Source organism: Flavobacterium sp. PL002 (assembly GCF_054165825.1).
On record NZ_CM135110.1, the window covers coordinates 1,533,357 to 1,591,027 of the forward strand.

The window sequence follows — 57,671 nt, forward strand, 5'->3', positions numbered from 1 at the left end:
GCCTTTATCAACTTTTAAAAATGGTACAATCCCTTTTTTATTCCAAAGATAATCTGCGGTCCATTCCCCGTCAATTTTACGGTCCATTGTGTTTTCAAACAATATTGCACCAATTATGAATGAACTATTAAACTTTGGACTTTTAATAATACGGGTTCTCATTTCATGAACGAGCAAATACATTTCCTCATCATTGGCAAAACTACTTTCTTCAACGCCATATTGAGCAAGTGCTTTTGGCGTACTACCGCCGCTTTGATCTAATGCGGCAATAAATCCTTTACCAGATTTCATTCTCTCTAACTGTGCTGAATATTTCTCTTTTCTATCCATCTTAATAATGTTTAGGTATAATAAATAGTTACACGCTAATTTAAACCCATTCTTTAGGATATTCTAACACTTTGATTAGTTTTTCTTCCTCACTGCCTTCTTCTGGATGATGGTCGTACACCCATTGCACGTGCGGTGGCAAACTCATCAAAATTGATTCAATTCTTCCATTGGTTTTTAAACCAAATAATGTTCCTTTATCGTGAACCAAATTGAACTCCACATAACGACCACGACGAATTTCTTGCCATGTTTTTTGAGCTGGAGAATACTCTAAATCTTTTCTTTTTTCAACAATTGGAACATAAGCTTGCAAGAAACTATTCCCAACTTCAGACACAAAGTTGAACCAATCTTCCATCTTCATATCATCAGTAGCTTTACAATAATCAAAGAACAAACCTCCTAGACCTCGCGCTTCATGACGGTGCGCATTCCAGAAATAGGCGTCACACTGTTTTTTATATTTTGGATAAAAATCTGGATTGTGTTTATCACAAGCCGTCTTACACGTTTCATGAAAATGTTTTGCATCTTCTTCGAATAAATAGTAAGGCGTTAAATCTTGTCCACCACCAAACCATTGCTGAATTACATCACCTTTATCATCGTACATTTCGAAATAACGCCAATTCGCGTGTACCGTAGGGACCATTGGGTTTCTTGGGTGCAAAACCAAGCTTAGTCCGCAAGCAAAGAAATCTGCTTCGCCTACACCAAACATTTTTTGCATCGCTTCTGGTAATTTTCCATGAACAGCAGAAATATTAACACCGCCTTTTTCAAAAACTTTTCCGTTCTCGATTACACGTGTGCGACCTCCTCCACCCTCTGAACGATCCCAAAGATCTTCTTTGAATTTGGCTTGACCATCAACAGCTTCTAGTCCAGCTACGATTTGATCTTGTAAGTTTTGTATGTATGTGTAGAATTTATTTTTCATGTTTAAAAATTGCAAATTCAATGTAAAAATGTTTATTCTTAGCTTCAAATTCTTTTGACAAAATCTCGACGAAAATTTTATCTTTATAATCAGTTAACTGAATTCCAAAAACTGAGAAACTAAAATCAATTTCTTCAATCACCTGATGTTCAACTACACTTTTTTTCATTAATAATAGAGGCTTTTGTTTTAATTCGATTAGGAATATTTTTAAAAAAATTATCCAAAATTGATCATTTTCAAAAGTATATTGATATTTGAAACCAATATTTAGATAAAGAACCTCTTTTAATTCTACTACTAATTTTTTAATGGATAATATTTCATTAATTCCTACAACAAAATCATTTTTCTTAAGTCGCTTTGAAAACAAAGAACTGATTTCATTAATGATTACTGGTGATAAACCTCTATCTAAACTTTTATGAAGAAACCAATTACAATAATGATTTAAAATTTTATATCTATTTTTTTGATCTTCCATTTCTAATAACAATCTAACTTTTATCATAAAGAAAGAAATGTTTTCAATAGATAACGAATTTTTATCAAAAAAAGACTCTATATCGTTTAATGTCTTTTGCTTTAACTCCATTCTCTTTAATTTTTAATTAAAGCTAACTTATTAAAAATCCCAAATGAAAAGGCTTTACTTTCTGCCTGGATATGAACATAAACAGCAATCGCTTTTGCTATAAAATCGACCGAATTACCTTTAGAATAGTCTACTAAAAAATCAGCAAAGCGCTCTTTGTCTTCCCAATCAAAACCATATCCACTAAGTAGTGTGATTAAATCTTTTTCTGAGATTTCTTGTAGAATAGCAGAACTTAATTGTATTTCTGTCAACTGATTATCAATTAAACTCGTGTCTTCAATATTCCAAAATTTGGGTACAAAAACCAAAGAAAGTAAAGTGCTCAACATAGTGTCAATCTTTACTTTCTTCTCGTCTCTTAATCCTTTATTTAGCATTGGCTATTATTGATTGTATTCCTTCACTGCGTCAATAAAGGCCTTAGCGTGATCTACAGGAATATTTGGTAAAATACCATGGCCTAAGTTCACGATGTATTTGTCTTTTCCGAATTCGTCAATCATTTCGTGAACCATTTTCTTGATTACCGGAATTGGCGATAACAATCTTGATGGATCAAAATTACCTTGTAAAGTAATGTTTCCACCAGAAAGGTATCTAGCATTTCTAGGCGAGCAAGTCCAGTCTACTCCTAATGCAGAAGCACGGCTTTTTCCCATTTCGCCAAGAGCAAACCAACATCCTTTTCCGAAAACAATAACCGGAGCGTCATCAGCAAGTGCTTCAACGATTTGGTTGATGTATTTCCATGAAAATTCTTGATAGTCAACTGGAGACAACATTCCGCCCCAAGAGTCAAAAATTTGAACGGCATTTACTCCCGCTTTTACTTTTTCTTTTAGGTATAAAATAGTGGTATCTGTAATTTTTTGTAGTAAAACATGCGCTGCTTCTGGGTATTGAAAACAGAATCCTTTAGCTTTATCAAAGCTTTTCGATCCTTGTCCTTCTACTGCGTAGCACATAATTGTCCAAGGCGAACCTGCGAAACCAATTAATGGCACCTCATCATTCAACATTTCTTTAGTCAATTTGATAGCATCAAAAACATATCCTAACGTTTCATGAACATCAGGAACAATTACGTTCTCAACATCTTGAATCGTACGAATTGGATGTGGCAAATACGGACCAAAATTTGGTTTCATCTCTACATCAATCCCCATTGCTTGTGGAATCACCAAGATATCTGAGAATAAAATCGCAGCATCTGGAGCGATTCTACGAATAGGTTGTACCGTAATTTCGGCAGCCAATTCTGGAGTTTGACAACGGGTGAAAAAATCATATTTATCACGCAAAGCGATAAATTCTGGTAAATACCTACCGGCTTGACGCATCATCCAAACTGGTGGACGTTGCACTGTTTCTCCTTTTAATGCTCTTAAAAATAAGTCGTTTTTTATCATTTTATTGCTATTGGCTAGTCGCTTTTGGCTTTTAGCTGATGGTTTATCTTGTTTTGTTTCTTTTAATTACCTTCTTCAGGCATTGGAGTGTAATGCTGAATTACTTCGAGAATTACTTCTTCAATAGTAGGCACTTCAGGAATTATGATATTTTTTATTTTTTTCTCTTCTAGGGCAGCAGCTGTTGTGCTACCAATACAAAAGCAAAATTCTTTTTTGATTTTATTATTCGATAAATAACTTTCTACAGCAGATGGACTGAAGAACAGTATTCCGTCAAAATTTTCTTGATCCGAAATTTTAAAAGGCGCTAATGTAGTTTGGTACACTTCGATTTCGTTATACGTGATTCCGGCATCTTTCAAAGCTTGTGGTAACGTCTCTTTACGCAAGTTTCCGCTAAAAAAAGTATAACTTTGTTGGTTGTAGATTAAGGTGATAATCTCCGCTAATTCTGATGCATAGTCAAGATAAACGTCTACAGTAAACCCATTTGCTTCTAATAATTCTTTGGTTTTGATACCCACACAAAAAACTGGTTTGGTTTTTAATGCTTCCCAGCCGTTTTGCTCCATCAAACTAATAACAGCATTTTGACTACTAAAAATTAAATTGGTATTGATTTTATTTAGATCAAAAAGGTTATTTTTAATTTCGATAAAATCTTGTTCTAATAGATCAAAATCTGCGTCTAGAAGTACTTGTCTCTGTTCGTCTGATAATGTTTTAGTGGATAAGATGCTTATTTGGCTCATTATTTCTTCAAATTATTTTTGATTTCCGTCATCAGTTTTGTTCCTCCATTATTCAGCACTTCTTGAGCCGAATAGAATCCTAGTTTCTTCCATTCTTCGATAGGAACAATTTTATCAACTTCAATTTTTTCTTTTCCGTCAAGCGAAAACAAAACTCCTTGAAAATGGATGGTGTCTTCTTCTTCATTATAACGTGCCAAAGCACCAATTGGCGCCGTACAACCGCCTTCGAGAGTTTTAAGGAATTGGCGTTCTATATAGGTTACGATTTCTGTTTCAATGTCATTTAAATGCGAAAGAGCATCAAGTGTAAAGGCATCATTTTGCATCGCCACCACAAGCATAGCGCCTTGTGCTGGTGCAGGAATCATCCAATCTAAGTTGATGTAATTGTCTGGTTTCAAATTGATTCTTTCTAATCCTGCTGCTGCAAATACAGCTCCGTTCCAGTCGCCTTCGTTGAGCTTTTTCATACGTAAATTTACATTTCCGCGAAGGTCAACTACATTGTGGCTAGGATATTTGTTTAACCATTGTGCTTGACGACGCAAACTTCCAGTGGCAATAGTCCCAGAGGCAGTAAGAAAATCAAGGTTTCCTTTATGCACTAAAATATCTAAGGTATTGGCTCTTTCAAGAACCGCTGCCTGCACAATTCCTTGTGGCAAAGCAGTAGGAACATCTTTCATAGAATGCACTGCAATATCTACCGCACCATTAATCATGGCGACATCTAAGGTTTTAGTAAATATACCCGTAATTCCTAATTCGTACAGTGGCTTATCAAGAATGACATCTCCAGTTGATTTTACAGCAACAATTTCGGTTTTATAACCTAAATCATTTAACTTTTTCTCTACAGTATGTGCTTGCCAAAGTGCGAGTTCGCTATCGCGAGTTCCTATTCTTATTGTCTTTTCTGCCATTTTTATTTTTTGATTTCAAAATAAGTTTTGATTTAAAACCATTAAGAAATTAAGATTCATTAAGTTGTACTCTCTTCAAATAACTTCAAAATAAAGATTGTGTCAACCTTACTTCGCTGCCAATCCTATTTTGAAAACTTTTTCGATCCATTCAATGCTTTCATCCACCATTGTATCATCGTCTTTTAAATGGTTAGCAAACTGTGTGGTGATTTTTTGAATAATTCGTGCAGAAATAATTTCTGCTTGTTCTTCGTTAAAATCAGCTATTTTTTTACTTTGGAAATTCAACTCAGATTTTTTGATAGCATTCAATTTTTCTTTTAAGGCATGAATTGTAGGAGCAAATTTGCGTCCTTTTGTCCATACATTAAATTCTTCTTTGATTTCTTCGATAATAGCTTCCGCTGCAGGAATATGATTTTTTCTGTTTTCTAAAGTTTCGTCCGTTAATTGCGAGAGGTAATCCATGTGAATTAAAGTCACATCCTTTAAATCCTCAACATCTGCATGTACATTTTTCGGAATTGATAAATCTAAAATCAACAACGGTTTTTTAAGATTTAGTATCGCCTTGTCTACTGTAGGGTTTTGAGCCCCCGTAGCAACAACCACAACGTCTGCTTTTTGCAATTCTAAATGCAACTCTGAGTAGTCTTTTACAATAAGATTTAACTTTCCAGCTAGTCGTTCAGCCTTGTCTTTAGTTCTATTAATAAGAGTGATGTGCTCGTTCTTAGTATGTTTTACCAAGTTCTCACAAGTATTTCTACCTATTTTACCCGTACCAAATAACAAGATGTTCTTATTACCAATATCCTCAACGTTCTTAATAATATATTGAACCGCTGCAAAAGAAACCGAAGTCGCTCCTGAACTAATTTCTGTATCGTTTTTGATTTTTTTACTAGCCTGAATTACGGCATTCACTAATCTTTCCATGAAAGTATTAGCTAATCCCATTGCTTTTGATTGCGTAAAACTAGATCTTATTTGAGATATAATTTCAAAATCGCCTAGAATCTGACTGTCCAAACCAGTCCCAACTCTAAACATATGACTTATTGCTTCTTGGTTTTTATAAACAAAACCTACTTTTTGAAACTCTTCAACGCTTCCGTTACTGTTTTCACAAATCAATTTTATCAATTGAAAAGGGTGTTCTGCAAATCCGTATATCTCTGTCCTATTACAAGTAGAGGTAACAATTAAACTCTCAATCCCCTCCGTTTGTGCTTGTTCTAGCAAACGTGTCTTTGCTAAAGTATCTAAGCTGAATTTACCTCTCATCTCGGCATCCGCTTTTTTATAGCTTAGTCCAACAGAATAAAAATAGTGATGCTTTGATTGGTTGTTATTTTCCATATAAATACTTTTCAAGAAAGTTCAGCAAAATTATCACTATACTATTTATAAAAGTAACGCTAGAAGTACTTTTTATAACGCTACATGTTTTTTTATTCCTAAAGGGCTAATAATTACTAAAAAACGCTATTTTTGTACTGAAATCAAGTTATTAGCATTCATTTACTTAGAATGATTCTAAATAAAAAGAGCTGATAATTATCATCTTTTCAACATAAATATATCGCTATGAGTTCACAAGAAATTATAAAGATTGAAGACGACTTTACCTTAATTCGGTTTCAGAATGACAGTACTGAAGTTTTCAATGCACAACGTGAAGTGAGTAGCGGGTTGATTCAATTTCATTTTGGATTAAAAGGAAGTGCAAAATTTAATTTCAATCAAGGAAATTATGCCTTAGATTTAAAAGAAGAAAAATCACTGCTTTTATACAATCCACAAAAAGAGTTGCCTCTAAATTTAGAGTTAGCACCTAACTCGTGGGTGATCTCCGTAATTGTTTCGATCCAAAAATTCCACGCTTTGTTTTCTGCGGAAGCGGACTACATTACTTTTTTAAGCGGTGATAATAAAGATAAAAAATATTACAACGAAGGAAATATTAGCCCCTCAATGGCAATTGTTTTAAGTCAGTTGTTTCATTACAATTTACATCCTTCGATAAAAAACCTTTACTATCGCGGGAAAGGCTATGAATTATTAAGTCTATACTTTAACCGTACCGAAGACCCAAATGCAGAGCAATGTCCGTTTCTAACCGATGAAGACAATGTGATTAAAATTCGAAAAGCCAAAGAAATCATTTTAGCTAATATGGCTGAACCACCTGGATTGCAAGAATTAGCAGATCAAGTGGGTTTGACTTTAAAGAAACTTAAAATGGGTTTTAAACAAATATATGGCGACACCGTTTATGGGTTTCTATTTGATTACAAAATGGATTTTGCTCGAAAACTACTCGACAGCGGCTCCTATAATGTCAACGAAGTAGGTTTAAAAATAGGCTATAGCACAGGAAGTCATTTTATAGCCGCTTTCAAAAAGAAATTTGCAACAACTCCCAAAAAATATTTAATGTCAATAAATCCAGCAACTTAAGCAGCATTGATTTTATATATTAAACAATAAATAAAAAATAGTTAATCCCAATTTATAAAAAAGTAAGATTCGTTACTTTTACAAAAGATTTCCAATCCGAAATTTTGGGATTCAGAAAAACAATAAAGAAAAAATTAAAATCTATATGAAAGGTGTATTATTAGTAAATCTTGGTTCTCCTGAAAGTCCAACTCCCAAAGATGTTAAACCGTATTTAGACGAATTTTTAATGGATAAATACGTTATTGACGTTCCTTTTCTATTAAGAGCATTGCTTGTTCGCGGAATTATATTGCAAACAAGACCTAAAAAATCAGCTGCCGCTTACGCAAAAATATGGTGGGATGAAGGTTCACCATTAGTAGTGATTTCAAAAAGAATGCATGAAAAAGTAAAAAAACAAGTTGAGATACCCGTTTCCCTAGCTATGCGTTATGGAAACCCGTCTATACTAGCAGGATTACAAGAACTAAGAGACAAAGGAGTTACTGAAGTACTACTTTTCCCGTTGTATCCACAGCATGCTATGGCATCAACGACAACTATATTAGTTTTAGCTGAGGAATTGCGTAAAAAGCATTTTCCAGAAATGAAATTTACTTCGGTTCCTGCTTTTTACAACAAACCCGATTATCTTAAAAACTTAGCCGATTCTATAAAAGGACATTTAGAAGGTTTTGATTATGATCATTTGTTATTTTCTTATCACGGAATCCCAGAGCGACACATTCGTAAAACAGATGTAACAAAATCGCACTGTAAAATTGATGGTTCTTGTTGTAACACTCCATCACCAGCACATGAGTTTTGCTACCGTCATCAATGTTATGAAACTACAAAGCAAGTGGTGAAATTATTAGGAATTCCAGAAGAAAAATACAGCCAAACATTTCAATCACGTTTAGCGGGTGATAAATGGTTAACACCATACACTGATGTTGAAGTAAATAAAATGCCTGAAAAAGGAATCAAAAAACTAGCTGTAGTCACTCCTGCATTTGTATCTGACTGTTTAGAAACACTTGAAGAGATTGCAATGGAAGCCAACCATGAATTCAAAGCTCACGGCGGTGAAGAATTTAAAGCAATTCCATGTTTGAATGACGGCGATGAGTGGTGTACAACAGCAAGTAACTGGATTAATAGCTGGGCGATATCTCAAAAGTTAGCTTACTAAATGGCGGTTAGTGCAGAGGAACTAGGAACCCAAGACATTAAAAAACTCTTGATAAAACAAGCAGTTCCAGCATCGGTGGGAATTTTATTTATGTCGGTTAATATTTTAATTGACACCATATTTGTTGGTCAATGGATTGGTTCTTTAGCCATTGCGGCAGTAACCGTTGTCCTGCCCATCACCTTTTTCATCTCCTCATTAGGAATGGCAATAGGAGTGGGTGGTGGCTCTGTGCTTTCACGTGCGCTAGGAGCAAATGACAAAGAGAAAGCCTTGTTCACTTTTGCCAATCAAATTATGATGACCTTTTTAATGGCATCTGTGTTTGTACTACTAGGCATGTTTTTTAGTGAAGACATGTTATTGCTTTTTGGCGCTAAAGGTGCCATTGTTAAGCCAGCAACCGAATTCTTTTTTCCCATCATATTATCCGTCCCTTTTTTAGCGCTTTGCATGATGGGAAACAACATTATACGTGCCGAAGGGAAAGCAAAATTTGCCATGTATGCCATGATTATTCCGGCATTTGTCAACATTATATTAGATGTTGTGTTTATAAAAATAATGAATTTAGGGATGTTTGGAGCTGCATTAGCAACTTCTATATCCTATTTTATGTGTTTTGTTTTTGTTTTTTGGTTTTTTAGATACAAAAGCGAACTAAAGTTAAAATCAAGGCATTTTAAATTTCATTTCCCCATAATAAAAGAGATTACGACATTGAGTTTTGTTACTTTTTCGAGACAAGGCGTAATAAGTATTCTTTCTATTATTCTAAATCATACACTGTATACTTATGGAGGAGAACATTCCTTAGCAGTCTACGGAATCATAAGTCGCATGTTAATGTTTGCTTTATTTCCAGTTCTTGGAATCACCCAAGGATTTATCCCTATTGCTGGTTACAACTATGGATCAAACAATTTTGAAAGAGTAAAGGAAAGCATCCAAATATCGATTAAGTATGCGGCTCTTTTAGCTGCTTTTATATTTGTCTTTATTCTATTTTTTGCAAAACCTATTGTCGCTGTTTTTACCACAGACCCACAAGTTATTGCTGAAACTCCCAATGCCCTGAGATGGGTTTTTGCGGCTTCTCCCATTATTGCTATCCAGTTAATAGGCGCTGCTTATTTTCAAGCAGCTGGGAAAGCAAAAAAAGCATTATTCTTGACTTTAAGCAAACAAGGTTTTTTCTTAATTCCGCTAGTACTTATTCTACCAAATTTTTTCGGTATTTTTGGCGTTTGGGTTTCTTTCCCAATTGCCGATGTTTTATCAACAATGATCACTGCTTATTTCTTAAAAAAAGAAATGAACACCAAACTAACAAAACACCCTGATGGATCAATATTATGACTACCTCAAATCATTACATCTAATATTTGTAATCACCTGGTTTGCAGGATTATTCTACATCGTTAGACTTTTTGTTTACCAAATCGAAGCTGCCAGTAAACCATCGCCTGAAAAAGAGATACTTCAAAAACAGTATAAAATCATGACGTATCGATTATGGTATATTATTACTTGGCCGTCGGCAATATTGGCGAGCATCTTTGCCTTTTGGATGATATTTTTTACAGCAAGAGGGAGTGCATGGCTGCAAACACCTTGGATGCAAGTAAAACTTGGCTTCGTATTTGCATTGTATTTATATCATGCTAAATGCCACCAAATTTTTAAGCAATTGCAGGAAAACAAAGTAAATTATACTACTAACTTCATGAGATTGTGGAATGAAGGAGCTACAATAATTTTATTTTCGGTAGTTTTTTTAGTCGTGTTAAAAGATGCCTTCAACTGGATTTATGGAGTAATAGGCATCATCTCGTTCTCGGTCATCATTATGTTGGGCTTTAAATTCTATAAAAGAATACGAGAAAAGAACAATAATCAGTAGTTCCAAACTTATAATCAAAACTGAATGGCGCAACTAAAAACTCATAACAGAATACAGACAACTATATAAAATGCTAAAAGGTTTTAAATTATCAATGCTATCGCTGCGCATCCGAATATTTCTTTCGATGATCGTACTGATAATTCTAGCCTCAGTATTACTGGCTTCTATCTCGATCATTCAATTTAAAACCGAAGCAAAAGAATACCATCAAGAACGTTTAGAACGCAAGGAGAATGCGGTAAAAGAACATATTAATTATGTGCTTTCTACTACTACCTACCCCTTAACCACTGATAATTTAGATTTAATTTTCAAGGATAAAATTCACGAGCTAGCACACATTCACAATATTGAAATCAATATTTATAATCTTGACGGAGTGCTTTTAAAATCATCAAAAGAAAATTTTTCTGTTGATAAAGCGGCCCCACCTATACCTAAATACATTTTAAAACTCGTACGCTCTTCTATAGAAAAACGTTACGTAGATATTAAAACCGTAAACGGAGTAAAAAACCGCTCCTCTTACACCCAAATCAAAGATGATAAGTTCAAACCTTTAGGTGTTTTAAACCTGCCTTACCTGGAAGACGATGGTTTCTATGACAAAGAGCTAAACAACTTTCTTATTCGTTTGGGACAAGTATATTCATTTATGTTAATAGTCGCTTTTGCTATAGCATACTTTTTATCATCTTATATCACGAAGTCTTTAAAAACAATATCCGACCGTTTAAACGAGACCAGTTTTAATCAAAAAAACAAGAAAATCGTCCTCGAAGCCAGCAGTAAAGAAATTAACTTATTGATTGCTGCTTATAATCGAATGGTAGACGAGCTGGAAATAAGTGCCGTAAAGCTAGCCCAAAGTGAAAGAGAAGAAGCTTGGCGCGAAATGGCGAAACAAGTAGCACATGAAATCAAGAATCCGCTTACGCCAATGCGTTTGACGGTTCAAAGTTTCCAACGAAGATTTAGTCCCGAAGACCCCAATATCATTCAAAAGATGAAGGATTACTCGGAGACCTTGATTCAGCAAATTGACACGATGAATGCGGTGGCTTCAGCTTTTTCTAACTTTGCATCGATGCCAGCACAGCAAAACGAAACACTAAATGTGGTAGAAGTTGTTGAACTGACGCTGGATATTTTCAATGAAGAACACATTGTTTTCGAAAAAGAATCTCCCGAAATTATTTCGAAAATAGACCGAACACAACTGATCCGAATTATTACAAATTTGGTTAAAAATGCCATTCAATCTATTCCTGAAGGTCGAAATAAAAAAGTTGCTGTAACGGTAAAAAAACAAGATAATAATGTGCTAATTTCTGTAGAAGACAACGGCGTGGGGGTAAAACCTCAAGATATAAGTCGTATATTCGAACCTAAGTTTACTACAAAAAGCAGCGGAATGGGCCTTGGATTAGGGATCATAAAAAACATTATCGAAAATTATAAAGGAACAATTACCTTTGAAACTGAATTTGGAAAAGGAACAAAATTTACCGTTTCTCTTCCTATAATTAACTCATAAATAAATATCATGACTTACGAAAACATTCTTATCGCTACTGATAATAGCATTACAACAATAACGATTAATCGTCCAACAAAATTGAATGCTTTAAACAAAGCAACTATTGAAGAATTGCACTTGGCGTTTGAAACTGTTGCAAAAGACAAACAAACAAGAGTAGTAATCCTTACTGGTAGTGGCGAAAAAGCATTTGTTGCCGGAGCTGATATCGCTGAGTTCTCTAACTTCTCCGTTGAAGAAGGAGTACAACTAGCCGCACACGGACAAGATTCCTTATTTAATTTTGTCGAGAAATTAAAGATTCCCGTAATTGCAGCCGTAAACGGATTTGCACTTGGAGGCGGATTAGAACTTGCCATGGCTTGTCATATTAGAGTAGCATCAGACAATGCTAAAATGGGACTTCCAGAAGTTTCTCTAGGGGTAATTCCTGGATATGGAGGTACACAACGTTTGCCACAATTAGTGGGTAAAGGACGCGCTATGGAAATGATCATGACTGCTGGAATGGTAAATGCTCAAGAAGCGCACAGAACTGGTTTAGTCAATCATGTGGTCCCTCAAGTAGAGCTTATTGATTTTTGTACTGCTATGGCTCAAAAAATCATGAAAAACTCTCCAGTAGCCATCAGCATGGCGATTAATGCAGTAAATGCCAATTACAAAGAAGGAGAAAATGGTTTTGATACCGAGATAAAATCTTTTGGAAAATGTTTTGGAACTGACGATTTTAAAGAAGGAACTACTGCATTTTTAGAAAAAAGAAAAGCAGTTTTCCCAGGAGAATAAGCTTTTAAAAAACTACAATTTTAGTAAATATAAAAATCCGTAGCCTGATAGATGATTCGTCTTCAAGCTACGGATTTCTTGTTATTTGAAAATTTTCTAATAATAAACATTGCTTTTAACGAACAAAACTTAATTTTGCATCTTTCTATCTAAAGAAAATAAACCTTTAAACTACATTCATGTCATACGAGCCAGTATTTGCCCTTTTTTGGGAAAGCGTAAAACAAAGTATTCAAAACGGAACTTATGCCAAATTAACTTTGGCGAAGACCATAGGTGACACCGAATTGAAAAACATCTACATAAGACCCGTTTTGCTGGAAGAAGGCGGATTTACCCTTTCACTATCAGCGAAATACAAGACAGAGGAAATTGAGAGTTTTCATAGTCTTGATGAGGCCTATGCTATTTTGTTCCCTTACATGAACAACCCCTTTTTAACCGCATTATTGTTTACCACAGAAAATGATATCACATTTAAATTAAACAAAAAAAGAGTGGGTAGTATTATTGAGCAAGCACCTACTTTTAAAAGTGCTTCGGATGTAATTATCGAAATGAAAGAAAAAGGGATTATTTAACATGCCGTTTCTTTATATCATATAAAAGTAAAGCCACTCTTATGGAGTGGCTTTACTCCTTAAAAAGGAATTATAAAGACTATCAAACTTTATAGGCTGGCTACTAATTCCATCCTCCTCCTAATGACTTATACATATTTACTCTCGCCATCAATTGTTGCTTTTTAGCTTCAACCAAATCTAGTTTTGCTTCTAAGGCATCTCTTTGAGTCAACAAAACCTCCATATAATCTGCTCTTGCAGCTTTAAAAAGTGTGTTGGTGATTTTTATGGAGTTAGTTAACGCAGTAACTTGCTTTTCTTTTTGTCCGTAAATTTGTTTTAAGTTTTCAATTTTAGACATTCCGTTCAGCACCTCAACATGGGCATTCAAAACTGTTTTTTCGTAATCAAAAATAGCTTGAAGCTGCATATCATTAGCATTATAGTAAGCAGCTTTTATTGCATTCCTGTTAATTAAAGGCGCTACAACATCTCCAGCAATAGTATACAACAACGATTCTGGTGTTGTAGTAATGTATTTTAATTTAAAGGCCTCTACACCCACACCAGCTCGCAATGTTAAAGAAGGATAAAAATTAGCTTTTGCTACTTTAGTATCTAATTTAGCGGCACTTAATTCATACTCGGCTTTTCTTATATCTGGTCTGTTTATTAATAATTGCGAAGGAACACCAACATACAAAGTATCTATTTGCTTGTCAATAAAATGCATTGATTCCCTAATAATGTGCTGTGGTGTTCTACCAATTAAAAAGTTCAGTTTATTCTCAACTTCTACAACTTCTTGCTTAACGGCATATAATTCACCTGTATTTTTATAAACCTCAGCTTCCAATCTTTGCACTCCAAGTTCTGTTGCTTTTGCAGCTATTTTTTGAAGTCGGATTGTTTTTAAACCATTGTTTTGTAGTTCTAAATTTTGTTTTATGATTAGTAATTTGTTATCTAATTCTTGCAGTTCATAATAGGAATCAGCTATTTCAGCAATCAAATTGGTAACCATAAAATTCTTTCCTTCAACTGAAGAAAGATATTCCATAGCCGCTGCTTTTTTTGAATTTCTCAATTTTTTCCAAACGTCAACTTCCCAAGTTGCAAATGCGCCAATGCTGTAATTAGGTAAAGCTTCGGGAAATTCTTGATCCCCTTTAACCTTGGTATTTGCATCGCTAGCACCTTGACTAGTGTACCTCCCTACTTTTTCAACCTCAGCAGCTGCGGCAATACCTACAGATGGTAAATATTCTCCTTTTCTAGCCTGAATTTCGTTCTTTGCCATATCCACTTGCTGCAACATAATATTCAGCTCTTGATTGTTGACTAAGGCAGTATCTATCAAAGCATTCAAATTAGTATCATTGAAAAACTCTTTCCATTTCATATTAGCTGAGTTAATGCTGTCATTAGAAACTACATCATTAAAATACTCCGGTAATCCCGTTTTTTTATTACGTATTTCTCTTTTAGGCACACAACTTTGCAATACCATGAAGGGTAAGGCCAGTATTAAAACTGACCTTGTTTTTATAAATTTGAAAATTGATCTATTCATTATCTTCTCTTTTCATTAATTTTTTCATTTGTTTATTCAATGCTTTCAACTTAAGACTAATCTTACTTTCGTTTTCACTGTTGTGCATAAATTCCTCTGAAGCTGGTTCGAAATTTTCGTTTTTAATTAATCCACGACCATCGGCCATTTTAGCAAACACATAGTATAATCCTGGAATAATAATCACACCAAAGAGTGTTCCCATAAACATACCTCCCATAGCCGAACCACCAATAGTTCTATTACCAATTGCTCCTGCACCAGAAGCCATTACTAACGGAATCAATCCTGCGATAAAAGCAAAAGACGTCATTAAGATAGGTCTAAATCGTAATCTAGCCCCTTCAATAGCAGCATCTAGAATGCTCATTCCTTGCCTACGTTTTTGCACAGCAACCTCAACAATCAACACGGCATTTTTACCAAGCAGACCCACAAGCATAATAACTCCAATTTGTGCATAAACATCATTAGACAGTCCCATTAATTGTAGTAATGCAAAAGAACCAAAGACTCCTACAGGCAATGAAAGCAGTACCGCAAATGGCAATAAGAAACTTTCATACTGAGCTGCTAGTACCAAGTACACGAATATTAAAACAATACCAAAAACGTACAAGGCATCATTACCACGATTGGCTTCATCATAAGACAGTCCTTCCCAGGCAATATCGTACCCTCTAGGTAGTTTAACATGCGCTACTTCTTTAATGGCATTAATAGCATCAGCACTCGTATATCCTTTAGCGGGTAATCCACGTATGGCAGCCGAATTGTACAAGTTGTATCTTGTAATCTCATTAGGCCCCAACGTTTTTTCCATCTTCATAAATGACGAATAGGGCACCATTTCACCGGCTTCGTTTTTAACATACAATTGCTCTAAATCTGATGGGAGCTTGCGATACTCAGGAGCAGCTTGTGTATACACTTTAAAGAAACGTCCGTATTTAATATACCCTTGTTCGTAGGTACTACCAATCAAGATGTTTAAATTTTCCATTGCTTTACCAATAGAAACTCCTTTTTGCATTGCTGCTTTGTTATCGATATCTAATTTATATTGTGGGTAATTTGCAGAGTAAAAAGTAAAAACTCCAGACAATTCTTTTCTCTTACCAAGCTCAGCTAAAAAGTTATTGTTTACTCTTTGAAATTCTTGGTAATCAGTTCCGTTTGTTTTATCTAATAAACGCAAAGAAAACCCCCCAGATGATCCAAAACCAGGAACTGCAGGTGGTTCAAAATATTCAACAACGGCACCCAGGTTCTTTGTTTTCTCTTCTAATTCTTCCATGATTTCATGAACCGAATGACTTCTTTCATCCCATGGTTTTAAGTTAATCAAACAAGTACCCGCATTAGATCCACGTCCTTCAGTCATGATCTCATAACCCGCTAGAGAGGAAACAGAAGCCACACCATCAATCTTTTCACAAATAGCTTGCAATCGTGTAGCAACTTCATTTGTGCGCTCTAGCGTTGCTCCAGGAGGCGTTTGAATAATTGCATAAATCATCCCTTGATCCTCGCTAGGAATAAATCCTGCAGGCAATATTTTATTAGTTACAAATGTTCCAAAACAAAACACAATTAATATCCCGAATGTGATGACCCTTCTATTGACAATGTACTTTAGTAAACTAACGTAACGTCCCGTAATTTTTTCGAAACCACCATTGAACCAGTCGATAAATCGGTTAATAGGTGTTTTCTTTCTAGGATGACCATGATGATTTTTCAACAACATTGCACACAATACAGGAGTAAGAGTCAAGGCTACAATTGCCGAAATAATAATAGAACCAGCCATTGTGATAGAAAACTGTCTATAGAACACCCCTACTGGACCAGACATAAACGATATGGGAATAAAAACAGAAACCATTACCATTGTAATTGCAATGATGGCACCACCTATTTCTCCTAATACTTCTTGAGAAGCCTTGAAGGGTGTGATATTTTCATCTTCCTCCATTTTTAAATGGACTGCCTCGACGACGACAATGGCATTATCAACAACAATACCAATGGCTAATACTAAGGCAAACAGTGTAATTAAGTTGATTGACAACCCAAACATTTGCATGATAAAAAATGCCCCAATCAAGGAAACAGGAACCGCAATAATAGGAATCAATGTAGAGCGCCAATCACCTAAGAATAGGAAAACAACTATAGCTACTAATACAAAGGCATCTCGCAAAGTATCTATTACTTGATCGATAGAGGCATTCAAGAAATTAGAGACATCATAACTAATTTTATACTCTACTCCCGGCGGAAGCCCTTTCTCTAACTCGTTTAATTTTTCTTTTACATCCTTAATTACGTCGCTACCATTACTTCCAAAAGTTTGTTTTAAAACTATCGAAGCGGAAGGTTTACCGTCAAGATTAGAGTAGATATCATAAAATTCACTTCCAAGCTCCACATCGGCGATGTCACCTAGTTTAATCATCTCCCCTTCTGAATTGGATTTGATTATTACATTTCTATATTCTTCTGGTTCGCTATACCTATCTCTATAAGTTAAAACATATTCTAAAGCTTGTGATTTTTTCCCAGAACTTTGTCCTATTCTTCCCGGTCTCGCAAGTATACTTTGTTCCTGCATGGCCTCCATTACTTCTTCAGCAGAGATTTTATACGCACGCATTCTATCTGGTTTTAACCAAATACGCATCGCATATTTACGACTCCCCAGAATTTGCGCACTGGCAATACCTTTTACACGTTGAATTTCAGGAATCATCTTAGTGTAAGCATAATTGTAAAGGAACTTTTCATCCATTCCTTTATCCTTACCGTACAAATTCACATACATCAACATACTTGGTTGCACGGGTGTAATTACAACACCTTCCCGTTGTACCAAGTCAGGCAATAAAGGCATTACTTGATCGACTCTTGTTTTGACCCTTACTACGGCATCATTAGGGTCTGTTCCTGGCTCAAAAACAATACGTAAAGTTCCTTCTCCTGCACTAGTAGCATCTGAAGCGATGTAACGCATTCCTTGGACTCCGTTTATGGCCGTTTCTAACGGAATTAAAGTTGATTTCACTAATACATCCGAACTTGAACCCGGATAAGCTATAAATATATTTACTGTTGTGGGTGCTATTTGCGGAAACTGCGATATAGGCAGTTGTTTAATGGCAAGCAATCCCGTAAATACTATAATGACTGAAATAACGATCGCTAGTACCGGTCTTTCTATAAATTTTTTAAACATTTTATTATTTTTTTAGGATTCTTACTCAGCGTAAACATCAAGACTAGCCAATACTTTTTGAGGATTTTCAAGATTGTATTTAATTTTATCCTTGTCTTTTACCAAGCGGATTCCGTCAAGCAAAATTTTATCATTAACATCCAACCCTTTTGTAATTACAAATAAGTTCTCTAGAGTCTGACCAATAGTAATTTCTCTTTGTTGAACAATATTATTTTTGTCTATAACAAAAACGTAGCGTTTATTCAGCACTTCAAAAGTTGTTTTTTGAGGAATAATCAACACATTTTTTAAAGGAATAGTCATTAAAATGGTTCCTGTTTCACCATGTCTTAAAATACTATCTGGATTATTAAAAGTGGCTCTAAAAGCGATGTTTCCAGTTTCATTATTGAATTCCCCTTCTATTGTCTCAACGATTCCAGGTTGATTAAATTTTAAGTTATTTGCCATCAGCAAATTCACTTTTTGTTTTTTTGTTTTATCAACAGTAACTATATAATTGAGATATTCAGCTTCAGGAACATTGAAGTATACCCACATTTTACTATTGTCAGAAAGTGTTGTTAATAACTCTCCTTCGTCTAGCATGCTTCCTTCTCTTACATGTAAATGGTCAATTACCCCACTAAAAGGAGCTCTAATATCTGTAAATCCAAGATGAGTAGCCGCAAGACTTATTTCGGCATTTGCTTTATTGAATCTGGCTTTAGAAAGTGCTAACTCATTAGGCGAAACTACGTTGCTGTCAGCTAAAAGCTTAGTGTTTTTATATTCAATTTGAGCAGCGTTCCCCTCTGCTTTTGCTTTTTGTAATTCTGCTTCATAAATAGTAGGCATAATTCCAAACATGTGCTGTCCTTTGTTGACTTTTTGACCTTCATCTACCGTAATGTTTTGAAGGTATCCTTTTTCCATTGCTCGTAATTCAATGTGGCGTATGGAGTGAATTTGGCAAACATATTCTTTAACGATAGTCGTATCCATTGCAATAGGTTGCGTAACTTTAAAAGTGCGCTCTTCCTTTTTTTCTTCCTTATGTGAGTTACAACCAATAGTGCACAACGCGGCCATAAGACCAATGAAAATTGCGTTTTTTTTCATGATAATTTTAAGTTTTTAAACGTATGGTATGATGATTTTTTAAATTGTAGTCCAAAAAAACTACATAGTAGACCGTACTTTCTAAATCATTATAAAAAAATGAGCAGAAAATAGCCGGTAAACAAGCACCTAAAATGTGCTTAAAAAAAATTTAAATCAAATACGAAAAACCTCAAATAAAACATACAATGAAGAATTGTATGACGGTAAGTAATGAGAGAAAACTTTGTTTAAAGACAAAGTTTTATTGAAATAATAAAGGGAATATTTTGTACTTTCTTGATTAAAGCAAGAAGTAATAAAACTAGTTTTGTTTACACTTTTTTTATAAAAAGTATTTTCAAAACTCTCTTCTTCATTGTCAACAACAATTGCTTTTTTTCTATAAAATTCTTTTAACGGAATTGATATATGAGAATGAATACCCAACTCTAATTTGCAAGAGGTTTCAGCATTTGAAGCGTTAACTAATGAAGTCGTTCGAGAAGCTATCGCAAGAGTATTCGCAAATACTTGTCCGTAGCTAAAGAACAACATTAGACATAATAGGATGATATGTTTTATTCCTTTTTTCATTAGAATTGCAAACTTAAACATTTACAATTAAAACTATATACTGATTATATTTTTATTTAGATTTTTAGTCGAGACAAACCATAGTACTTTTCGACTAAAAATCATAATTTATTATAAATGAACAAACTATCGTTTCTAATTGAAAAAACAGCATCTTTATTAATCCCAGAAATGGGATACTTTACCTTATTATCTTCAATGATTTGTTTATAAATTGCAACGGTTCTTATATCTGGAATGTTTAGTAGTTTTTTAAAAACAGTGTCTGCATCTAAATATTTAGCGCTATAATTTATACCACCTTCGGACTTAAACAGCAATAAGGAAACCAGTTTTTCATTACTATATACCACAGTTAAAATTGGAGTATAAACATTCTCTTTGAATTTTAATTTCTCCCCACCATATTGGTAATCGCTATTTACTTTTTTATAACTTGTTACATTAAAGTTTTGAATTTTTTTTTGTGAACTAAATGAAATTAAAATAGTAAACATTAAAAACAGTAGTAAACTAAATTTCATTATTAGCCTTTTTTTAGTTTTAAACACGTAAAAATCCAAACTAATACTATTTATAAAAAAGTCTAATTTGTCAGTTCAAGTGGAGTCGAGAATCACTATTGCATTTCGAATTCATTCTAACTGATAAAATCAGCAGACTACCTCGTACTGGTCTTTACTATTACTTCTCCCCATCCCATTCAGCATAAAACTGCGAAAGAAAACCTTCCATATAACGGTGTCTTTCAGCTGCAATTGCTTTTCCTGAAGTCGTATTCATTTTATCTTTTAGCAACAACAGTTTCTCATAAAAATGATTTAATGTAGGCGAATCATTGTTCTTATATTCCTCCTTTGTCATTTGCGTATTTGGAGCAATATTAGGATCATACAATGTTCTATTTTTAAATCCGCCATAATTGAATGTTCTAGCAATTCCAATAGCACCTATCGCGTCTAAACGGTCTGCATCTTGAACAATAGCTAACTCAATAGAAGAGAAGTCCTTTTCAAAATTACCTCCTTTAAAAGAGATGTTTTCTATGATTTTAATGACGTGATTAATAATTACTTCATCCACATCCTCTGATTCTAAAAAGGCACGTGCTGTTTTAGGCCCAACGGTCTCATCACCATTATGAAATTTACTATCTGCTATATCATGCAATAAAGCGCCCAATTGTACAACTGTCAAGTTACACACTTCCTCTTTAGCAATTAGCAAGCTATTTTTATACACTCTTTGTATATGAAACCAGTCGTGACCGCCTTCGGCATTTTGAAGTTTTTCTTTAACAAAAGTGATTGTCTTGCTAACGATATCATGGTTGTTCATGCTATTTATATTTTTAAAAAAAATGTTGATTTATAAGGATTTAACACCTTACCAATCAACATTTAGTATTCTTTATTTATTTATAAAATTACAATCTTGCTGGCTCTACCCACTTAAAGATATGTGACTCTTGAGGAATTACAATTCTATCAGAGATTCTTGCCATTCTTCCAGGCAATTTCATTAGATAGTCACGTGCTTTTTCGGCTTCATCTGTTAAACCAGTAATTTTATCTATTTCCCATTTATTAATCAATTTTTGCATGATATCAACATAATCGTGTGCGGTATAAACGCCAATACGTTGCGCTGAATCAGAAAACTGTTCAAAGGCTGTACTTATTTTTTGTCCAGATTCTCTCAAAAAATGAGCCGGCATAACAATTTTTTGCTTCATCATGTATTGAAAAGCAAGCATCATTTCGCTTGGGTCTACTTGAAAAATTCTAGTCACAAATTCACTGTAAGCATGGTGGTGACGCATTTCATCTCCAGCAATCATCTTACACATTTTTGACAGTTTATTATCACCGTATTTCTTAGCCATTTGCGCTACTCTATTGTGAGAAACATAAGTTGCTAATTCTTGAAAACTAGTGTAAACAAAGTTTTTATACGGATCAGAACCTGTTCCAATATCAAAACCGTCATTGATTAAGTGCTGCGTTGTCATTTCTATCTCACGCATGTTTACTCTACCAGACAAATACAGGTACTTGTTAAGCATATCACCATGGCGATTTTCCTCTCCAGTCCACTGCCTGATCCATTTAGACCAACCATTTCCTTTTCCTTGATCGATTCCTTCTACGTCCATTAACCATGATTCATATGTAGGTAAAGCTTCTTCAGTAATGGTATCACCTACTAGAGTTACCCAAAAATCGTATGGTAAATCCTTAGCTATTTCGCGAAGTTCTTTCACTTCTTCAAAGAAATTATCTCCTTCAGAATTAGGTAAAAAATCAGATGGCTGCCAGATTTTCTCAACAGGTATTAAGTATTGATCAACAAAGCTGTCCACGTTTTTTTCTAAAAACTGCATTACTTCTAATCGAATGTTTTTTATAGACATTTTATTATATTTTAAATTTTTATTCCTTTCACTACGGCACTTTCAGCCTTTTCTATTAACTCTTCAAAGTCAAATTCACTTACCTTTAATGGGTTGTGTATTGCAAAGGTAAGGCGATTTCCTAAACCAACGGGGAAAAAACCAAATTTAACCATTTTCCAAGAATTGTTTATGCTTATTGGAACGACATAAGCATTAGGCGCATATTTGCATAATATTTTTAGTCCGCTTTGAGCAAAAGGTTTAGGATGACCCGTTTTACTACGTGTTCCTTCTGGGAAAATTACTGCTGAACGATTGTACTTTTCAATATATTCAGACAAACCTTTTATTGCCGGTAGCGCTTGTTTGGGTTCTTTTCGATCAATTAAAACCGAACCACCGTGAGTCAAATTGTAAGAAACACTAGGTATTCCAGAGCCCAACTCTTTTTTACTTACAAATTTACAATGAAAACGTCTTAAAAACCAAATCATCGCAATGATGTCATACATACTTTGATGGTTGCATACAAAAATGATAGGCACATTCTTAGGAATGCGTTCAATACCATCAAACTTGTACCGTGTCCCCACAAGATTGGTGCACTTTATTAGAAAAAAATTCAAATAATCTACACTTTTTTTATGGGCTTGGTAGCCAAAAACATTAAAACAAACCCATTGAATAGGATGAAAAATAATTAATGTCAGACTAAAAAGTAGGTAATAAATTACCGATATAGGATAGGAAATCAGTTTTTGCATGCTTGAAAAATTAACCACAAAAGTAATAAATATATTTTTACTGCTATTTAATTATGAAACAATAATAGGTTTGACGTTTAATTGTACCTTTGCCATCTAAAAATTAGTATCCTTTCTTTATACCAATGAACTTTAGCTACCCAAAAGACGAAAAATTAAAAAGTAAAATAACCATAGGTTTGCTCTTCTCAGAGGGCAAGTCAGTTTCTAAATATCCTTTACGTTTAGTTTATTGTGCAACCCCTTTAGCCGAAGATCAAAAAATAAAAATGGGTGTTTCTGTTTCTAAAAAAAACTTCAAAAAAGCTGTTGATAGAAACCGCTTTAAACGCATCCTTAGAGAAACTTACCGTCTTAACAAACACTTGCTTATAGACAACCTTGATCAACCGTATGCTTTTATGTTTTTTTACCAAACAAAAGACCGGTTGACGTATGATGAAATCAACACAAAAACGATTCAGCTTTTTGAAAAATTCCTACTTCAAATAAAAAAAGCCGACTAGCGAAGCTATTTTTTGTATTTTTAACCTATAAAAATACATTTCATGAAGCAAATATTCTTTTTTGTTCTCTTATCGCTGTCTTTATTTAGTTGTGAAAAAGCCGAAAACAATTTCGATTCTAAAGTACAAGCAATAATGCTCCCGCCAAAATCAGAGAAATCAAAATTTACTCAAAATGATCTAGCAAGTCCAAGTAAACCTACTGAAGCAATTGAACCAAAAATCATTAAAGAAGGCAACCTTCGTTTTGAAACAAAAGACTTACAGGCTACTTACAATCAAATTATAAAAAATATTACTGCAAACGGCGGTACAATTCAAAGTGATATTGAAGGCAATGATTATGAAAGTGTTTTCAGAAAGTTAATTATTAGAATTCCTTCTCAAAAATTTGATGTATTCATGACCAACATCACTAAAGGGGTACGCTTTTTTGACACTAAAGAAATCACTTCCGAAGACGTAACAGCTGAGTATATTGATATCAATGCGCGATTAAACGCTAAAAAAACACTGGAAAATCGTTATCTTGAATTGCTTAAAAAAGCAACAAAAGTAACTGAAATGCTAGAAATTGAAACGCAACTATCCCTCATTCGAGAAGAAATAGAAGCCAAACAAGCTTCCTTAAATTATTTGCAAAATCGTGTTGCATTTAGCACCATTACAATCGAGTTCTATAAAACTGTAGCCCAAGAAAGTGGTGCAACCGTTTCCTATGGCACTAAGATTTGGACCGCCATAACTTCTGGATTCAACTCTCTTTCAGGATTGTTTATTTGGTTGCTATCCGTTTGGCCCTATTTAATTATTACTATTGTGGTACTGTATTTTATTCGAAAAAAAATTAAGACAAAAAAATCATAAACAATGCATTCTTTCTTTAAAAAAAAATTCATCCTTCCTGTTGTCGCTTCGGGCTTTTTATTTGTTGGCGTAAGCTTTAAAAACGACTTTTTTGAAGTTGCTAAACAAATCGAAATTTTCACGACTTTATTCAAGGAACTCAATACAAATTATGTAGATGAGACCAATCCTGGAGAATTGATGGACAAGGCTATAGGCGCTATGTTAAGTAGTTTAGATCCGTATACAGTTTACTTTAACGAGCAAGATGTATTGAAATTCAAAATCAACAATACGGGAGAATACACCGGGATTGGTGCTATGATTAGCCGTAAAGATGGTAAAATTATGCTTCGCGAAGTCTACAAAGACTTTCCTGCTGACAAAGCTGGTTTTAAACCAGGCGATGTTATAATCCAAATAGGCGATGTCGTTCTTGCCGACTTTAAAGAGGATGCTTCAGAATTATTAAAAGGGGCTAAAAATGCTAAAATAGCCGTAAAATACATTCGTCAAGGAAAAACAAACAGTACCGAGATTGTTTTGGATGAAGTTGAAATCAAGTCGGTTCCCTTTTTTGGTAAAATTGATGACAAAACTGGATATATTGTTTTAGAACATTTTAATAAAAAAGCATCTAATGAAACTAGAATTGCTCTTGAAACACTAAAAAAACAGGGCGCTGAAAGAATCGTTTTAGATCTTCGAGGTAATCCTGGTGGTTTGTTAAATGAAGCCATAAATATTTGCAACTTATTTGTTGCCAAAGACGAAATTATTGTGACCACAAAATCTAAGATTGAAAAACACAACAATGTCTATAAAACTACTTTTGACCCTGTAGATACTCAAATACCGTTAGTAATTATTGTAAACGGAAAAAGCGCTTCGGCATCAGAGATTGTTTCTGGAGCATTACAAGATTTAGACCGCGCTGTAATAATGGGGAGTAGAAGTTACGGAAAAGGGCTAGTACAAAAACCGATAAACCTAACCTATGATACCCAATTAAAAGTTACTATTTCTAGATATTACACCCCATCAGGAAGATGTATTCAAGCACTAGATTACGCACATAAAGATAAAAATGGTGCTGCAATTAGAACTGAAGAAAAAAATTACAACGCCTTTAAAACTCGAAAAGGCAGAACCGTTTACGATGGAGGAGGGATTTTACCTGACGTCATTATAGATGAATTAACGAGTAATACGATCACTAATGCGTTACAACAAAATGACGGAGTATTTAATTATGCTACTAAATATTATTACAAGAACCCAGATTTAGGCAGTAAGATACCAACCATAACAGCTACCGACTATCAAGATTTTAAACAATTTTTAAAAACCGACAAATATTCTTTTGACACTGAAACAGAAGTTGCGCTGAGAAAAACTTTGGCTGTAGCCAAAAAAGAAAAAATAGAGGCCACGATCCAAAACGAATACAACCAATTATTAACAGCACTTCAAAAAAGTCAAGAAACGCTATTGGACAAAAATCAAGATCAAATTAGTAAAATGATTACTGATGAACTTATAAAACGGTATCAATATCAAGAAGGACTTTACCAATATTACCTAACAAATAGTGCCGAAATTAAAAGAGCAGTGACCATCTTAAACAATAGTGAAGGCTACAAGAAAATTTTGAAACAATAATGAAACGGTTTTTCAAAATAGTATGCTTTTTGTTCGTGGGCTTTACAAGTGCTCAGGATAAAAAAACAGAAAGCGTCTATTTTGAATTTGAACGGTATGATCTTGACAGCAAACAGCAGCAACAAATCATCGATTTCTTAGTTAAAATTGATACCACAACAATAGAGGCGGTACAAATTTATGGGTATTGCGACGATCGCGGTGATAATGATTACAACTATAAATTATCTGAGGATCGAGTTCATACTGTGCAGCAATTACTATCCACGAATGGTTTTGACAAAAGCAAAATTGTTGTTATAGAAGGCAAAGGAAGGGTTTTATTAGTTAAAGATGATTACTCAAAAGTGGCTGAGGCACGTACTAAAAACAGGCGTGTTGATTTGTTACTAGTCAAAAAAAATAGTTTTGGTAAGGGTATTTACAATTATATAAAAGAAAACCATAAAGTAGGCGATCGTATTTATTTAGAAACCATACTTTTTTCAATGGGCAGTAGCCAACTCAGTCTTAGAGCCAAAAAAGAATTGGACCGAATTGCTTCCATCCTAAATAAAAATAAGCAAATAGAGTTTGAAATTAGAGGCCACGTGTGCTGCACCCCAAAAGATTTTACCGATGCTGTTGATAAAGCCACAAACGAAAGAAAGTTATCTGTAAACAGAGCTAAAGTTGTTTTTAAATACTTGATAGCTAAAAAAATTAATAGCTTACGAATGACTTACATTGGTTGCGGAAATAAATTCACACTTAATAAAGGAAGCGAATTAGATCGTAGAGTAGAGTTTTTAATTACTAAAATATAGATCGCCAGCTCTCCTTATTAAAATATTGAGAATTATGATAGATCGAAAGGGCTGTTATCAATAGCATTTTTTAATAAAAATTATTCTTTAATCATTTCGATATGCGGAATGTCATCTTCAAGATACATCTCGCTTGATTGCACAAAACCATGACTCTCATAGAATTTTTTTAAATACAATTGTGCACCAATCGTGATTTTTCTTTCTCCATAATGATGCGCTACACCAGCAATTGCTTCGCGCATTAAATCATGACCCCATTTACGATCACGGTAGTTTGCATCGACAACTACGCGACCAATTGAAGCATTATCAAAACTAATTCCAGGTTTAAATAGCCTTGCATGCGCAACAATCTTGCCTTCAAACTCAGCAAACAAATGCAAAGCAACCTTGTCTTTACCATCCAGATCAAGATAGACGCAGTTTTGCTCGACTACAAAGATCTCACTTCGTAGTTTAAGCAAATCATACAACTCGTTTACTGAAAGTGCCTCAAAAGGCTTTATTTTCCACTGTAGTGCCATGGATGTTTTTTTTAGATTAGTGTATCGCAATAATTATGACGCCCAAATTAATAATTATCTTTTAATAACTGCAACTGATTTGATGATTGCTTCTAATTCGTGCATTAAATCTCTTTTTTCTTTGGACGGAGAATAACAAAAGCCTTCAATAATCAAAGCTCGGTTATTATCAGGATCCATAATGCTGTAATTGATAAATGGTCCTGACATAAAATCGTTTTTCAGTACCCAAGTTCCTTTCATTTCATATGTAAGCTTACCATCAAGTTTAATTTGGAAAAAATAGGGCGAATAAGCTTCCTCAGTAATCATATCTGTATTGGGTTCTTTACCATGAATATACAAACTACCTATAGAATCGCGCTTTTTAATAATATTACCCACTAAATTATTAGCATTTTGTAGCGATTTTAATGGCACCTCATAAATCAAGATACTGGTGTTGCCGCTAATAATTTCTTTTTTTAACCAAATAAATTTCGGCTCTTGAACTACATATTGATAATCCGAAGGTACCGCCATACTAATTTGGAACTTTTCGGTTAGCTTTTTGGTATCAAGAAGCGTCTTACGGTTTAATGTTTGACTTTCTTTAATCTCCGAATCGCGAATGGTTTGAATAATTTGTGACGTTTTATTTTCTATTAATTCTAAAATTGCTGTTGTAGATTTTCCAGAAATGCAAAAGACATTTTGTGGCTTAGCGTATCTATTTTCTTTAATTTGGAAATGATTTTCAGTATCTTTCTTTATCAAAATAATGTTTCGACTGTCCGTCATAAAGCCTTCCATCAACTTCACTGGATATTGATTGATAGTGAATAACGGTTCCTCCTGGGGTAAACCTATTACGGGAGCAGCAAATTTATTACGAATACTATCTCCTACCTCACCATTCCATAATTGATCATCGATAATAATCGAAATGGTATTGATTTTACCTGAGGTGTTTTTAAGTGCAATGCTATCTTCCTGCTTACAAGAAAACAAAAAAAGAGGTATTAAAAAAAACAAAAAACGAACTTTACTCATTATTATAAAATTACAAATAGCAACCCTAATTTAAACTAGTTATATGTATTAACTGTTAATTTTTAACATTATACTGGGCTCGATATAGCTACCACTAATATCGTTCCAATTTTTCAAGTTTAGCAACATAGCTGTAAAAAATAATATAACCTACGGAATTACAACTAACTTTAGTAAAAAATTAGTTATTTAATTACCTCAGGATTCGTAATTACGAATTCGGTTCTTAAAAAAATGGTCTGCTTCAGAGCAAATATATTTTATTCATAAAAAAAGGGGTCTCATTCTAGAATGAAACCCCTTTTTTTATTGTTATAATCTTAACTTCTTATTTTTAATTTCATACCTGGTTTAATAGATTCGCCCTTAATATTATTCCATTTTTTTAAATCTGTAATCGAAACTCCTGGATATTTTCTTGCAATACTATACAAAGAATCTCCTCTTTTTACCGAATAAGTAAGTTGGTTTGCAGCGGTATTTTCTTTTAAAGTTGCTTTAGTTTGGATTGTATCAATAACTGCGGTTTGTTTTTGTGCAACGATTAATCTACTTCCTTGGGCAATGGTATTGTTTTTTAGATTATTCCATTTTTTTAAGTCGCTGATTGATGTATCAAATTTTTCAGCAATTGTCCCTAGTACATCTCCTTTTTCAACAATATAGAGATCCATAACTGCTTTCTCGTCCTCTTTATCACTATCTTTTTTTCCAGAAACTACTTTTCTTTTTTGTACAATTACTCGGGTAGTTATTATTTTTAAGGACTTTCCTGAGGTAATATTATTTCCTCTTAAATTGTTCCATTTTTTTAAGTTCGAAACAGAAACACGATATTTATTTGCAATGGCACCCAAGTTGTCACCTCGACGAATTTTATAATAAGTAGTATTTTTAGCAACTACTCTAAAACCATCACTATTAGATGATTTACTAGAACTTAATCTAGAACGTTTATAAGGATGCTCTTTTAAATCATGGAGATAATCTGCGTAAGCATAAATTTTTTCTTCATTAGAAACAAAAACAGCGATTTTAGCATTTGGTAATCTTAAATAGTGGTTTTTATCATTGTAATGCGGAATCACATTTAACTTATAAGAAGGATTCAGTACTTGAAGTTGTGAAACAGGAACATCTAATAAATCAGATATTTGTTTAAAGGACAGTTGCTTTCTTACCATCACGGTATCTGTAGCAAAATGTTGCATTACGGCTTCATCAGGAACGATTCCGTGTTCTTTATGGTATTCATACAAGTACATAGTAGCTAAAAAAGCAGGCACATATCCTTGTGTTTCTTTGGGTAATTTTTTTCTAATATTCCAATAATTTTGCTTTCCGCCAGACCTTCTAATTGCTTTAGAAACATTTCCAGGACCAGAGTTGTAAGAAGCTAAAACTAGTTCCCAATCTCCAAAAATTTTATACATTCTGGACATGTATTGTGCAGCAGCTGCAGTTGCTTTTAATGGATCACTACGTTCATCAACGTAAGAATCAATATTTAAATCATATTGTTTTCCAGTTTGATACATGAACTGCCAAAGTCCGGTAGCACCCATTCTAGAAACTGCTTTTGGATTTAAAGCCGATTCAACAATGGCAAGGTATTTTATTTCTAGTGGAACATTTTCTTTGGCGAAAGCCTCTTCAAAAATGGGGAAGTAATATTGGGACAAACCCATCAATCGACCGAAAGATTTTTTACGGTATTTTAAATAGGATTTGATGACGTTCTCTAAACTCTCGTTGTATTCAATCCTGAAAGGAGATTTAGCATTCATGGCTTTCAATCTCGATTTTAACAGACTTGTAGGTAAGTCGTAATCCACTTTTTTGTCTAGATCGACATTTTCAATATCAGTGGTAATCTCGTTGTATAAATCCAGATTCGTTAACTCATTCATCCAGAGGCTATCGACACAAAGTGCCATGTTGTCTTTTACGAAAGTAGTTTTTAAGGAATCAAGATAAGAAAGCGGAATTTCTTGTGTATTAACATCTTTATTTTGAGCAAATTGTTGCGCAAATGAAGATAGAGAAACACTTAACAATAGGGCAATAGTGGTATTTTTCAAAAATATAGTTTTAATTTCAACAGTAGGCTTATATAAGGCAATTATACCATTTTTTTTATAAAACCAGCCGTTGAAATTAAAAAAATATTAAAAATCTACTTATGAATGAATTACTTAGTCTAAAATAGCAGCGATACCAGGAAGGGTTTTACCTTCTAACATCTCTAACATAGCACCACCTCCAGTAGAAACGTAGCTCATTTTATCTTCTAGTCCAAACTGTTTTACAGCAGCCACAGAATCTCCCCCACCTACAAGTGAAAAAGCACCTTTTTCAGTAGCGGCTGCAATATAATTTCCTAAAGCAATAGTTCCTTTTGCAAAGCTTTCCATTTCAAAAACGCCTAGTGGTCCGTTCCAAAGAATGGTTTTAGACTCCATGATCACTTTTTCAAAAATAGCTAATGATTTTGGACCTGCATCCAGTCCTTGCCATCCATCAGGAATTTGGTTTACATCAACCACTTTTGTATTGGCTGTATTAGAGAAATCATCAGCAGCAATTACATCAACTGGAATGTGAATTTGAACTCCTTTTTCTTTCGCTAATTTTAAAATCTCTAAAGCCAATTCCATTTTATCATCTTCACAAATAGAATCTCCTATTTTACCTCCTAGTGCTTTCACAAAAGTAAATGTCATTCCGCCACCAATAATCATGTGATCTACTTTGTCAAGAATGTTTTCAATAACAGTAATTTTAGACGAAACTTTAGATCCACCTAAAACTGCTGTTACGGGTTTTTCGCTATTTTTAAGCACTTTATTTAAACTTTCTATCTCTTTAGCCATAAGATTACCAAAACATTTTTCTGATGGAAAAAACTGTGCTATAATTGTTGTAGAAGCATGCGCTCTATGTGCCGTTCCAAAAGCATCGTTTACATAAATATCTCCAAGAGAAGCTAACGCTTTTGCAAAAGCAACATCTCCAGCTTCTTCTTCAGAGTGAAAACGTAAATTTTCAAGTAATAAAACCGAACCTGGCTTTAAGTTAGCTGCAGCACGAGTTGCTTGCTCACCAACACAATCAGAAACAAACTCCACATTTACTCCAAGAATTTTTGAGGCTGTAGCCAAAATATGTTTCATAGAGTACTTTTCTTCAACCCCTTTTGGTCTTCCTAAGTGCGACATTAAAATCACACTTCCGCCTTGTGCAAGAATAGCATCAATAGTTGGTTTTGCAGCTTCGATACGTGTTGCATCAGTAACCTTAAAGTTTTCGTCCAAAGGAACATTAAAGTCCACACGAACAATTGCTTTTTTATCTTTAAAATTAAAATCTTTTAACGTTTTCATAGTAGTATAGTTTTTTTAGTTTTTTATTGACTGAACAACAAATATAGCTTTTTTGAAGTAGTTATAAATTGGGATTATTCAAAAAACACTGCTAAAAATTTACGAAAACGTTATAATTTTTACAAATAATTATAATAGTAAAATAATGAGACGCCAAAGCAAAATAACTTTTAATAAAGGGAGGCAAAATTATTTAGGAAGTATAAAATAGGTTTCGACTCCGCTCAACTTGACAAGAAATAGCGATTGGCTTTTTAGTGAAGTGATAATGTAGAAATATGTAAATTAAACAATGGGTTTCGACTCCGCTCAACCTGACAAACTGAGATGATTGCACTGTTTTAAAAATAGCAATGTACTAGTTTACAATAAAAAAGTTGGGCACAAAAAAAATGCGGTAACTACAATACCGCATCTTTTACTATTAAAAATAAAATTAAGATTAGTCGTGAACTGGCCCTTCAGTACAAGGACAGTTACTAATTCCTTGTAAGAAATCAAATCCTAATGTAATCATGTGTGTTCCTGAATTATAAGATGCAAGTCCGTTTAAGGTTACTTGGTACGAATAAGCAAAATAGAACTTAGATTTCATAAAACCTACCATTGGCCCAAGGTTAAGGGGTTTCATAGGTTGGTCATTTAAGAAACGGTACGAAGCTCCTACCCAGTAGTAATCTTCGTAACGATTGTATTTTCTATATTTAAAGTTGATATCCGTACTAGAACGTTTATCACTTGCAAAATATTGATAAAAAACCGATGGTTCAAACTCTTCACGATTAGTGGCTCCTTTGAAAACCATACCAGAATACAATTGGTAATTACGAAGTAAATTAGGCTCTACACCAGAGAATTTAGTCGTGTTCTTATCTAAGATGTTACTTGCATTAAAAGCAGCGTAAAAACCTTTGTTACGATACAATGCACTTACATCAAAGTTACTATTTGTAGTGAAACGATTATCCGTTACACTAGGGTCTAAAACAGGGTTCTCATAATCCGGTCTAAACTCGTTAATATCAATTTTGAAATTGTTGTAGTTGTACGAAAGTCCAAATGATAAATATTGCTTAGAATAATAATCTAAAATTAAGTGATGCGAAAAGGAAACCTTAGCACCTGTTTGACGTGTATAACCATTTTTATCATTGTACAATGAGATTCCTACACCAGAACGATCTAAAACTCTAAAATCAGCATAAAGAGATTGATTGTCTGGAGCATCTTTTATACCTACCCATTGCGTCAATCCATTGACTCTAATTCTAAGATTATCTCCAATACCAGCATAAGCAGGCGAGATTATAAAAGGATTATCAGCAAGGTACTGCGTAAAAACCGGCAAGTTTAACTCTTGACTGTAACCTGATGTGGTTACAGCCAGAAGTAAAAAAGATATTAGTATTTTTTTCATGATTGTATATTTAGTAGACAACTTCAATTAATTGGTTCTTGTTATCTATATAAAGTAAAGTGCCCTACGAACTCGCGGTTGTCTTTATTATTATTCAGTTTAATTACATACCAGTAATCTCCAGAAGGCAATTCTTCACCTTTGTATTTACCATCCCATTTATCACCAATTCTATATTTAGCAATTGCACGTCCGTATCTATCGAATATGTCAAACGTTAAATCAGGATAATTATTAGAACAACCAGGACCCCATGTATCTAATGTACCATCACCGTTAGGCGTAAAGTAATTAGGAATACAAACATCAATGAAAGTGAACTCTCTACTTACGGTAACCGTACAACCATTTTTATCTCTAACAGTCACAGGATAAATTCCTGTTTTGTAGAATGCGTACGTACTTTCTTTAGTGAATGCTTCACCATTAAAACTGTACTCATAGTCACCTCCACCACCATTTGCAGTAGCTTTGATTTGGTTTAAATCACCATCATCAATAGCTAGTCCTAGTGGATCAACTTGAATAATATCAAAAGTAATTGCTTGAATACATCCATTAGTATGTCTTACACTTATACTATGTGCACCTGGTGCTAAATTTTCGAATATATTGCTTGCTTGCCAGATTCCTAATCCGTCTAGTTCAAAATCTAAATCCGCTGGATCATTACTAGCATCATACGTTACCTCTACTCTATTGGCTTGTGCGTTATTAACACAATCATAAACTACCTCAGCTTCTGGATTTAAAACAACTGCGTCAGGCATGTAAACTTCTAATTCTGAAGTACATCCACTAGCATCTTTAATGTAAACATTATGTGTACCACCTATAAGGTTTGTAAAATCAAATGTTGTTTGACCTACTGCTCCTTGTGTGTACGTTCCATTAATATCATCAAGGCTTACTTTGTAGTCTGGTGAACCACCAAATATTTCAATAGTAAATGCTCCATCTCTATCACCTGAACAAACTTCTGGCATAATTAATAAAGGGTCATAAGTAGCATATAAAATGGTAGGTTGCTTGATTTCGAAATCATAAATTTTATAACAACCTAAAACGTCTTGTATTATAACTTGATACATTCCTGGTGCTAATTTATCAAAAACACCTGCTTCAAAGAATTGATCTGATTGTGGAGATATTGAATATTTAATCTCTCCAGTACCACCAGTACCAACAATTACAACTTTACCATCGTTCTCACCATTACAAGTTACATCAGTAACAGTAGCTGTGTATTCTAATATCTCTGTAGGCTCTTTAACTTCTACAGTTTCTGATGTATAAGTACAATCATCACTGTCAACTTTAACTTGGTATAAACCAGCGGCAAGTTGTGTAAAACGCCCAGGAGTTAATTGTGTAGGAGCTGGAGTAATTGCAACACCTGCACCATTAAGTAAAGTATAAACATAATTACCTAAACCACCACTAGCAACTGCTGAAATAACTCCAGATTGATCTCCTTTACAGAAAATTTCAGCATTATCGATATCTAGTACAAGTTTTAATGGTTCTACTGCAGTAACCTCAACTGTATTTGAAATGATTGCAACACAGTTATTAAAGTCTCTTACATAATACTCATAACTACCTACAGCAACACTAAAAGTAGTATTATTCATGAAAGGTGTTGCATTATAAGTAATTCCATTAGCACTATAGGTATAAGGCGCTGTACCTCCTGTAGCACTTAATGTAAGTGTTCCATCAGTCAAACAAGTAGGTGTTGAACCTATTACTAATTGTGGTATAACTTCAGTTGGTGCTGTAATAATAATATCACTAGAAGTACCTGAACAATTGTACCCATCTGTTACTGTAATGTTATACGTACCTGCTCCTAAATTTGTAAAAATAGGATCAGCTTGTGGTCCTGAAACAACTACTGGAGTTTCTGAAATAATATTTAAAGTGTATAAATAATTACTTCCTTGACCACCTGTTGCAGTTGCTGTTATTGAAGCATTTGTATCACCATAACAAGTCAACAATGTTGTACTTGGTGTCGCAGTAACCGTAATAGGAGTTGGTACAACCAGTGTAACAGTTTTTGTAGCTACACATCCTTTGCTGTCTTTTACATTTACTGTGTATACTCCAGCAGTTAAATCAGTGTAATCAGTAACATTAGTATATGGACTGAATGGTGTACCATCTTTAAGTACTTCATATTGGTACTCTCCTGCCCATCCACCTGAAGCGCTAACTGATATTGAACCATCGTTATTACCTGTAATACAAGTAATCTCTGTATGCGTTTCAACTAAAGTTAATGCAGTAACTGGCTGGTCAATTGTAAATACAGTTGACACTGAACAATAAGGAGTATTAACTAAAGTAGCAGAGAATGTGTACTCACCAGCCGTTAGACCAGTTAAGTCTAATGGTCCTGCCGTAGGAGAAGTTCCTGAACTTGGTGTAGGACCTGTAACGGTATATTTAAATGCTCCAGCATCATCAGTTGGAAGTACTTGCGTATCAATAAGTGTAATAGTTACTGCTCCTTCATTAGATCCGAAACAGATAACATCACTCGTTTTTACCGTTTGTAATTCAAACGTATTCGGTTCATTGATGTAATGCACTGCTTGAATACTACAACCCGTAGTTGAATTGAAAGCAGTAATAATATAACTACCAACATTTAAACTATTGAATATCCCTGTATTGTTAGAAGCAATGAATACTCCAGCTGCATCAGCTAGTGTGTATTCAATACCTGCAACTGGGTTTCCAGCAACATCTACAGCTTGTGCAGTGATTGTCTCTGGATTTGTACATGTTATAGCTGTATCAACAGTAATATTAACTTTATCTAAACCGTTGTAAGCATCAATATCTACAGCAGTAACAGTACTACCAATACAGTTGTTATCGTCATAAACTTTTACTGTGTATGAACCACCAGCATAATCTGCTTCGGTATATACATTAGAAGCACTAGTTTGTACGATTGTAGTTCCTTTACTAAATTCATAAACAACATAGTTGCTTGAACCACCAGTAACTCCACTAACCGTTATTGTTGCAAAATTTGCTCCGTTAGTTCCTGCAGTACAACCAAATTGTGTTACAACTGGAGTAGGTACTACAATTGCGGCTGGTTGAATTAATTTAATATCCTCACTAACCTTACAACCTCTTCCAGATCTCACAGTAACGGTATAGTCACCCGCTTCAAGATTTTCGAAAACATTATTTGTAGTTGCACTTCCACTTACTGCAGTACCACCTATAGTTGTACCAAAGTATTCATAAGTGTAAACAGGATTGTCATTTACACCCACACTAGTTGCACCAATAGTTGCTGTAATGGTTCCGTTATTACCACCGTTACAAGATATGTTTGTTCCTGTAACCACTAAATCTGTGATAATTGTTGCTTCTTCAAGATTAACAGTTATTTCTGCAATACAATTTGTAGACACGTCTCTTACAGAAACTGTGTGCAACCCTTTAATTAAACCTTTGAAAGAAAAACTATCAGCATTTTGAACAACACCACCATCAATTGTAAATCTATAATTACCAGTTCCTGAACCACCTGTTACAGTAGCAACAACAATACCATCATTAAAATCACAACTTGGCAATGCAGATATTACAACTTGTAAATCTAAAGGCGCAAGAATACTAACTAGAGCTGGTATAGTAACTTCACATTCATTTGCATCCTTAACAGTAACGTCATAATCACCTGATTTTGTTACTGTAAAAGTAGGACTAGTTTGGAAACCTGAACCAATACTGTATTCATAAGGTGCAACACCTGATGCAACATCAACTGTAAAGGTATAATCACCCGCTGCAGTAGGACATTGGCTTAAGCCAGAAATTGTAATTCCTGTAGGAAGTGGAGCTGTAGCAATAGCCACATCCAGTTTAGTTTCGCAATTGTTATTGTCTTTTACATAAACATCCCAATTTGTAATTGTTTTATCAAGTACTTTATTAGCAACTGCACTGTAATCAGTAGCAGTAGGAGTTACTCCGTCAGGTACAAAAGCATATACATATACTGGTGTTCCACCTGATGCAGCAACTGTTACTAATGCATCTGTATTACAAGTTGCATTTACGTTACTTACTGGAACTAATATTAATGCTGTAGGTTGGTTGACAACCACTGTAGCATCAGCAAAACAATTAGTAATATTATCAGTTACTCTTAAGGTATAACTATCAGCTATTAATCCTGTTATTGTAACAGTATCTCCAGTTGTAGTCATTGTCATTGTAGCGGGACTAGGCGTTAATACCGGAGTAAATCCACCTTTAAAATTAGCTGCTTTAAATTCGATTACACCATTAGCATCACCCACACAAGCCACGTCTTTAATAACTTGACCAGTAACTGTGATAGAAACTAAATCATCAACAGTGTAATACTGTTGTGCAGTACAACCATTAGCGTCAGTAACTTGAAATAAATACGTTCCTGCAGCTAAACCTGTGAATATTCCTGATGAAGCTCCAGTTATATTAGCTGTTGCTGTTGCTGGTTCAAGAATAGCATAAGACAATGTACCTACTCCGTTTGAAGTATTTACAGTTACCGTACTTGTTTGATTTGCAACTGGGTTACACCAGATATCAGTTCCTGTTATAGTAGTAATCACTGGAGGATCAAGAGCATCAACGGTAGTTGTTACAGCAGCTGCAATAATACAACCATTAGCATCTTTAACTAAGGCACTAACCGTACCTGCTTTAAAGGTTTCAAATGTGTTAACATCTGTATAATTAAATCCGTTATCAAAACTATATTTATAAGGTGCTGTTCCAGTAGTAGGATCAACAGTTACCGTCACTATTGCTGGTTGGGTAGCATTTGCAGCTCCACATGACAATGGCGTAGTAACCCCAATTGTTGCTGCCAATGCCGTAGGCTCAGTAATAATTACATCTTGAGTCACTGGGAAACAACCTTTGGCATCTTTTACTTCAATAGTATACGTTCCTGCAGTAAGGTTTTTGAAAACATTAGAAGCTTGAGCCGTAGCACCATTAATAGAATAGCTGTAAGGTGTAATACCATCTGCAGCTGTAATTGTGATCACACCATCATTTCCTCCAACACATTTTACATTTGTTTGTGTGTATGTAAAAGTTGGTGTTGTTTTTGGCGTAACAATAATTTCTTGAGAAATTGTTTGACATCCTGCACTATCAGTAACTCTAAATTTATAAGTTCCTGGTGTGCTCGCTATATATGGCGTACCTGTAAATGTAGTATATCCAGCACCATCAATATCTACTTCATAAGTAGTATAAGCTAATGAACCTTGTGTAGCTAGGAATGTAATTGAAGCATTATTATCACATGTCAAATCTTGTGTTAATGTTGCTTGCAATAACAATTCTTGGTTTAGAGTATACTTTTCAGTAACGATACATCCATTAGCATCTTGCACGTAAAAGTCATATGTTTTTGGTGCCGTTAGCACAAAATCAGGTGATGATTGATAACCATTACCAATACTATATCTTAATGGACCCACTCCTGCACCAGTAATGGTAACAGTAATAGGATTACCATCATAACAATAAATATTAGCTAATAAATCAATTGTAGGTAAAGGATCAATTACTAAAGTAAGTAGATCTTGTGCCGTACAATTATTAGCGTCTTTAGTGTATGCAATCCAGTTTAGACCTAAAGTAGCATCTAAAACTGCGGTATTAGTAGTTGTATAATCACCTGCTGCAGGTGCTGGATCTGAAGCTAAAGCAAAAGCATAAGTATAACCAGGAGTTCCATCAGAAGCGATAGCACTAACTTTTGCTCCGTAATTACAATTTGCATTTTTGTCTAATGTTGCTACTAAACTTAAAGCTAAAGCAGGCTCAGTAACAGTAACTAAGAAATTTGCTGTACATAGTGATGTATCATCAGTAACAATAATATTTTGAGGCCCCGCTGGCAATCCTGTTAAAGTGATAGTTGCAGCAGTTTGAGCTACTACCGGAGGACCTGAATTAATAGAATAACTATAGGTACCCACATAATTGTCTACTGTAAATTCAACAGAACCATTAGACTCTCCTACACATTTTACGTCATCAATTATTTGACCTGAAACCGTGATATTAACTACTGGATCAACAGTGTAATACTGTTGAGCAGTACAATTATTACCATCTTTTACTTCAAATAAATACGTACCAACTGCTAGACCCGTAAATACACCTGATGTAGCACCCGTTGTATTTGAAGTTGCAGTTGCTGGCTCAAGAATAGCATAACTTATAGTACCAATACCATTTGAATGGCTAATTGTTACTGTACTTGCTGTATTTGCTACAGGTGCACAATAAATAGGCGTTCCAGTAATAGCTGTAATAACTGGTGGGTCTAAAGCGTCAACAGTTACCGTAGGAACCGTAAATAGACATCCTTTAGCATCTTTAACTATTGCATTAACTGGACCTGCTGTAAATGTTCTAAAAGTAGCATCAGATGAATAGTTTGTACCACCATCAAAGCTATACTCATAAGGAGAAGTTCCTGTACCTGCAACAACTGTTACAGTTACTACTGCTTCTGTTGCAGCGTTTGCTGGACCACATTGTAATGCTGTTGTAACAACTGCTGATGCATCTAATGCTGAAGGTTGGTCAACAGTTATAAGACCTGACGAAAAATTACATGATTTAGCATCAGTAACTGTTACTTCATAAGTAGTTCCAGCGACTAAACCAGTATAAATACCTGAAAGATCTCCTGTTGTGTTTGCTGGATTACTGGTCAATACATACGTATATGGACCAACCCCTCCAGTAACATCAACAGTTATAGTACCATCATTACCACCATTACAACTTACATCTGTGACAACAGGCGTAATGGTAGGTGTTGGAATCGCTTCAACAGTTATACTTACCGTTGTAGTACATGCAGTTGCATTATTAGCATCTGTAACCGTGAAGAAATAATCTCCTGCAAGTGTAGCTGTATAAGGATTAACAGCTGGTCCTGTAGGACCACCATTACGAGAAACTTGATATGTATAATTAGCCGAAGGAGTTGTATTTCCTCCAGTTGTAGTTAAAGTAATTATTGCATCAGGAGTTCCTGTACAATCTAGTTCTTTGGTGATAGTCGCTTTTAAGTCTAACTGAGGATATACAATATAATCCACGTTAGCAGTACATCCGTTACCATCTTTAATCACTAAGTTATACGTTCCTGCTGCATTAAATGTAAAATCTGTACCAGTTTGAAAAGCACTACCGTTTACACTGTAAGTAGCATCACCAACAATAGCTGGATCAACAGTACCTGCAATAGAAATTGTAAACGCTGTACCATCATAACATATTGGCGTTGGAACAGTAATTGTAGGTTCAGCATCTGCTAAAACGGTTACTGGAACATTTACAATACAACCGTAAGCATCTTGAGCATACACATCATAATCAATTCCTGCTAAAGATCCTGCTCTATCGAAAACAGCAGTAGTAACCCAATCAGTAGCTACAGTAGGAGTTCCCGAAGCAACTACTTGATAGGTATACGGCCCTGTTCCGTCTTTGGCTTCCGCCAAAATCACTCCTAAATCATTACAATTTGATTTTTTAATTACTGTAGCAGTAAGCAATAACTGTGATGGAGATTTTTTAATATTAAAATCAGCAGAAACAGCACTACATCCTGCGTTAGGACCAGTTACCTCTTTTACTAATACATAATACGTTCCAACAGTAAGTACAGTTGAACCTAAATTAGTAACATTTATAGTTGCTCCTGGAGCAATAGTCACTGGAACAGTTATTCCTGCTCCGGTTATTAAATTATTAGTAAAAGCTTCATAAACTTGATAAGTAACAGTTACAGCTGATGTATAAGCATTAGTAACATCAAAGTCAACGCTTCCGTAAGTATCACTAAAACACTTAACATTGTTTTCAACAACATTAGTTAAAGTTAGTAATGAGTTTGTTGGTATTGGCTTGGCAGCTGTTTCAAAATAATAACATTGAGTAGCTGAATCATATACTATAAAAGTATAGGTTACACCAGGTAATAAGCCTGTGAAAGTAGTTGCTTTAGAACCAACAGCACTTTCTGCTTGCCATCCATCTGATCCATCCGAAGTAAACACTTGACCTGGACCACTGTAAATATTAAAATGGAATGGTCCAACACTTGATAAAGTTGTCCCTATGCTAACATTTGCAGTTCCTCCTGATACGCAATCAGCAGTACTTATAATATTAATATCTAAATCATCTGGTGCTGATGCAATTTTAACATCATCGATAGTTACTTGACAACCATTTGCATCAGTAACTCTAATTTGATATAATCCAAAATCTACAATATCAAAAATAACAGATGAGCCTGGAGTATTTAATTCCTCTTTATAATATCCATTGATACCCGTTACATAATAATTATAGTTAGCAGTACCTCCTGTAACACCATTAATTGTTATAGAACCTTGAGAAATAGTTCCTGAACCTGGAATACATTTAATGTCTTCCACATCATAATCAATAACGATTTTGGTAGGCTCAGCTATAGTAATATTTCTAGTATCAAGACAACCTTTGCCATCTATTAAAGTCACTGTATACGTTCCTGCTGCTAAACCTGTAAAAGTATTTGATGTTTGCGAAGTAATACCACCATCAATACTGTATCTAAAAGGTGCTTGTCCTTGTGTAGCGTCAATTTGAACACTAAACGCTCCAGTTGTATCACCATTACATTTAATAGTTTGTGTTAGTGTAGTTCCTGTTATCAAAGGATTTACAGCTGCTACAATAACAATTGCTGTAGTTGTAGTGGCAGTACAGGCACTAGCACTAGTATCAGTAACTGTAAATGTGTAACTACCTGGAGTACTTGTAGTAAATACATTAGCTACAAAAGTTCCTGTATTAGGAGTTGCTGTGTACGTATAGGTACCGTTACCTCCATTTGCTGTCAAAGTAATTTGAGCATCAGCAGGTAAAGTACACGTAATATTCTTATCTAATTTAGCACTAAGTGTAAGGATTGGGTTTACGGTAATCGTATTACTTGTAGCAATACAACCGTTTCCATCTTTCATTTTAATGATATAATCACCTGCTGCTGTAACTGTAAAAGTATTCCCAGATTGGTACGTACCATTGTTGATACTGTATGTAATAGGGGTTACAATACCCGCTACTGGAGTCGTTGTATTTAATGCAGTAATAGTATAGGTTCCTGAACCCAAACATTGACTTGTAGCAGAAGCTGAAACTGTAGGTACAGGATCAGATGCGATAGTAACATCTACTTTAAAAGTACAACCATTAGCGTCTTTAGCCCAAACGTCCCATTCTGTGTTTGTTGCTGGATCTAAATTAGCTATTGTATTAGTACTATAATTTGCTGCAACTGGTGCAACATTATTTTGTACAAATGCATAGGTAAACGTTGGTGTTCCTCCTGATGCACTTACTGTAACCTTAGAAGTAGCAACATTACAATTTGCATTACTATTTGAAATAATACTTGCTGTTAAGCCACTTGCAGGTTGGTTAATAGTAACCGTTGCTGTTGCAGTACATCCTGTAACTTCGTCAGTAACCACAACTGCATAAGTTCCAGCAGCTAAAGCTGTCAAATTAATTGTTGTTGCAGTTTGCCCTGTAATTGCAGTTCCTGCATTGATTGTATAACTATAAGAAGTAGCAAAACCACCTACTGTATAGTTAGCACTTCCTGTACTATCCCCAAAACATTTTACATCCGTTAATTTATTTCCTGAAAGTGAAATTGGTGTTACTGGTTTAACTTCAAATGATTCAGTGTAGAAACATCCGTTAGCATCCGTTACTTTAAAGTTGTACGTATTTGGCGCAAGCCCAGCAAAAATACCGTCTGTATTCGTTGCGCTAGCAGTTGGAGAAGTGATTTGATATGTTAAAGGAGTTATTAAAGTCCCTGAAGCAACTGTTGCCGTAGCAGTAACTGTTGTTGTAGTAGCTGTACATGTTACTGCCGCTGCTGCAAAAGTTAAATCTGTTGGCGGATTAAGCGCTTTTAGTACAAGTGATCCCGTAACGGTACAACCATTTTTATCTTTAATGGCATAATTAACAGTTTGATCAGCACCAGTATCTGTATACGTTTTAGTATTTGCAGCAACATAAGTAACACCATTATCGAAGCTGTATCTATAAGGAGATGTTCCTGTTCCTGCATTAGCAGTTAGAGTAACAGTTGCTATTTGTTTAACATTTGTAGTACTACAAGTAAATCCAGTAACATTTGCGGTTACTGCTAAACTATTAGGCTCTACAATTGTTACCACAAACGATTCTGTACATTCTTTACTGTCTTTTACATAAAAAGTATAAGATCCAGCTGCTAAACCTGTAAAAGTAGCATTAACACCATAAGTTGTTCCGTCATTACTATACGTATATCCAGTTCCTGAACCACCTGACCCAATAAGAGTAACAGATCCAGTTGCAAGTCCGTTACATGTTACATCAGTTTGAGAGGCTATTGCCAAGGTTGGTTTTGTAATGGCTTCAACCTTAGCAGATACAGTTGACTGGCATCCATTGGCATCAGTAATTACAAATGTATAGGTATCTGCATTAGCTGCAGTCACAGAGTAGGTAAATGTTGGCCCTGTAACTCCTGTAATTGGAGTACCGATAGCACCAGCAGCTTTTTGCACTGTATAGCTATAATTAGCTTTACCACCTCCTATAGTTACTGTAATTACAGCATCAGGAGTAGTAGAACAATCTAATTGTTTTGTTGAAGCCGAGGCTGTTAATTTAGGGTAAACAGTAAGCGGAGCAGCTGTATTTGTACATCCGTTTTTATCCTTAATTGTTACTGTATAAGTTCCTGGAGCCACATTGAATGTGTTTCCTGTTTTAAAGTTAGTTCCATCAATACTGTATGTAAATGGAGTAACTCCTGTAGTTCCTGCAGTTGCAGTAATTGTAAAGTTAGTTCCAGTTGCTGTACACTGGTTGCTTACCACAGCAGTTACAGTAGGTGTCGCATCAAGAACAATTGTAATCGTTCTAAATGTTGTACAACCATTTGCATCTTTAGTATAAACATCCCAAACTAGGTCAGCTCCAGAGTTAGTATCAACAATTACAGGATTTGTACCGTAAGTAGTAGGTGCTGTAGTGGTTGTTTTGACCGCTGCATACTCATAATTAGCTGTTCCGCCTCCAGCAGTAGCTGTAATTTGAGACAAGAAGTTATTACAGTTTACATTAGTTCCAACAGCTGTAAGTGTTAATGCCACTGGTTGTGCAATAACTACAGTAGTTGTAGCGATACATCCTGTAGCGTCATCTTTTACATCAATTTTATAAGAACCTGCAATTAATCCTTTTACATTAATCGTATTATTTGTTTTTACAGCAACTCCTGTTGCTGGTGTAATGGTATAAGTATATGCTCCTACAGTTGCATTTCCTGAAACTGTGAAGTTGATTTCACCATTTGCATCTCCGTTACATTTTACATCACTTACTTTATTACCTATAACAGCAATTGGAGTAACTGCTTTAATCTCGTATGATTCAGTATAGAAACATCCGTTAGCATCGGTTACTTTAAAGTTGTAGGTATTTGGCGTAAGCCCAGCAAAAACACCTGTTGTATTTGTTGCTATAGCAGCTGTTGGAGCCGTAATTTCATAAGTTAGTGCACCCACACCATTAGTAGCCGTTGCTGTAACAGTAGTCGTTGTAGCGTCACAAGTTACTGCCGCTGCTGTAAAAGTTAAGTCAGTTGGTGTATTTAATGCTTTAAGTGTAAGAGTACCAGAAGCTGGACATCCGTTTTTATCTTTTACGGCATATCGAATTACTTGATCGGCACCGTTATCAGTATATGGTTTAGTATTTCCTGAAACATAAGTCATACCGTTATCAAAACTATACGTATAAGGAGTTGTTCCTGTTGTAGGCACAGCAATGGTAACTGTTGCGGTTTGTTTTACATTGGTTGCACTACAAGTAAAAGTTGTAGCAGTAGCAGTAGCCACTAATTGTGTAGGTTGTGTTAAAGTAATAGTACCTGAACCAACGCAACCTTTGCTGTCTTTTACTTCAAAAGGGTAAGCAGTACCTGCACTTAAGTTTTTATAAATAGCTATAGCAGAAAAAACACTACCATTAAAACTGTAAGTATAGCCACCTGAGCCACCTTTACCTACAAGCTGAACCTCACCGTTTGCAAGTCCAAAACAAGTAACTTGTGTAGGAGTAGCATCAACAGTTGGGTTAACAATACTGCTTATAGTAGCTGAAATTATTTTTTCACAACCAGTAGCATCCTTAATTGAAAAAGTATACACACCTGCTGCACTAGCTGAATAGCTGAAAGCATTAGCTGTAACATTTACAGAAGCACCAAAACTACCGCTGTCTTTTTTAACAATGTAGGTATACGGTGCAGTTCCTTCGGTAATTACAACATCAATAGTTGCATTAGGCGTCGTAGCAGAACAATCTAATGTTTTGCTCACAGTAGGAGTTACGTTTAATTCTTTAGCAATTATAATTCCAGCGATTGTAGCAGTACAGTTATTACTATCTGTAACTACAATGTTATGTGTTCCTGGATTAACATTTGTAAAAGTATTTGTGTTTTGTCCTGGAGCACCATCTAAACTATAGCTTAATGTTCCTGTTCCTCCGGTTACACTAACCACTAATGTTGCTTTGTTTACTGAGTCATAACATAAGTCAGATCCAGAATCTAAAGTAGCGACTGGCGGTGTAGGAGCGTCAACTAAAACAGTAGTTGATGCTGATGAAGGACATTTATTTATATCTCTTGCTACAACAACATAGCTTCCTGAAGCTACATTATTAAAAACACCAGATGTTTTGAAAGCAACAATAACAGTTCCGTCAGGTTTTCTTAATTCATATTCATATCCTGGAGTTCCATTTGAGGCTACAGCTGTAATTGTTGCACCATTAGTACAAGTAGGTTGAGTAGTAACCGTTGCTGTAACCGTTACTGCTGTTGGTGCTGTAACTTTTGCATTAAAAGGAAATTGACATGTTCCTGCAACGTCATTTTTAACAATTACTTTATAATCTCCTGCTGGTAAAGTAACTTTAACAGGTGAACTAGTAGCTTTAATAAATGTTACTCCGTTATCAGTTGAATAATAAAAACCATTAATAGGATCAAAATTTTGAGCATTAATTTGTATTGATCCATCACCTCCATTACAAAGTGCGTTTTGAACAGTAGGTTGAGTTGAATTAAAAGCTTTACTACTATCAATTATAATAGGAAATGATCTTTCATTACCACATGATTTAGGAATTTGTCTTACCCAAATATCATCAATTAATACGTCATTACCGTTAAATTCATCACTATAAGAACGAATTACAAAACTTAAGTTTTTATAAGTTCCAGGGTTTAACTCTAATTGTTTGTATTCCCATTTTTCAGATTTTGGAAGTACCCAAGGATTTGTTGTGTCCGTAGTTGCTACAATGACTTCTTTACCACCTACTCCATTAAGATTATTTATTAATTGAATGGTTAATTTAGGATCATGAAGCGATGGATAACGCGTTTTAATTAAATTTTCTGCCCACAAAGATATGATTACTGGTTGGTTTTCTAAAACATCAGTTATAGGTTTACTGTATAATATACCACCTATACCCGCTGTTCCACCAACATTTACACATAAAAATCTTCCTAGAGGATCTGTAGGTGTCGTATGGTCTTTAGCTACTAACCAAGTACTAAAAACGGTTTGAATAGCACTTGCTACTGCATACTCCCCATCATTTATCCATTTATCTTTATTACACTTATATCCTGGTGCTAAGTGAGTTGTAGACTCATCTTCAAAACAATAGGCAGGATTAATTCCAGGAGTAGTTGTAAAACCTCCTTTACCAAAATCTTCTTGAAGTAAATTACTATAACTTGAAACCGTTTGCACATTGTATTTTACAATTACAGTATGTGTACCAGAAGGAACATTTGTAAATATATTATTATCAATTGGAGTATTAGCAACTGGTGCACCACTTCCTGTTTTTAAATAATATTCATAAGTATACGTAGTACCTGTTGTAGATGTAGGCGTAGTAACTTTTACAGTTGCTGTTGCGCTACCATCACAATTATAAGTTGTGTTAACATTTTCATCAATAATAGGATCAGCCGGTTTTGGATCTAAAATTACTGCCGGGATCGTAAATGTACATCCTCCGTTATCTTTAATTACTAAAGTATAAGTACCTGGCGCAACGTATTTTTCAGGAAGGCTTTGAAAAGTAGCACCTCCGTCAAAACTATATTCATATGTACCAGTACCACCTTGTGCATTGGTAAACCTTAATTTTCCTGATTTACCATCTGTACCACAACCAGCCAATTCAGCCACACCACCAGAAGCGGTTAAAGCCGTTGCAGGTTCAGTTATTATAATTGCTGTTCCTGTCTCAGTACAAACTTGTCCACCTAAAGAATATTCAATAACTGGTGTATAAGTTCCTGCAGCTAAATTTGAGAAAGTTCCATTAGTAGCAAAAGTGGCTCCGTTATTAATACTGTATCTAATTGTGTATCCATTAGCTTTAGTAACATTAAATTTAATCTCAGCAGATTTATCACCGTAGCATTTAATATTCGTGTTAGTAATTGAATATACTGGTTTAGGATTTGCTGTAACAGAAATTGCAACTGGAATAGAGCAACCGTTATTATCAACAACTTTTACATTATAAGTACCTGCTGTAGTAATTGGAATTTGAGGTACAGACTGAAAAGTTGTTGAACCGTTAACAAAGTAAAAATAAGGCGCTGTTCCTCCTACTGGATAAACAGTAACTTCACCATCTGAACAAGCTGTCAAAGGTTTTGTTAATGCAATTGTTGAAGTAAGTGCGTTTGGTTCTGTAATTGTAACAGGACCTGTAAAACTACAACCATCAGTAGTGGTTACTTTAATTGTATAAGAACCTGCTGATAAATTTGGGAAAGTATAATCTGCATTACTAATAGGTCCAACAGAGTTAATAACAGTTGTTCCTTTACTAATACTATAACTATATTGACCTCTTACATTATTTGCAGCAATATTCACTGTTCCCTTATCTCCTTTACACAAAGGTTTAGTAACAGTTGATGTAACCAAAAGTTCTCGATTACTGATACGAATATTTTCAACTTTGAAAATACATGGATTAGATAATACTCCTTTTTGACGAATATAAACAGTGTAAACTCCAGCAGTGCTTATAGGGAAAATATTACTATCTTGATAACCACTAGTTTCTGATAAACTGTACTCATATCCAGTAGGTACATCTCCAATAGTAATATTACCAGCTGTACCACAATAAATATCAGTATGTATCTCAGTTGGGTTTAAATTATTTTGATATACATTAAAATAAAAACGACTGAAACAACCACCAACATAATTTAATGTAAGACGGTATTGGCCTCCAGTTGTTGGTGTATAATTGGCTCCTGTTCCCACTTGTGACCAAGTACAAACATCAGTTTCATCAGCACAAACTGTTGCAGGTAATAATGTACAACTACTTTTTTCCCAAACTATTGAAGAACCATCAGTGATACCTGTTTTAATTTCACGTTTATCTGTAGCTCCACATAAATAAATATTTGGTAATTTTTTATTATTATCTGGACAAATAACAACTTGATCTGCAAATGGTATTACAGGATTAGTTGTTGTACTACCAAAACGAGTTACAACAAATTCTTGCTTAATAGAACGACAAGGTGCAACTGCATAGTTATAGACATAATAAGTACCTGGTTGACTAACATTTTGAATTTGATTATTTCCAATAACAACAGTACCAGCTGCATCAGTAGACCATTTATAACTTGAATATCCACCTGCAGCTTTCAAGTCAACATTTTCCTTACATAAAGTAACATTTTCAGTAAATTTACAACCATCAATTCCAACTAAGAAATTTGTAGCCTTTGGTGTCAATAAGCAACCTGTATTTGTATTAACACTTGGATCATCAGAAATTAAAAAATCTGGATTTAGACTTCCTTTATAAGTTGCATATGCTGAATTATCAATACTGTTTGAACAAGCTTCACTTAATGAACGACAGTCAGGAACAACTTGAACAGGAATTTTAATTTCAGGTTTGTTAGCACTACCAGCTTTGACTAAATAATTAGCTACATTCAAAATAATTTCGCGCGTTGCAGCATTATAACTTTTAAGAGTAACACCTGCTGGTAAAACTAAATCAGCAACATTAAAAATGGTATTAATAGGCAATACATCTCTAATTGTTAAACCTTTTGCATCATCATTACCTGTATTTTGAAAACCAACGATATAATTTAAGTATTGTCCTAAATTAACATCTGCACCAGGAATTGGAATTCCTTTATCATTAGTTACAATTTTAGTCAAAACAATTTTGGGTTCAATAATGTCTACTGCAAAAGCATTGAAATAGTAAAAATAAACATCTTGTGTACTTCCCAACCTAATACTAGCATTAGTAGCACTATTACCTATTATGCTATTACTTGCATTATCAATATTTAATATTCCTGCATCATACCCCAATGTATTTGAACTGGAAGGAGTCCTATCAGTAAAATTTTCAGTAATACCTGTAGCAGGATCAATATAAGTAACGCTACTATTAAAAAAGTTATTTGTAGCTCTAATGGTTGTTTTGGCATTATTTACAGCACTTACTGTAGTTCCATTAATTTGCAAATAATCTCCTGCAATAGGTTGGTCTCCTTCTAAAGCAGCAAAAGCAAATTTAACTCTAACTGGACCAGTAGGGATTGTTTTAAAACCCGAAACAGGAATATCTAAAGTTGTTGGTCCTCCAATACCACTAAAACCATCAAAAGATGTAATGTATTTAGCAGGTAAAGTTGGGTCTTCATAAACTACATAAATTGACCAACCTGCTGATAAACCAGTTCCACCATTTTTACCTTGACTTGAAAGTACGTTTGCTACAGTATAAGTTCCTTGTGCATCTGTCAACGGAGTTATTAAAGCAGTAATATCTGCATAACAAGCATATGCTTTATTATTATCTGTTCCAATAGGAGCCGAATTAGCATCATGTATAACTACCCCAGTAATATCATTATAGGCTGTAGCCCCAGGCAGTTTTAATTTAACCTTATTTATATCTGTACGACTACCTGATTGCAAAATTGCACCCCAATACAATCCAGCATATTTAATTTTATAACAAGCAGGTTTAGGTATCGTCAATTTTGCACTACTAGAACTAAATGTAGCCCCATCACTATCAATATCAATATAATTCATATCGAAATTAGAGTTGTATCCACCTGCGTTATAACTATTATTGGGCTTTTGTCCACTAGTGTAATTATCTCTACTCAAAATATTATTACCAATAAGTAACATATCTCCCTTGATACGTGTATCAAAACGAGTAGTAAATGGTTTTAAATTTTGAGAAATGGCAATTGTAGATTGTAAAAATACAATTACAAACAAGATTGACTTCAAAAAAGTAGTTTTTTTCATGGTATTTAAGTCTGAATTGTATGTTTCTTTTTTGTGGGGCAGCCAAAAAAGAAACACACTCTCCCTTTAGATTATATTCTTTCGCACGTACTCTTAAAAAGAGTTGCCATCCATGCGGGTACTAATTTATATAAAAATTCTTTATTCGTTTTCTATTTTTACAATAGACATTTTATCGTTATAAGCTGCATTTCCTTTTGCTTTTAATGCCTGTGTTGCTTGTTCTAAGCTATCGTATTTCTGATAATAAATATAATACTTACTTGTATTTACATTATAAAAGAAATTAACATCTGTACGTCCAGAAGCTACTGTTTTAGTCAAAAACTCATCACGTTTTGCAATATCATTATGAACCGCAATAGTTAAGTAGTAACCACTTTTTTCATTCTTAACATTCTTAACAATTTGAATATTTGATTGCTCTTGTCCAAAATCAAAGTCACTAACTTTTAATGGCGTAGTAGTCAACTTAGTTGTTTGCTTAATACGATTAAGTGTTGCAACATCTTTGCTATATCTACCTTCATCATTCTCAAAATTAGCACGCTTGATACGACGTTTCTTTTCAATCTCAGTTTCAACTTTAATTTTCTCTAAAGTTGCTAGCAATGATGTATTCATTTGATCTAATCTTGCTTGACCCGCTTTCAATTCATTAATTCGCGTTAAGTAAGAAAGTGTAAGTGCATCATTTTTATTTGGATTCTTTTTAATTCTATCGTTATATAACCTAGTCAAATTATCCAATGCTGTTTTTTGACTTTTGTTAAGATCCTCTAGTTGCGCTGTTAAAGCTGCTAATTTTGCATTTTCGCTTGAGATACTTTTAAATGGTTTAGGTTCTTTAAAGATTCCTTTTTCACTTAAGTCATTTTCCTCACGAATATCATCCAAGTCTTTTTGTTTACTTGCAACAGAAGCGTTTAATTCGTCTATTAAATTATCTTGTTTTTTAGATTCTGTATCAAAATTTTGTACAATGTTATCCATTGTTCTAGCATTATCATCTTTTGATGCCTCAATTGCTAACTTCGCTTTACGTGCAGTTTCAAGTGCATTTCTCTCACTCTCTTCAGCATCAACTTTAGCTTGTGCTGCAGCAGCAATTTTTGCTTTGGCAGCTGCATCTGCATCTGCTTTCGCTTTTGCAGCAGCAACTAATTTAGCTTGAGCTTCAGCATCTGCTTTAGCTTGTGCATCGGCAGCTAGTTTGGCTTTTGCAGCTTCGGCATCTGCTTTCGCTTGCGCATCCGCAGCTAGTTTGACTCTCGCAGATTCGGCATCCGCTTTCGCTTGTGCATCTGCAGCTAGTTTGGCTTTTGCAGCTTCGGCATCTGCTTTCGCTTGTGCATCTGCAGCTAGTTTTGCTTTAGCAGCCTCAGCATCTGCTTTAGCTTGTGCCTCTGCAGCTAATTTTATCCTTGCAGTTTCAGCATCTGCTTTCGCTTGTGCTTCAGCAGCTAATTTTATCCTTGCAGCTTCTGCATCCGCTTTCGCTTGTGCATCGGCAGCTAATTTTATCCTTGCAGCTTCAGCATCTGCTTTCGCTTGTGCATCTGCAGCTAGTTTTGCTTTCGCAGCTTCGGCATCTGCTTTCGCTTGTGCATCGGCTGCTAGTTTTGCTTTAGCAGCTTCAGCATCTGCTTTCGCTTGTGCCTCTGCAGCTAATTTTATCCTTGCAGTTTCAGCATCTGCTTTCGCTTGTGCATCGGCAGCTAGTTTTGCTTTAGCAGCTTCAGCATCTGCTTTCGCTTGTGCCTCTGCAGCTAGTTTTGCTTTAGCAGCTTCGGCATCTGCTTTCGCTTGTGCATCTGCAGCTAGTTTTGCTTTCGCAGCTTCGGCATCCGCTTTCGCTTGTGCATCTGCAGCTAGTTTGGCTTTTACAGCTTCGGCATCTGCTTTCGCTTGTGCATCTGCAGCTAATTTTATCCTTGCAGTTTCAGCATCTGCTTTCGCTTGTGCTTCAGCAGCTAATTTTATCCTTGCAGCTTCTGCATCCACTTTCGCTTGTGCATCGGCAGCTGTTTTTGCTTTAGCAGCTTCAGCATCTGCCTTAGCTTGTGCATCTGCAGCTAGTTTTATTCTTATTGTTTCAGCATCTGCATCGGCTTTTGCTTCAGCATTAGCTGCTAATTTATCATATATTGCTTTAGCATCAGCTTTCTCTTTTGCATCTGCAGCTAATTTTGCTTCAGCATCCGCTTTTGCTTGTGTGTCAGCCGCTAATTTTACTTTAGCAGCTTCAGCATCTGCTTTTGCTTGTGCGTCAGCAGCTAATTTCGCTTCGGCATCTTTATTGGCTTGTAAATCAGCAGCCATTCTTGCGTTGGCAGCTGCGGCATCCGCTTTTGCTTGTGCATCGGCAGCTAATTTTGCTTTAGCAGCTTCGGCTTCAACTTTTGATTGTGCATCTGCAGCTACTTTGGCTTTAGCAGCTTCGGCATCTGCTTTTGCTTGTGCGTCAGCAGCTAATTTCGCTTCGGCATCTTTATTGGCTTGTAAATCTGCAGCCATTCTTGCGTTGGCAGCTGCGGCATCCGCTTTTGCTTGTGCATCGGCAGCTAATTTAGCTTTCGCAGCTTCGGCTTCAACTTTTGATTGTGCGTCAGCAGCTAATTTCGCTTCGGCATCTTTATTGGCTTGTAAATCTGCAGCCATTCTTGCGTTGGCAGCTGCGGCATCCGCTTTTGCTTGTGCATCGGCAGCTAATTTAGCTTTCGCAGCTTCGGCTTCAACTTTTGATTGTGCATCTGCAGCTACTTTGGCTTTAGCAGCTTCGGCATCTGCTTTTGCTTTTGCGTCAGCAGCTAATTTCGCTTCGGCATCTTTATTGGCTTGTAAATCTGCAGCCATCCTTGCGTTGGCAGCTGCGGCATCCGCTTTTGCTTGTGCATCGGCAGCTAATTTTGCTTTCGCTATTTCAGCTTCAACTTTTGATTGTGCATCTGCAGCTACTTTGGCTTTAGCAGCTTCGGCATCTGCTTTTGCTTGTGCGTCAGCAGCTAATTTCGCTTCGGCGTCTTTATTGGCTTGTAAATCTGCAGCCATTCTTGCGTTGGCAGCTGCGGCATCCGCTTTTGCTTGTGCATCGGCAGCTAATTTAGCTTTCGCAGCTTCGGCATCCACTTTTGCTCTAGCATCTGCAGCTAATTTGGCTTTAGCGGCTTCGGCATCTGCTTTTGCTTTTGCATCAGCAGCTAATTTCGCTTCAGCGTCTTTATTGGCTTGTAAATCTGCAGCCATTCTTGCGTTGGCAGCAGCGGCATCGGCTTTCGCTTGTGCATCGGCAGCTAATTTAGCTTTCGCAGCTTCGGCTTCAACTTTTGCTCTAGCATCTGCAGCTAATTTGGCTTTAGCAGCTTCGGCATCCGCTTTTGCTTTTGCATCAGCAGCTAATTTAGCTTCGGCGTCTTTATTGGCTTGTAAATCTGCAGCCATTCTTGCGTTAGCAGCTGCGGCATCGGCTTTCGCTCGTGCATCTGCCGCTAATTTAGCTTTCGCAGCTGCGGCATCCGCTTTTGCTCTAGCATCTGCAGCTAATTTGGCTTTAGCAGCTTCGGCATCTGCTTTTGCTTTTGCATCTGCAGCTAATTTGGCTTTAGCATCTTTATTGGCTTGTAAATCTGCAGCCATTCTTGCGTTGGCAGCTGCGGCATCCGCTTTTGCTCTAGCATCTGCAGCTAATTTTGCTTTAGCAGCTTCGGCATCTGCTTTTGCTTTTGCATCAGCAGCTAATTTGGCTTTATCATTTGGTTGCGCATCAACATTAGCTCTTGCATCTGCATCGGCTTTTGCTTTTGCATCTGCAGCTAATTTTGCTTTGGCTGCAGCCTCAGCATCTGCTTTCGCTCGTGCATCTGCAGCTAGTTTTTCTTTTGCGACAGCTTCAGCATCTGCTTTTGCTTGTGCATTAGCGGCGATTTTAGCTTGAGCGTTTGCAGCCCTAGTTTCTGCATCTATATAAGGTGCTCTATCACTACCTTGTATTGTTTTGGCTTTTGATGTTGGTGCAAGTAAAGCACCTTCTTCTTCATCATCACCATAGTAATACGTTTTAGACTTGAATCTATAAGCAATTAAAAACTCATGTGAAGCTCCAAAATTAGCAAAGTTTCCTGTTCCTCTCTCGTAATTATATTCAATTGAAATAGTAGGTGTGATGTTTACACCAAGGCCAGCTGACATACCATATACGGTATTATAGCCGGCTTGAATCCAAGCACCTTGCGGAATAGTAAGCATTCCTACACCTGAAATAACAGTTTTCTCTTTCTTAAATTCAGAACGAACTAAAGCAGAAAATTTACTATTATCAAAAAAACCGTAGGTATCTAAGAAACCTGTATACATTAAATGAACTTGCAAACTTTTTTCTAAATCCTCTTTAATAATCTCAGAAGTAGCAAAATTGTATAATGCAAGATTATTCATTGCTACACCAAAATCAATAAAAGCATTTCCATAATTGATTCCTGGACTAACTGACAAAAGGGTATTTGAAGGAATATTATCTAACGCAGGGTCTGGAGTGTTCACAATAACTTTTCCGTTATTTAAACCACTTTTATAACCCGCTACGTTAATACCTAAAGTTAAATTACTATCTTCTTGAAGCACTATATTGTGAGCAAAATTCCCTATTACACCAAAGGTTGTTAATAAACCATAATTTTGTTGAAAAAGACCTATTGCTAAACCTTCATTTTCACTAAATCTTCCAGAATAACTCACTAAATACGTTTGTGGAGCATCTTGAAAAGCAACCCATTGTCTTTTATTATAAAAAGAGGCATAAGTAGCATTTTGTCTAACAAAACTAAATGCAGGATTGATAGTGTATAAATTATATTTTAATGAATTTCTAACAGGTATAGCAAACGAGACAACTCCATTACCAGAATTTGTATCCTGAGAATAGAGTTTGGGTGAAAATCCATAAAATAAACTTACAAAGAGTAAAATTTTCTTCATGCTATTTTATTACCGTTATTGATCCTTTTATCATTTTATTATCCTTTGTTGTTATAATATAATAGTAAACTGGGTTTATATTTTTAAAATCTATATCTGTTGAAGGCCAATCATTTAAATAATTATCCGTTTGTAATACTATGTCACCAGAAGCACTTATAACAATTACGTTTGTATCTGAACCACTCAAATATTCCTGTGGTAGGTCCCAAGTATCATTAATTAAATCTCCATTTGGACTAATTAAATTTGGAATATTTACAGACTCACTAGTAAGTCTAACAACAAACGGAATTTCTTCATTAATATTACATGTACCCGCTTGAGAAATTATAATCTTATAACTTCCGGAAGTAGTGAGCTCGTAAACATTAGAAGTTTCACCAGCAATTGGATTGTTATTAAGATACCATTGGTAAGTTGGTGAAGGCGCATCAGTAGTAGCTGTAACTATTAAAACATCACCTTCTTCTATTACGTTACTGTCTGGAACATCTATAGTACTATTTATTGATGCTCCTTGTAACTCAATGGTAGCAGTAGCTTGGCAACCACCAAAATCTACTTTCACATCATATTTACCAGCAACAGTAGCTTGATAACTTTTAGTTGTTGCGCCATCAATTTTTACATCATCCTTAAACCATTGGTAACTGTTACCTGTAATAGCAGTTAAAGTAGTGGCTCCTTCAGAAGGGCAAAATGGATTCCCTTGACTTGAAGTTATTGATGCTGTGGCACTCGTTGCAGATTCAAAAACTTCAACTCTATTAGAATACGAATCCGAAGTACAAGTTCCATAATTAGTTTCAACATAGTACTTACCAGGAGAATTTACAGTGTAGCTACCTCCACTTCCGCTAACCAAACGAGTTGGAGCTACTAAAACACCATTATCTTTGAACCAATTATAAGTTAATGTACTATACTGTAAAGGAGAATTTGTAACTCCATTACCATTAGGATCAACACTTAAAACATAGCTACTCCCAGCACAATAAGTAGCGTTAGGGATTGCATTATTAATAGTGTATTGTGTATCGTGTGGTTTGTAATAAGCAGCAAAAACATTAGACTTTTGAGGACTATTACTAGCTGCTGGTGCAGTACTTCTAATTCTAATTTGATATTTTTCTCCTGAGATAGTTTCTGGAAAACTTACCGTAGTTTTATCACCAGTATTTTTTATCTCTCCCGCAGCAGTTGTGTGTATAATAGTAGGACTAGAAAAATCGCCATCAGGAGAAGACAACTCAATTATAAATTGATTTGTAGGATCTAGAGCTGGAGATACCGAAAAATTAATTTGAATATCAAATGTGTTAAATGTAGGATTAGCACAAGCTTGAGTATAACCCAGCGTAGGCTTACCAATTATCATTTGTGCAAATACGGTATTTGTTAATGGTAAAACCAAAATCAAAATATAAAGAAACTTTTTTATCATTAGAGGCGGCTATTGTTCCTACTTTAAAAATAATTCTAAAACAAACACAAGGAATTGATGAACCAGATCATCAATTCCTTGCTTAAAATATTGAAAATCAAACAGGTGTCTTTTCGTAATTAATATTTACTTGAAGCAGTTATTTTACCAATGTTTAATCTATAATCAGGACGTTTAGGGTTAAAAATATCAATAAACGTCTCTTTGTTATCTCCTTGAGAATAGTAGTTTGAAAAACTACCGTTTCCGTACCAACTCTCTAAGTCAGTATTATCTGAATTGTATTCTGTAAAAATATTTCCCTTACATAAGTTGAAATACATTTCTTCAAATTTAATTTTCTTTAAATTTACTTCGTTAATTTCAATTCCGTTATTTAATACAATAGCAGGATTAAAACCTGAAATAACTGTTCTTTTCATTTCGATACTTGCATCATTACCTACATAAACCGCTTCTTTAACTAATCCTGA

The 57,671-nt window shown here is 35.1% G+C and carries 37 protein-coding genes (2 of these 37 cut by a window edge); 12 read left to right on the plus strand and 25 right to left on the minus strand.

Annotated features, from left to right (window positions below):
- The 8 genes from ACVEGE_RS06685 to hemA all read right to left on the minus strand — a co-directional run.
- Positions 1 to 333 carry the 5' portion of a fructose bisphosphate aldolase gene (locus ACVEGE_RS06685; RefSeq protein ID WP_173855435.1) on the minus strand. The gene continues 570 nt to the left of window position 1, outside the view, so 333 of the gene's 903 nt are visible here — the first part of the coding sequence; it begins with the start codon at positions 331 to 333; the stop codon falls past the left edge of the window.
- A 40-nt stretch (positions 334 to 373) separates the two neighbouring features.
- Entirely contained in the window at positions 374 to 1,276 is a 903-nt protein-coding gene (hemF, locus tag ACVEGE_RS06690; protein ID WP_173855434.1) for an oxygen-dependent coproporphyrinogen oxidase, read from the minus strand.
- Positions 1,266 to 1,871: a hypothetical protein gene (locus ACVEGE_RS06695; RefSeq protein ID WP_173855433.1), complete on the minus strand. Its 606-nt coding sequence runs from the start codon at positions 1,869 to 1,871 to the stop codon at positions 1,266 to 1,268. The genes hemF and ACVEGE_RS06695 overlap by 11 nt, the downstream gene beginning before the upstream one ends.
- Before the next feature lie 5 nt (positions 1,872 to 1,876).
- Positions 1,877 to 2,251 (minus strand): hypothetical protein, encoded by a 375-nt coding sequence (locus ACVEGE_RS06700; protein ID WP_192500803.1) that lies wholly within the window; start codon positions 2,249 to 2,251, stop codon positions 1,877 to 1,879.
- Positions 2,252 to 2,257: 6 nt separating this feature from the next.
- Positions 2,258 to 3,283, minus strand: a complete 1,026-nt coding sequence (gene hemE / locus ACVEGE_RS06705) for a uroporphyrinogen decarboxylase (protein ID WP_173851646.1) — start codon at positions 3,281 to 3,283, stop codon at positions 2,258 to 2,260.
- A 62-nt stretch (positions 3,284 to 3,345) separates the two neighbouring features.
- The gene (locus ACVEGE_RS06710; protein WP_192500804.1) at positions 3,346 to 4,038 is read right to left on the minus strand and encodes a uroporphyrinogen-III synthase; all 693 of its coding nucleotides are present in this window, start codon (positions 4,036 to 4,038) and stop codon (positions 3,346 to 3,348) included.
- Positions 4,038 to 4,964: a hydroxymethylbilane synthase gene (gene hemC / locus ACVEGE_RS06715; RefSeq protein ID WP_192500805.1), complete on the minus strand. Its 927-nt coding sequence runs from the start codon at positions 4,962 to 4,964 to the stop codon at positions 4,038 to 4,040. Before hemC ends, ACVEGE_RS06710 begins: the two co-directional genes overlap by 1 nt.
- A 108-nt stretch (positions 4,965 to 5,072) precedes the next feature.
- Positions 5,073 to 6,329, minus strand: coding sequence for a glutamyl-tRNA reductase (hemA, locus tag ACVEGE_RS06720; RefSeq protein WP_173851638.1), 1,257 nt, complete (start codon positions 6,327 to 6,329; stop codon positions 5,073 to 5,075).
- A gap of 228 nt (positions 6,330 to 6,557) precedes the next feature.
- On the opposite strand from hemA, the gene ACVEGE_RS06725 reads away from it, so the two are divergent.
- From ACVEGE_RS06725 to ACVEGE_RS06755, 7 genes are all read left to right on the plus strand, one after another.
- Positions 6,558 to 7,430: an AraC family transcriptional regulator gene (locus ACVEGE_RS06725; protein WP_173851635.1), complete on the plus strand. Its 873-nt coding sequence runs from the start codon at positions 6,558 to 6,560 to the stop codon at positions 7,428 to 7,430.
- 145 nt (positions 7,431 to 7,575) lie between these two features.
- Positions 7,576 to 8,607, plus strand: coding sequence for a ferrochelatase (gene hemH, locus ACVEGE_RS06730; RefSeq protein WP_173855428.1), 1,032 nt, complete (start codon positions 7,576 to 7,578; stop codon positions 8,605 to 8,607).
- Positions 8,608 to 9,966, plus strand: a complete 1,359-nt coding sequence (locus ACVEGE_RS06735) for an MATE family efflux transporter (RefSeq protein ID WP_173851631.1) — start codon at positions 8,608 to 8,610, stop codon at positions 9,964 to 9,966. It begins immediately after the preceding gene.
- Positions 9,950 to 10,510 carry a CopD family protein gene (locus tag ACVEGE_RS06740; protein WP_192500806.1) on the plus strand — a complete coding sequence of 187 codons (561 nt, stop codon included), beginning with the start codon at positions 9,950 to 9,952 and terminating at the stop codon, positions 10,508 to 10,510. Before ACVEGE_RS06735 ends, ACVEGE_RS06740 begins: the two co-directional genes overlap by 17 nt.
- A 127-nt stretch (positions 10,511 to 10,637) precedes the next feature.
- On the plus strand, positions 10,638 to 12,050 hold the full coding sequence (locus tag ACVEGE_RS06745) for an ATP-binding protein (protein ID WP_173851628.1): 1,413 nt from the start codon (positions 10,638 to 10,640) through the stop codon (positions 12,048 to 12,050).
- 9 nt (positions 12,051 to 12,059) lie between these two features.
- Positions 12,060 to 12,842, plus strand: a complete 783-nt coding sequence (locus ACVEGE_RS06750; protein ID WP_173851626.1) for an enoyl-CoA hydratase/isomerase family protein — start codon at positions 12,060 to 12,062, stop codon at positions 12,840 to 12,842.
- Positions 12,843 to 13,021: 179 nt separating this feature from the next.
- The gene (locus ACVEGE_RS06755) at positions 13,022 to 13,423 is read left to right on the plus strand and encodes a hypothetical protein (protein ID WP_173855425.1); all 402 of its coding nucleotides are present in this window, start codon (positions 13,022 to 13,024) and stop codon (positions 13,421 to 13,423) included.
- 103 nt (positions 13,424 to 13,526) lie between these two features.
- Here ACVEGE_RS06755 and ACVEGE_RS06760 read toward each other — a convergent pair whose 3' ends face one another.
- The 8 genes from ACVEGE_RS06760 to ACVEGE_RS06795 form a co-directional block, all read right to left on the minus strand.
- Complete coding sequence (locus ACVEGE_RS06760) at positions 13,527 to 14,978, minus strand: TolC family protein (protein WP_192500807.1); 1,452 nt, start codon at positions 14,976 to 14,978, stop codon at positions 13,527 to 13,529.
- Entirely contained in the window at positions 14,971 to 18,216 is a 3,246-nt protein-coding gene (locus ACVEGE_RS06765; protein WP_173855423.1) for an efflux RND transporter permease subunit, read from the minus strand. Before ACVEGE_RS06765 ends, ACVEGE_RS06760 begins: the two co-directional genes overlap by 8 nt.
- A 21-nt stretch (positions 18,217 to 18,237) precedes the next feature.
- Positions 18,238 to 19,320, minus strand: coding sequence for an efflux RND transporter periplasmic adaptor subunit (locus ACVEGE_RS06770; protein ID WP_173855422.1), 1,083 nt, complete (start codon positions 19,318 to 19,320; stop codon positions 18,238 to 18,240).
- Positions 19,321 to 19,476: 156 nt separating this feature from the next.
- Entirely contained in the window at positions 19,477 to 19,896 is a 420-nt protein-coding gene (locus ACVEGE_RS06775) for a hypothetical protein (protein ID WP_192500808.1), read from the minus strand.
- 101 nt (positions 19,897 to 19,997) lie between these two features.
- Positions 19,998 to 20,420: a hypothetical protein gene (locus ACVEGE_RS06780; RefSeq protein WP_192500809.1), complete on the minus strand. Its 423-nt coding sequence runs from the start codon at positions 20,418 to 20,420 to the stop codon at positions 19,998 to 20,000.
- 160 nt (positions 20,421 to 20,580) lie between these two features.
- A complete protein-coding gene (locus ACVEGE_RS06785) occupies positions 20,581 to 21,234 on the minus strand; it encodes an HD domain-containing protein (protein WP_192500810.1) in 654 nt (217 codons plus the stop codon).
- An 88-nt stretch (positions 21,235 to 21,322) separates the two neighbouring features.
- Complete coding sequence (locus ACVEGE_RS06790) at positions 21,323 to 22,309, minus strand: acyl-ACP desaturase (protein WP_192500811.1); 987 nt, start codon at positions 22,307 to 22,309, stop codon at positions 21,323 to 21,325.
- An 11-nt stretch (positions 22,310 to 22,320) separates the two neighbouring features.
- Positions 22,321 to 23,055 carry a lysophospholipid acyltransferase family protein gene (locus tag ACVEGE_RS06795; protein ID WP_173851614.1) on the minus strand — a complete coding sequence of 245 codons (735 nt, stop codon included), beginning with the start codon at positions 23,053 to 23,055 and terminating at the stop codon, positions 22,321 to 22,323.
- Between the two features lie 125 nt (positions 23,056 to 23,180).
- Here ACVEGE_RS06795 and rnpA point away from each other — a divergent pair, with 125 nt between their 5' ends.
- From rnpA to ACVEGE_RS06815, 4 genes are read left to right on the plus strand one after another with little or no spacing between them, the layout of a single operon-like run.
- Positions 23,181 to 23,561: a ribonuclease P protein component gene (gene rnpA, locus ACVEGE_RS06800; protein ID WP_173851612.1), complete on the plus strand. Its 381-nt coding sequence runs from the start codon at positions 23,181 to 23,183 to the stop codon at positions 23,559 to 23,561.
- A 42-nt stretch (positions 23,562 to 23,603) separates the two neighbouring features.
- Entirely contained in the window at positions 23,604 to 24,428 is an 825-nt protein-coding gene (locus ACVEGE_RS06805; protein WP_192500812.1) for a DUF4349 domain-containing protein, read from the plus strand.
- 3 nt (positions 24,429 to 24,431) lie between these two features.
- The gene (locus tag ACVEGE_RS06810) at positions 24,432 to 26,069 is read left to right on the plus strand and encodes a S41 family peptidase (protein WP_192500813.1); all 1,638 of its coding nucleotides are present in this window, start codon (positions 24,432 to 24,434) and stop codon (positions 26,067 to 26,069) included.
- The gene (locus tag ACVEGE_RS06815; protein ID WP_192500814.1) at positions 26,069 to 26,875 is read left to right on the plus strand and encodes an OmpA family protein; all 807 of its coding nucleotides are present in this window, start codon (positions 26,069 to 26,071) and stop codon (positions 26,873 to 26,875) included. Before ACVEGE_RS06810 ends, ACVEGE_RS06815 begins: the two co-directional genes overlap by 1 nt.
- Positions 26,876 to 26,955: 80 nt before the next feature.
- Here ACVEGE_RS06815 and ACVEGE_RS06820 read toward each other — a convergent pair whose 3' ends face one another.
- The 8 genes from ACVEGE_RS06820 to ACVEGE_RS06855 all read right to left on the minus strand — a co-directional run bounded on the left by ACVEGE_RS06820 (position 26,956) and on the right by ACVEGE_RS06855 (position 57,168).
- A complete protein-coding gene (locus ACVEGE_RS06820; RefSeq protein ID WP_192500815.1) occupies positions 26,956 to 27,402 on the minus strand; it encodes a GNAT family N-acetyltransferase in 447 nt (148 codons plus the stop codon).
- Positions 27,403 to 27,456: 54 nt separating this feature from the next.
- On the minus strand, positions 27,457 to 28,392 hold the full coding sequence (locus tag ACVEGE_RS06825) for a DUF4837 family protein (RefSeq protein WP_370566976.1): 936 nt from the start codon (positions 28,390 to 28,392) through the stop codon (positions 27,457 to 27,459).
- A gap of 362 nt (positions 28,393 to 28,754) precedes the next feature.
- On the minus strand, positions 28,755 to 30,521 hold the full coding sequence (locus ACVEGE_RS06830) for a LysM peptidoglycan-binding domain-containing protein (protein WP_192500820.1): 1,767 nt from the start codon (positions 30,519 to 30,521) through the stop codon (positions 28,755 to 28,757).
- 108 nt (positions 30,522 to 30,629) lie between these two features.
- The gene (locus tag ACVEGE_RS06835; RefSeq protein ID WP_173851600.1) at positions 30,630 to 31,817 is read right to left on the minus strand and encodes a phosphoglycerate kinase; all 1,188 of its coding nucleotides are present in this window, start codon (positions 31,815 to 31,817) and stop codon (positions 30,630 to 30,632) included.
- A 442-nt stretch (positions 31,818 to 32,259) separates the two neighbouring features.
- Positions 32,260 to 33,234 carry a PorP/SprF family type IX secretion system membrane protein gene (locus ACVEGE_RS06840; protein ID WP_192500817.1) on the minus strand — a complete coding sequence of 325 codons (975 nt, stop codon included), beginning with the start codon at positions 33,232 to 33,234 and terminating at the stop codon, positions 32,260 to 32,262.
- A 41-nt stretch (positions 33,235 to 33,275) separates the two neighbouring features.
- Positions 33,276 to 50,777 carry a T9SS type B sorting domain-containing protein gene (locus tag ACVEGE_RS06845; RefSeq protein ID WP_192500818.1) on the minus strand — a complete coding sequence of 5,834 codons (17,502 nt, stop codon included), beginning with the start codon at positions 50,775 to 50,777 and terminating at the stop codon, positions 33,276 to 33,278.
- A 141-nt stretch (positions 50,778 to 50,918) separates the two neighbouring features.
- Complete coding sequence (locus ACVEGE_RS06850; protein WP_458008632.1) at positions 50,919 to 55,751, minus strand: PorP/SprF family type IX secretion system membrane protein; 4,833 nt, start codon at positions 55,749 to 55,751, stop codon at positions 50,919 to 50,921.
- Position 55,752: 1 nt separating this feature from the next.
- Positions 55,753 to 57,168: a T9SS type B sorting domain-containing protein gene (locus tag ACVEGE_RS06855; RefSeq protein WP_225738105.1), complete on the minus strand. Its 1,416-nt coding sequence runs from the start codon at positions 57,166 to 57,168 to the stop codon at positions 55,753 to 55,755.
- On the opposite strand from ACVEGE_RS06855, the gene ACVEGE_RS06860 reads away from it, so the two are divergent.
- Positions 57,156 to 57,284, plus strand: coding sequence for a hypothetical protein (locus tag ACVEGE_RS06860; protein ID WP_255505343.1), 129 nt, complete (start codon positions 57,156 to 57,158; stop codon positions 57,282 to 57,284). The two genes, ACVEGE_RS06855 and ACVEGE_RS06860, sit on opposite strands and share 13 nt — an antisense overlap.
- A 33-nt stretch (positions 57,285 to 57,317) precedes the next feature.
- On the opposite strand, the gene ACVEGE_RS06865 is transcribed toward ACVEGE_RS06860, so the two are convergent.
- A protein-coding gene (locus tag ACVEGE_RS06865; RefSeq protein WP_173855408.1) for a hypothetical protein crosses the window boundary here: on the minus strand, positions 57,318 to 57,671 show its final stretch. 939 nt of this gene lie beyond the right edge of the window; the window shows 354 of its 1,293 coding nt (coding positions 940-1,293); its start codon lies beyond the right edge, outside the window — the gene reads right to left on this strand; its stop codon occupies positions 57,318 to 57,320.

Excerpts from the sequence above, each read along its gene's own strand:
- hemF (WP_173855434.1), bottom strand. The coding sequence starts at position 1,276 with ATGAAAAATAAATTCTACACATACATACAAAACTTACAAGATCAAATC.
- ACVEGE_RS06695 (WP_173855433.1), bottom strand. The coding sequence starts at position 1,871 with ATGGAGTTAAAGCAAAAGACATTAAACGATATAGAGTCTTTTTTTGAT.
- ACVEGE_RS06700 (WP_192500803.1), bottom strand. The coding sequence starts at position 2,251 with ATGCTAAATAAAGGATTAAGAGACGAGAAGAAAGTAAAGATTGACACT.
- hemE (WP_173851646.1), bottom strand. The coding sequence starts at position 3,283 with ATGATAAAAAACGACTTATTTTTAAGAGCATTAAAAGGAGAAACAGTG.
- ACVEGE_RS06710 (WP_192500804.1), bottom strand. The coding sequence starts at position 4,038 with ATGAGCCAAATAAGCATCTTATCCACTAAAACATTATCAGACGAACAG.
- hemC (WP_192500805.1), bottom strand. The coding sequence starts at position 4,964 with ATGGCAGAAAAGACAATAAGAATAGGAACTCGCGATAGCGAACTCGCA.
- hemA (WP_173851638.1), bottom strand. The coding sequence starts at position 6,329 with ATGGAAAATAACAACCAATCAAAGCATCACTATTTTTATTCTGTTGGA.
- ACVEGE_RS06725 (WP_173851635.1), top strand. The coding sequence starts at position 6,558 with ATGAGTTCACAAGAAATTATAAAGATTGAAGACGACTTTACCTTAATT.
- hemH (WP_173855428.1), top strand. The coding sequence starts at position 7,576 with ATGAAAGGTGTATTATTAGTAAATCTTGGTTCTCCTGAAAGTCCAACT.
- ACVEGE_RS06735 (WP_173851631.1), top strand. The coding sequence starts at position 8,608 with ATGGCGGTTAGTGCAGAGGAACTAGGAACCCAAGACATTAAAAAACTC.
- ACVEGE_RS06740 (WP_192500806.1), top strand. The coding sequence starts at position 9,950 with ATGGATCAATATTATGACTACCTCAAATCATTACATCTAATATTTGTA.
- ACVEGE_RS06745 (WP_173851628.1), top strand. The coding sequence starts at position 10,638 with ATGATCGTACTGATAATTCTAGCCTCAGTATTACTGGCTTCTATCTCG.
- ACVEGE_RS06750 (WP_173851626.1), top strand. The coding sequence starts at position 12,060 with ATGACTTACGAAAACATTCTTATCGCTACTGATAATAGCATTACAACA.
- ACVEGE_RS06755 (WP_173855425.1), top strand. The coding sequence starts at position 13,022 with ATGTCATACGAGCCAGTATTTGCCCTTTTTTGGGAAAGCGTAAAACAA.
- ACVEGE_RS06760 (WP_192500807.1), bottom strand. The coding sequence starts at position 14,978 with ATGAATAGATCAATTTTCAAATTTATAAAAACAAGGTCAGTTTTAATA.
- ACVEGE_RS06765 (WP_173855423.1), bottom strand. The coding sequence starts at position 18,216 with ATGTTTAAAAAATTTATAGAAAGACCGGTACTAGCGATCGTTATTTCA.
- ACVEGE_RS06770 (WP_173855422.1), bottom strand. The coding sequence starts at position 19,320 with ATGAAAAAAAACGCAATTTTCATTGGTCTTATGGCCGCGTTGTGCACT.
- ACVEGE_RS06775 (WP_192500808.1), bottom strand. The coding sequence starts at position 19,896 with ATGAAAAAAGGAATAAAACATATCATCCTATTATGTCTAATGTTGTTC.
- ACVEGE_RS06780 (WP_192500809.1), bottom strand. The coding sequence starts at position 20,420 with ATGAAATTTAGTTTACTACTGTTTTTAATGTTTACTATTTTAATTTCA.
- ACVEGE_RS06785 (WP_192500810.1), bottom strand. The coding sequence starts at position 21,234 with ATGAACAACCATGATATCGTTAGCAAGACAATCACTTTTGTTAAAGAA.
- ACVEGE_RS06790 (WP_192500811.1), bottom strand. The coding sequence starts at position 22,309 with ATGTCTATAAAAAACATTCGATTAGAAGTAATGCAGTTTTTAGAAAAA.
- ACVEGE_RS06795 (WP_173851614.1), bottom strand. The coding sequence starts at position 23,055 with ATGCAAAAACTGATTTCCTATCCTATATCGGTAATTTATTACCTACTT.
- rnpA (WP_173851612.1), top strand. The coding sequence starts at position 23,181 with ATGAACTTTAGCTACCCAAAAGACGAAAAATTAAAAAGTAAAATAACC.
- ACVEGE_RS06805 (WP_192500812.1), top strand. The coding sequence starts at position 23,604 with ATGAAGCAAATATTCTTTTTTGTTCTCTTATCGCTGTCTTTATTTAGT.
- ACVEGE_RS06810 (WP_192500813.1), top strand. The coding sequence starts at position 24,432 with ATGCATTCTTTCTTTAAAAAAAAATTCATCCTTCCTGTTGTCGCTTCG.
- ACVEGE_RS06815 (WP_192500814.1), top strand. The coding sequence starts at position 26,069 with ATGAAACGGTTTTTCAAAATAGTATGCTTTTTGTTCGTGGGCTTTACA.
- ACVEGE_RS06820 (WP_192500815.1), bottom strand. The coding sequence starts at position 27,402 with ATGGCACTACAGTGGAAAATAAAGCCTTTTGAGGCACTTTCAGTAAAC.
- ACVEGE_RS06835 (WP_173851600.1), bottom strand. The coding sequence starts at position 31,817 with ATGAAAACGTTAAAAGATTTTAATTTTAAAGATAAAAAAGCAATTGTT.
- ACVEGE_RS06840 (WP_192500817.1), bottom strand. The coding sequence starts at position 33,234 with ATGAAAAAAATACTAATATCTTTTTTACTTCTGGCTGTAACCACATCA.
- ACVEGE_RS06845 (WP_192500818.1), bottom strand. The coding sequence starts at position 50,777 with ATGAAAAAAACTACTTTTTTGAAGTCAATCTTGTTTGTAATTGTATTT.
- ACVEGE_RS06850 (WP_458008632.1), bottom strand. The coding sequence starts at position 55,751 with ATGAAGAAAATTTTACTCTTTGTAAGTTTATTTTATGGATTTTCACCC.
- ACVEGE_RS06860 (WP_255505343.1), top strand. The coding sequence starts at position 57,156 with ATGGTAAAACCAAAATCAAAATATAAAGAAACTTTTTTATCATTAGAG.